Genomic DNA, 56559 nt, shown 5'->3' with positions numbered 1-56559 from the left:
AGTGGTTCGTCGTAGACGCCACTGACAAGGTGCTCGGCCGCGTTGCTGCTGAAATTGCCAAGCGCCTGCGTGGCAAGCACAAAGCCGAATACACTCCGCACGTGGATTGCGGCGATTACATCGTGGTGGTGAACGCAGACAAGCTGCGCGTGACCGGCGACAAAGCCGAGTCCAAGAAATACTACCGCCACTCCACCTTCCCGGGTGGCATCTACGAACGTACCTTCAAGGAAATGCAAGCCAAGTTCCCGGGCCGTGTGCTCGAGAAGGCCGTCAAGGGCATGCTGCCGAAGGGTCCGCTCGGCTATGCAATGATCAAGAAGATGAAGGTTTATGCCGGCAGCGAGCATCCGCACACCGCGCAGCAGCCGAAAGCTCTGGAACTCTGAGGCGGCGCCTCCTCTAAACTGGAAATGACATCATGGTAGGCAAGTACAATTACGGTACCGGTCGTCGCAAGAGCGCCGTGGCTCGCGTGTTCCTCGCCAAAGGCACTGGCAACATCGTCGTCAACGGCAAGCCGCTCGACCAATACTTCTCCCGCGAAACCGGCCGCATGGTCGTTCGTCAGCCGCTCGTGCTGACCAACAACCTCGAAGCGTTCGACATTCTGGTGAACGTGGTTGGTGGCGGTGAAACTGGCCAAGCTGGCGCAGTGCGTCACGGCATCACCCGCGCTCTGATCGATTTCGACGCAGCCTTCAAGGGTACCCTCAAGGCCGCCGGCCTCGTGACCCGCGATGCTCGTGAAGTTGAGCGTAAGAAGGTCGGTCTGCACAAAGCCCGTCGCCGCAAGCAATTCTCCAAGCGTTAATCGCTCGGGATTGCCCTGCAAAAAAGCCGCTGCAAGCGGCTTTTTTGTTGCCTGGAAAGATCGGAGTTATTAACGGGGATTTATCCGGATTTCCTGGCAAGCCGCACTTGTTCATGGCAATGCAGATCGGCCGCAACGGCCGAACAGAGCAAGTGCCAAACAGCATGCAGCAGAACATCCCATCTTTCGACATCCGGGATAATGTTGATGGATTCAATTGGAATTCCAGAACTGCAAACGGCGTAATGCTGAGCCTGGCTTGGCACGGCCAGCGAAGCGATCACGAACATCAAAACAGGTGGTCGGAAGTGCCAGATTCAGCAACGGTTTTGCTGCAGGTTCTTGAAGCAGGATTCTCAAAATCCCGAATAGCGTCCTGGTTTGTGGTTGATGGTGATGACCATGTTCAGCGCCAGTACGCCCAGCATCGAAAGCCCCACAACATAGAATCCCTTGATCAGTAGCGTAGCCAGCACGATGGCGAAATCGACTGCCATCTGGATGTTCCCGGCGCGCCAGCCCCGTTTTTCCTGCAGGTAGATGGCCAGAACCGTGACTCCGCCGAGGCTGGCTTTGTGGCGGATCAGGATGAGGATGCCGACCCCGGTCAGCAGGCCGGCCATGATCGCCGCAAAAAACGGATTCATGTTGCCGATCTGGATCCAGTGCGGCAGCAATTCACTGTAAAGCGACAGTAGCGAGACGGCAGCGAAGGTCTTGATCGTGAATTGCCAGCCCAAAGCCCGAATGGCAAAAATGTAGAACGGCAGGTTGATCGCGAAAAAGACGAGACCGAATTGCCACCCGCCCAGGTAGTGAAGCAGAAAGGCCAGCCCTGCTGTGCCGCCGGTCAGTAGCCCTGATTGGCGATAGAGGACGACGGAAAGCGCGACAAACAGCGTGCCTACCAGCAGCGCTTGGGCATCTTCGAGCAAGGTGTGGGGTTGGGGAGTCGGGCGGGTCATGTTCTGCAAATAAACGAAAGCTGTCGACCTGATTTTATCCTCAGGTGCAAACACTGCAATCGGGGATTGCCCTTGAAAGGCGGGGTTACAGAATCTTTTTGCCGGCTATTTGCATTGATAAGCGCAGTAGCCCGGCCTCGGCCCTATTTGCGGGTGGTTGCGGCAGGTGTTGGGGCGTTTTTCGTAGACCGTGCAGCGCCGCGTTTCCTTGTCCAGATAGCGACAGTCGCCATTGGCCCGGCGTGCCAGCGTGAAGATGCTGTTGCGGAAATTGAAGTGCTCGATCAGCCCGGCTTTTTGCAGGCGCTTGGCGATCTGCTTGGGTTCCTCTCCCAGCTCGAATTCATCGATGAGTTCAAGGCGGACCAGATCCGGCTGCTTTACTTCGACCGGCATGGTGCAGCAGGTGGCGCGGCAGGTGGCGCACAGGCCGGCGCGGTACTTGAGCCAGGTTTCGGTGCGGTCGAGGTCGGAGCGGTGGATGATTGCTTTCTTCATGAGCTTGCCTTCTGCTGGTGCGCATTGTACCGAATCCGGCGGCATTACGATGGGGTCAACTATGATGGAACCATGTTCATGGTGGAGCCCGCCCGTGGATCTGGAGCCGCAGCAAATCTCGCAGGAAGTCTTTCGTGAACGTTATGCGCTGGAAGGCGAAGAGAACGTGGATGCGCAGCGTCTGCGCGTGGCAGCTGCGTTGGCTGCCGTAGAGCGCGATGTTTCGTACTGGCAGCCCCGCTTTTACCATGCGCTGCGGGGCGGGTTGATTCCCGGCGGCAGAATCAACAGTGCAGCTGGCGTTGCGCTTGATGCCACGCTGCTCAACTGTTTCGTGCAGCCGGTGGGTGATTCGATCGACAGCATCTATCAGTCTCTGCGCGAGGCGGCAGAAACCATGCGCCGCGGTGGAGGGGTCGGCTACAACTTTTCCGCGCTGCGGCCCGCTGGCGCGAAGGTCAAGGGAACGGGAACACTCGCATCGGGGCCGGTCTCGTTTATGCATCTGTTCGATGCTTCCTGCGATGTCATTGAATCGGCGGGCGCACGGCGCGGTGCGCAGATGGGCGTGCTTGATTGCGATCATCCCGATATCGAGGCTTTTGTCCATGCCAAGGACAAGGGCGAGTTTCGCAATTTCAATCTTTCGGTGGGGGCGACGGACCGCTTCATGCAGGCGGTGGCCGACGATGCGCTGTGGGATCTGGTCCATGTCGCAGAGCCCGACCTGCTGGTGTACCCGCAGGCCAGCCGGCGCCCGGACGGACGCTGGTGCTACCGCACGCTGCGTGCCCGCGATTTGTGGACGCAGATCATGGCCTCGGCCTACGATCATGCCGAGCCCGGAATCCTGTTTCTGGACAAGATCAACCGCGACAACAACCTGGGTTATTGCGAACATATTTCTGCGACCAATCCCTGCGGCGAGCAGCCGCTGCCCGACTACGCCTGCTGCGATCTGGCGTCGATCAATCTGACTTGGTTGGTGCGTCGGCCGTTTGCTGCCGATGCCACGTTTGATTTTTCCGCGTTGGGGCAGCTCGCCCGCGTTGCGGTGCGGATGCTCGACAATGTCTACGACGTAACGCGCTGGCCACTGCCGCAACAACGACAAGAAGCTTTGCAAAAGCGCCGGCTTGGGCTGGGGTTTTTGGGGCTGGGCGATGCGCTCATCATGCTTGGCCTGCGCTACGACAGCGAGAAAGGGCGGGGGGTTGCCGCTCGCATTGCCGAAACTTTACGCAACGAGGCTTATCTAAGCAGTGTGGAAGTGGCGCGCGAAAAAGGCGCTTTTCCGCTGTTTTCCGCCGAAGGCATGCTCTCGGGCGATCACAGCGCGAACCGGCTGCCCGCTAGCATCAAGGACCGGATTCGTCGCCATGGTTTGCGCAACAGCCATCTGACCTGCATCGCGCCGACCGGAACGATCAGCCTCGCCTTTGCCGACAATGCCTCCAATGGCATTGAGCCGGCTTATGCCTGGAGTTACAAGCGCAACAAGCGCATGGCGGATGGGCGCGTTCTTGAATTCAAGGTGGAAGACCATGCCTGGCGCGCGTATAGCGCCCAAGGGGGTGATACGCAGAACCTGCCGCCGGCTTTTGTTTCTGCGCTGGAGTTGCAAGCGCTTGATCACATGCGCATGGTTGCTGCGGTTCAGCCCTATGTCGATGCCGGGATTTCCAAGACGGTCAATATCCCGGCGAATTATCCGTTTGCTGAATTCGAAGTGCTTTATTTTGAGGCGTGGCGGGCGGGGCTGAAAGGCATTGCCGCATTCCGCCCGAATGCCTGTATCGGTTCGGTACTGTTCGAGCCCGATCGATGACAGGCATGACAATTTCTTGATTATCCTGCTGAAATATGATTTCTTACGGCCAGAGGTTTTAACTTGATGTTTGCAATAAAATAAATAAAAATCAGAAAGCTGCTGTCGAAGCCAAGAGGGGGGCGTTTCAACATGCGATTGACTCAGGTAATTGCCGGTGCGCTGTTTTTTGTTTTGGCAGGCTTGGTTAGCGCCCAGCCTCTGTTGGTCAGGACGATTGCGCAGGAAGGCTATCGCGGAAAATTCAACGGGGAGAATCCGGTCAAACCGGGTATCTGTCTTGAGATCATCCGCGCCATAGAAAGAATTGACCCGCAACTCAAATTCATCGGCCTGGAGAGAAAGGGGTCGATGGCCAGAATCGAGACCGATCTCGAAGCCGGTGAAATCGATGTGGCTTGGGGGCTGATGAAGAACGAGCGGCGCATGGCGACCTTTATCCTGTCCGATACCATTCTTTATCCGAGCGCGCAGGTGTTGGTGGTACGTGCGGATGACCCGGTTGTGGTGAACAACTGGGATGACGTACGCAAGCTGGGTAGGGATGGCATCGTGATTACGGCGGCCAAGGCTGCGCAGCCCGAGTACCTGAAATCGCTGGGTGGGCTCATCATCGACGATAATTCCAATTCCAGCGTGGCCAACCTGCGCAAGCTGATCGCCGGACGCGGGCGTTTCGTGTATGGCACCGATTTCAATATGGTAGAGGACATCGCCGCCTTGGGAATCCAGGATCAGGTCAAGTTTTTGCCAATCCGCTTCCAGGTCGGGGGCATGCATGCCGCGTTCTCCAGAAAAGCTTCGCCGGCAATCGTCAAGCGCATCAACGCAGCACTGAAGAAGCTTGATACATCCGGCGAACTGAAGCGGATCCGCGCCCATTATCTTCCGGTATGACGATGGTCAACTCAAGGAGCCGCATGGAAAACAGGACCTTCGCAGTCTTCAAGTACAGACACCGCGAAGCGGGTTCGTTCACGGCAATGAGGGCGCTGAAATACCTGGCAATTGCGGTGCTTGTGCTGTTTTGCGTCGTGCGTTTTTTCCCATTTGGCATGCTGGTGCTGGTCCCGCTCATCATCATCGCCATCCGCAGGCTGAATGCGGCCAAGCTTTACATCGGGCCGCGCTATTTGATCTGCGGTGCTTCGATTATTTACTATCACAACCTGGCCCGGATCACGCTCGAATATGAGAAAGGCACACTGTTGCTACAGACCGTTTCCGGTCGCTCGCTCTTGATCGAGCAGAAGAACTTCCCGACCAATGCGCGCAAGGCGCACAAGGTTGCCGCCAACACGGCTGCCAAGTTCTTCAAGGTGGCGGAAAAGATCGTCGCCAAGGTCAGCGCAACGGCGCCGCAGGTTGAAATCGTGACCAGCGGCCAAGGGCGGAGTTGATGGCGTTGCGCCCGATCCATCTGTTGTACGTTCCGACGTTGTGCTGCAATCTCAGTTGCCGCTACTGCTATCTGGGCGAGCAGACCACGCAAGCCGCGCTCAAGGTGGATGCTGCGCGCGCGGCGGCCACGCTGCGCACGGCGCTGGCCCGGCTCGACGAAGCTGGCGTACTGGCGTTCAACGTCTCGTTGCACGGCGGCGAAGTCACGACGCTGCCGGCAGCAGTGCTCGACGAACTCTTTACGATCATCCGCAGGCATTACCTCGCGCACTTCGATGCGATTGCCGCGTTGGGCCACAAGAAGTCTGCGCCGCACATCAAGACCAATCTCTACACGTTTGCGCCGCTGTATGACCTCTTTGACCGGCACAAGGTCTCGATCAGCGCCAGCATCGACCTGCCGCTGGCCATGCACGCACAATACCGCACCACGCGCGGCGGCAAGCCGTGGCTGGACCGGGCCATCGACAACCTCCGGCTGCTGGCGAAATATCCGCACGCCAAGAAAATTTCGGCCACCCTGTGCCGGGAACACCTGGCGGACATTCCTGCGTTCATCGACGACATCTGGTTCATCCACCGCGAGCTGGGTTTCGACATGAACAACTTCAACATCATGTTCGCCTTTGCCTCGGGGCTGAACAGCGCGGCCAAGGGCGGCGACGTGTTGCAGCCCGTGCCGCCGGACCTGCAACTGGCGCTCTACGAGGCGCTGAACCGCGAATTCACCGGCACCGAACTCGAAGACGGGCTGCGACGCAACTGGTTCGACGAATTCAAGCCGAGTTACTGCACCAATGCCTTCAACTGCGGCGAACGCTTCTACCTGCTGCAAAGCGATGGTGCGGTGTATTCCTGCGTGCGCGGGCAGGGGCTCGAGGAATTCCATTACGGCAACCTGCTGACCGATCCGGTCGGGGAGGTGCTCGATGCCGGCGCGCGCAAGATTTGTCTCGCGCATCAGGAACAGGGTTTCGACGAAGCTTGCCGCCACTGCGAATACCTGCACCTGTGCCGGACCGGTTGCCCGGTGGTGAAACGGCAAAGCGGCTGCGGGCGCTCCTATACCTGCGAGTTGCAGAAAGCGATCTACCGCGACAACCCGGCAAGCTTCCCGCCCGCCAGTCCGGACGGGCAGCAGGCGTATGCGCGCGAGTATGCCCAGGGCATGCATCCGCATCTGGTCGTCTCCGGCGAGATTCCGCTGCCGAAACCGGCGCCCGCCGTCGTGCTGCCGCGCGATCTTTACGAGGACAAGAACGCGCTGCAATCCCTGATCGAGTCCGACCCGGTTTTGCAGACGCTCTACAGCGACGATGCCTTCATTCTGGAGTTGCCCAATGAGACGGTGGCGCTGACTTCGCAGTTGCTGAAGCCGCACGCAACTTGGTACACGCTGGCGGCGGGCGAGCGGCTGGTGCTGCACGTGCGCAAGTCGGTGTTCGAAGCCGGATGCGACGAGCCGATCCGCAATACGCTGTATCTGCAGATGCTGCGCGATACGCCGGTGGTATATGGCGACGAGCGCCGCACCAAGCAGGAGCACCTGTTCACCTACCAGCTCTATGCCAATTGCCTCATGCCCAGCGACCGCTTCGGCCCGGAATTCGTGATGGTTGATCTGTCCGGCATTGTCGATCTGCATGCCGGTTTGTACCGCGAAGGTGTACTGAACAACCTGTTCGTGACCACGCTTTACCTGCGCGAGTATCATTACCAGAAGCAGAAAGCGAACGCGTTCTACCATATCCAGGCAGTGAACCTGCCGTTCCAGAACCTTGAATTCCATTACCTGCCGCGGAGGATGCCGGATGAACGCCCAGGAACTTGAAAAAATCGCGTTTACCGTCGAGCGTTTTCTGGATGCGTGCCATTGGGCAGACGGCCAAGCGCGCACGCAGGTGGAAGAAGATATCGTCAGCCGTTTTGCCGAAGGCAAGGCCGGGCGGGATTACGTGGTCTACAACCAGAACAAGCTGTTCTATTACCGCAATGGCCGGGTGTTGACGAGCCATGCTGCCGCGGAGGCAACGCAGGACAAGACCGTCTGGTGCGACGGGCTGAAAATCTCGGCAATCGATCCGCAGATGTACTGCCTGACCGGGCAAACCGTCATGCTGGGGGCTGGCGGGCTGGCGCTGGGTGCAGCGGCAACGGCGTATGCCGACGGTGATGCCAAGGCCAGGCAGAACAAGCGCGACCAGGGCGGGAACAGCAACAATAACAACAATAATAACAACAACAATAACAATAATAACAACAACGGGTGATGGGCCGTTTGCGCTTGCCGTGACGGCGTAATGCCGTTCATTTAAGGATTTTCATGCGCCTGCGGCGCGGGATTTACAGCCGGTTCCGCCCGGCAGGCAGGAAGGGGTATTTGTCTCGCCAAATACCCCTTCACCCCAAAGGCGAGCCCACTCCGGCGCCCCTGCGGGGTTCCCTGCGATGCTCGCAAGACGCGGCGGCTGCGCAACTCGGCCTGCGGCCTCAAACAGTGCTCGCCGAATTCCCGCGTCTTGCTGTGCTTCTCGGCGCCTTCTAGGGCGGAGCGTGCTGCATGCAACGCTGACCAAGAAAATGTCACTCACTTGGTTTGAGTGAACGGCATTGTCGTAACGATCTGCTTTCCCTTTGTGTCTCCGTGCCTCTGTGGTTCGACCAAGGTTTTCAGGTTTTGGTGCCGGTAATCAGCCGCACTCCCCGCTTGAAAGTCAGGAAAGACCACAGCCAGTGCAGCATCACGGCGATCCGGTTGCGAAAGCCGATCAGGAACATGATGTGTACCACGCCCCACAACCACCAGGCCAATGCGCCTTTCATTTTCATCCAGCCGAAGTCGGCGACAGCGGAATGCCGGCCGATGGTCGCCATGTTCCCCCAGTTGAAATAGCGGAAAGGCGCGGGCGCAGGTTTGCCGGCGAGGCGGGCCAGGATTTGCTTGCCTACATGCTCCCCTCCCTGAATGGCGCCTTGGGCGACGCCGGGAACGGCTTTGCCGGTGGCATCGGTTTGAGCGGCCGTGTCGCCGATTACGAAGACGTTTTCCCGCCCCGGAATACTGAAATCGGGCTTGACCTTGACCCGTCCGGCTTGGTCAGCTTCCACGCCGAGCCATGCGGCGGCCGGAGAAGCCTTGACGCCGGCAGCCCAGATCACGGTGCCGGCGGCGACCTGTTTGTTGCCGATGACGATGCCGGCTTCATTGCAATCGGTCACGCGGGCACCTTCCAGCACTTCCACACCCAGTTTGCGCAGCGATTCTGCCGCCGCTTTGGATAAATCTTCCGGGAAAGAAGCCAGTACGCGAGGCGAGCCTTCGACCAGCATGACGCGGGTCTGTTCCGGGTGGATGCGGCGGAACTCCTTGCTCAGGGCAGCATGCGCCAGTTCGGCAATCGTTCCGGCCATTTCCACGCCGGTCGGGCCGCCGCCGACGATGGCGATGGTCAGGAGGCGCTGGATTTCCTCGGGGTCGTTCGACATCTCGGCGCGTTCGAAAGCGAGCAGTATGCGGTTGCGGATCGCGGTGGCATCGTCGATGGTTTTGAGGCCGGGCGCGAGCGCTTCCCAGTGATCGTTGCCGAAGTAGGCATGCCGTGCGCCGGTGGCCAGAACGAGGTAATCGTAATCGACCTGTTCCGTGCGGCTGCCGATGTTGACCTGCACGTGCCGGGCTTCGGTATCGACCTCATTGACTTCGCCGAGCATCACGGAAACGTTGTGCAGCCCGGCCAGCAGGCTGCGAACCGGCGTAGCGATCTCGGCGGGGGAGAGAATCGCTGCTGCGACCTGGTAGAGCAGCGGCTGAAACAGATGGTGGTTGCGGCGGTCGATAACCACGATGTCGACCGCCGCCTTGTGCAGTGCGCGCACCACGGCCAGCCCGCCGAATCCGGCGCCGACGATGACGATTTTGGGCTTTTTCATGTTGTCTCCGCTGTTGCTTTTTCAATTGATCTAATTGTAAATGAGAATAAAAAGCAATGCGCTTCGCGCGGGCGCAACTATGTCACGCAGAGGCCGGCAAAAATACCCATGATATTGATCGGGTTGGCTGAGAACCTGATTCACAATCTTGCTGCGAAGCCGTGATCGGGGCTCATGCCCTGCTCAAAATCCTCATGTACTCCTTGTACACTCCGGTTTTTGCGCTGCTCTTCACCCCGCTGACGGCTTCTCGCGACAGATTGTGAACAGGTTCTGAGACGATTGATTTTTGCTCCGTCTTGGGTATCTTCACGGGATCGGTTTTGATCGGACTTCATTTATGTCAATTGGGCGCTGGGACATTTTCTGTACGGTAGTCGACAATTTCGGCGATATCGGCGTTTGCTGGCGTCTGGCGCGGCAATTGGCGCAGGAGCATGGGCTGCTGGTCCGGCTGTGGGTCGACGATCTGGCAAGTTTTGCGCGTATCCAGCCGGAGATTGATCCGGCGCTCGATGAGCAGCCATGCCAGGGCGTGATCGTTTGCCGCTGGAGCGATCCGTTTCCCCAAGCCGAGCCTGCCGATGTCGTGGTCGAGGCTTTTGCCTGCGAGTTGCCTCCCGGTTACGTAGCGCGTATGCGTGCCGCCAAGCCGGTCTGGATCAACTTGGAATATCTTTCCGCCGAAGACTGGGTGGAGGGCTGTCATGGCCTGGTTTCACCGCAGGCCGGGCTGGCCAAGTATTTCTTTTTTCCGGGTTTTTCCGGCAGGACCGGCGGAGTGCCAGGCGAGGCGGTCATGCGCGCCGCGAGAGCGCAGTGGTCGCCAGCCGATGGTGCGGCTTTCCTTTCGCGCTTTGCCCCGGTTAACGAAGGAGCGCTGGCGATTTCGCTTTTCGCCTATGAGAACCCGGCGCTGGCCGGGTTGCTTCGCGGCTGGAGCGCGGCGGGGCGTCCGGTGCATGCGTTCCTGCCCGAAGGGCGTCTGTTGCCGCAGGTTCGCCAAGCCTTGGCGGCGCCCGGCTTGAATCCCGGAGAGACCGTCCGGAGCGGGGCGCTGACGCTGACTTGCCTGCCGATGTTGCCGCAGGACGACTACGACCGCCTGTTGTGGAGCTGCGACCTCAATTTCGTGCGCGGTGAGGACAGCTTCGTGCGTGCCCAATGGGCTGCCCGTCCGTTTGTCTGGCATATCTATCCGCAGGACGACGAAGCGCACCACCACAAGCTGACGGCATACATGGACCGCTATGTTGCCGGGATGGATACGGAAGCGGCTGTGTCCTTGCGTAATTTCTGGCTGGCCTGGAACGTGGGCGAGAGCGCGGACAAGGCATGGCCGTCGTTTGAGGTGGCGCTGCCTTTGTTGCAGGCGCATGCGCAAGCCTGGGTGGTCCGACTGACGGCGAACGGGGATCTGGCTGCCAATCTGGTCAAATTTGTTTCCGGCAAGGTACAATAACGGGTTGTTTTTCTAACCCAACCCGCTGTAACAGGACTGCTCAAGCATGAAAACCGCTCAAGAACTCCGCGCCGGCAACGTGATCATGGTCGATGGTCAGCCGCTCGTGGTGCAAAAGGCTGAATACAACAAGTCGGGCCGTAACTCCGCTGTTGTGAAGATGAAGATGAAGAACCTGCTCACCGACGCGCCTTCCGAAGCCGTGTACAAGGCCGACGAAAAGTTCGACGTCGTGGTGCTGGACAAGAAGGATTGCACCTATTCCTACTTCGCCGATCCGATGTTCGTGTTCATGGACACCGAGTACAACCAGTACGAAGTGGAAAAGGACAATCTCGGCGATACGCTGAACTTCATCGAAGACGGCATGAACGATGTCTGCGAAGTGACCTTCTACGAAGGCAAGGCGATTTCCGTTGAACTGCCGACCACCATCGTCCGTACCGTGGCTTACACTGAGCCGGCCGCCCGTGGCGACACTTCCGGCAAGGTAATGAAGACCGCCAAGCTGGCTAACGGCTATGAGCTGCAAGTGGCTGCGTTCATCGAATCCGACGAAAAGATCGAAATCGATACCCGTACCGGCGAATTCAAGAAGCGCGCCAACTGAGCGCTGCTTATTGATCCGGTCCGGTGAAGTTTGAATTTTCGTCGTCATACCGGCGCAGGCCGGTATCCAGTTGCAACACTGAATCAAGCCACTGGACCCCGGCCTGCGCCGGGGTGACGAGTTCAAGCATGATTTGACCGAATCTACAGCACTCAACAAAAACGCCACGGCATGCCGTGGCGTTTTTGTTTGAGGCGACAGGATCAATGAATCACGATTCGGGAGCCAGGTTGCAGGTTGGCGTGCTCCAGATTGTTCCACTTCATCAGATCGACGGCGGCGACATTGAAACGCTTGGCCACGGCTGCCACCGTATCGCCGCGCTTGGCGACATATTGCTTTCTGGTTTGCGCCGGTGCCGCGGCGATGCGCAGGGTCTCGCCGACGGCGACGCGGTTGTTTTTCTTGCCGTTCATGGCGCGCAACTGCGCGACGCTGATGTGGTAGCGCTTGGCGATGCTGAACGCGGTCTCGCCGCGGGCTACGCGGTGCTGCGTAAAGTTTTTCGCCGCGCTCGGTTGGTCGTTTTCCCCGCGGTCTACTGGGTCTGCCAAGCGGTTGGAAGCAAGGGCTGCCAGCGTCTGCCTGTCAGAAACGTCGAGGTGTTCGACCTTGGGAACCAGGATGGTCTGGCCGGCCGCAACGCGCGCCTTGGCTGGAATGTCATTGACGTTCTTGAGTTCGGCCAGCGAGATGCCGAATTGGCCTGCCAGCCTGCTCAGGTCTTCGCCCTTGCGCGTGACATAGGGTTGCCAGTTAAGTAGCGGCTTGTCGTATTTCGCCAGGTTGGTCTGGAAGGTTTCCACCTTGTCTGCGGGCAGAACCAATTTTCGTTCGTCTTTCTGGGCGATGACCGGGCGCATGAAGCCGGGATTGAGACGCAGCAGTTCGGCGACGGGAATTTCGGCGAGTTGGGCTGCGACCCTGACATCCATGTGCCGGTTGTTTTCGATGGCTTTGAAATAGGGTTTGTTGGGGACGTCGGCGATTTCGATGCCATAAGCCGAAGGGTTGGCGATGATGTTGCGTACGGCCATCAGCTTCGGAACGTAGTTGGCGGTCTCGACCGGCATGCGCAGATCGGAATAGGTGGTCGAAAGCCCTGCGTTCTGGTTTTTGGCTACGGCGCGGGCTACGGCATTTTCGCCCCAGTTGTAGGAGGCGAGCGCGAGCTGCCAGTCGCCGAACATGCCGTGGATTTCAGTCAGGTAGTCCAGCGCAGCCGAGGTGGCGGCGACTACGTCGCGCCGACCGTCGTACCACCAGGTACGTTCCAGGCCGTAGCGCTTGCCGGTTTCCGGGATGAACTGCCACATTCCGGATGCGCGCGCAGAGGATTCTGCCTTGGGGTTGTAGGCGCTCTCGATCATTGGCAGGAGGGCGATTTCCATCGGCATGCCGCGTTTTTCCACTTCTTCGACCACGTGGTAAAGGTAACGGCTGCCGCGCTCGATGATGCGGTTCAGGTAGTCCGGACGGTTTGCGTAATACTGTTCCCACTTGCGCACGGTCGGCGAATCGAGATCGGGCATCCGGAAGCCGGTGCGGATTCTTGACCACAAGTCGGGATGCTTCGCGGCATCGGCGATGTTCAGCGTCTGCTTTTCCTCCGCCTGATCTTGTGCCTCGGTGAAGAGCGTGCTGGAGAGGCTGGCAACCTCTTCCGGGGTGGGCTTGGAGGGTTCCTTGAAGGTGAGAGCCGTGCTGCTGAGTTGGTAATCAAGTCGCGAAATGCTGATTCCGGCGGCTTGTTCCGAAGCGAAGGCGCTGGCGCAGAGCGTAGCCAGCAATCCGGCAAGCAGTCGATACTTCATGGGGATGCCCTTGGTGCTGAATAGCTTGGGATGTTAACGACGCAAGGGCGCTGCGTCAATGCATAACCCACTATTTAAAATGGTTTTTCCACTCTCGCAAGGCAGCAAAAACTTCGGTTGGAGTATGTGCTTGCGGCATGTGAAGGCGCGCATTGGCGATGACTTCGGGTACGTCGCAGCGCAGGAAAGGATTGGTGGCTTGTTCGTCTGCAAGCGCCGAAGGCTGGGTGGGCTGTCCATGGGCGATTTTTTCCTGGTCCAGCGCGATGCGCCGGGCGATGACCGGATTGCCGGGTTCCACGGCAGCGGCAAAGCGCAGGTTGGGTAGCGTGTATTCGTGCGCGCTATAGACGAGGGTATCCGGCGGGAGCGCGTTGAGCTTCATCAGCGATGCGTACATTTCTTGCGGTGTGCCGTCGAAAATGCGCCCGCAGCCTGCGCCGAACAGGACGTCGCCGCAGAACAGTGCGCCGTCGCCATAATAGGCGACATGCTCGTCGGTATGGCCCGGCGTGGCGAGCACGCGCCAATCCCGGTCGAGGAGGCGGAGCGTGTCGCCGTCGCGGACCGGATGGGTGACGCCGGGAATCGTGGCGGGGCCATGGACCGGAGCGGGAAACGCGTGGTGCAGCGCGGGGAGCCCGTCCGTGTGGTCGGCATGACGATGCGTCACCAGTATGGCCCGCAGTTCCAGCTGGTTTTGCTGCAGATATTCGACGAGCGGCGCGGCATCGCCGGGGTCGACAGCAACGGCGGAACGGCCTTGCTGCAAAACCCAGATATAATTGGTCTCCAGGCTTGGCAGAGGGTGGATGCTCAACATGACGTACAGGCTCCCTGATCGGAAGGGTTCCAAATGACCCGACTCGATCATTTTGCCGATTGGCTGGCTACGCCGCTAGGGCAGTATTTGGCCGACGAAGAAAACGCATGGTTCGGCCGCGAGGCGGCCGACATATTCGGTTATCGCGCGGTGCAGCTCGAATTGCCGCAGATCCAGTGCCTGCAGACGAATCGCATGCCTTGGCGTGCCACGGCAGGGTTGGCTTCCGGCGTGCAATTGCGTTGCGCGCCCGACCAGTTACCGTTTGCCGAGCAAAGTCTTGACCTGGTTGCGTTGCCGCATGTGCTGGATTTCGTGAAAGACCCGCATGCCGTGCTGCGCGAGGCGGCGCGGGTGTTGATGCCGGAAGGGCGTTTACTGATTACCGGCTTCAATCCCTGGAGTCTGTGGGGGCTGCGCCGTTTCAAGCCCGGGGCGGAAGAAGCCGGTTCGCCCTGGCAGGGCAATGCACTTTCCTTGCCACGGCTGAAGGACTGGCTGGCCCTGCTGGGGCTGGAAACCATTCGCGGCGAATACCTTTGTTACAGCTTGCCGCTGCAACGGGACTCCTGGCTGAATCGTACCCGCTTCCTGGAGCTGGCTGGCGACCGCTGGTGGCCGGCAGCGGGCAGCGTGTATTGCCTCAATGTCGTCAAGCGCGTCAGGGGTATGCGCGTCATCGAGCCGCAGTGGCGACGCGTGCCTTCCGCCAAAGCCAAACCTGCCGCCGTAGCGGAAAAAACACCCATCATCAAAGATTCGGAATGACTCAATTGACCCAAGTCGAGATTTACACCGACGGCGCCTGCAAGGGCAACCCCGGCCCCGGTGGCTGGGGCGCGCTGCTGCGCTGCAACGGACACGAAAAGGAACTCTTCGGCGGCGAGCCGGAAACGACCAACAACCGCATGGAATTGCTGGCCGTGATCTCCGCGCTGAATACGCTGAGCCGGCCCTGTGCGATCATCCTGCATACCGATTCGCAGTATGTGAAGAACGGCATCACGACCTGGATTCACGGCTGGAAGAAAAACGGCTGGAAGACGGCCGACAAGAAACCGGTCAAGAACGCCGATCTGTGGCTGAAACTTGACGAAGCACAACAGCGCCACCGCATCGACTGGCGCTGGGTCAAGGGTCACGCCGGGCATGAATTCAATGAACGGGCCGACGAATTGGCCAATCGCGGTGTCCTGAGCCGCGTATGAACCGAAAGAGGAGGACAATATGATTTTTCTATCGGATGTGCTTCCCCGTTATTGCCCCATGTGCGCTGAACACAAGGCGGAAAATCTGGCCTGGGAAGATGCCAATTACGCGCCTTTCATGGCGGGAGAATCGATCTCCTGCGCATGCGGTGCACATTTCCAGTACGTGCCGCGCGCCGCGCTGCTCGAGGCCGGCAAGCCTTGGGGCGATTTGCACCATTATCTGAAGGACTGAGTTTCCGTGCGACAAATCATTCTGGATACCGAAACAACCGGTCTGCGCGTCGAGGACGGCAACCGCATTCTGGAAATTGCTGCGGTAGAGATGCTCAACCGCAAGGTATCGCCACCAGAGCACCATTTGCACCGCTACATCAACCCGGAACGTGAAAGCGAAGAGGGCGCGCTCAATGTGCACGGCCTGACGCAGGAATTCCTGGCCGACAAGCCGAAATTTGCCGACATCGCGCACGAGTTTCTCGATTTTGTGCGCGGCGCAGAGTTGATCATCCACAACGCGCCGTTCGATGTCGGCTATCTCAACATGGAGCTGGAGCGCCTGGGGCTTGGCAAGATCACCGATCACGTCAGCGGCATCGTCGATACGCTGGCGCTGGCCAAAGACCAGTTCCCGGGCAAGCGCAACAACCTGGATGCGTTGTGCGACCGCTTCGAGGTCGACCGCAGCAACCGGGTGCTGCACGGCGCGCTGATCGACTGTGAGTTGCTTGCCGAGGTTTACCTGTGCCTCACGCGCGGACAGGACAGCCTGCTGATCGATTTCGGCGGCGCAGCCAGCTCCGGCGGCGAGGCCGGCCAGGCGACGGCCTTCCGTCCCAATGGGCCACTGAAAGTACTGCCGGCGAGCGAGGAAGAGCTGGCCGAGCATGCGGCTTACCTGGATACGCTGGACAAGAGCGTCAAAGGTACCTGCATGTGGCGAGCGCTCGAAAACCCGCCGCAAGTCGAGGCAGCGGCATGAGCTGTTTTGCGTTGATCCCGGCGGCCGGTTCCGGCTCGCGCATGGGGGCGGCCACGCCCAAGCAATATCTCGATCTGCTGGGCAAACCGCTGATCTGGCACACGGTCCGCGCGCTTGCTGCCGTACCGGAAATCGAGCGTGTTTGTGTGGTGATCAGCCCTGGCGACGAGTGGTGGGATTGCTACGACTGGTCGGAGTTTCCGCGCTTGCAGGTATTGCGTTGCGGCGGCGCGACGCGTGCCGAATCGGTCTTGAACGGCCTGCGTGTGGCAACTGTGGCGGATGACGACTGGGCGCTGGTGCACGATGCGGCTCGTCCGTGCCTGGAGCCGGAACACGTCAGTGCGATGATCGACGAATTGCGGGACGACGCCGTGGGCGGCATCCTGGCCGTGCCGGTGGCCGATACCCTGAAGCGGGCTGCAGTCGGCGACCGTATCGCGCGCACCGAACCGCGTGACGGCCTGTGGCAGGCGCAAACGCCGCAGATGTTCCGCCGTGGCGAGCTGATCGCGGCGCTGGCTTCCTTCATGGGGCCGGACATTACCGACGAGGCGAGCGCCATTGAGAAGCAGGGCCTGGCGCCGCAATTGGTCATGGGCAGCCCGTGGAACCTCAAGGTGACGTATCCGCAGGACCTGCGGCTGGCGGCGTTGATTCTGCAGGGCCGATAATCCTTAAAACCCCGGTTGAACCACAGAGGCACAGAGAACACAGAGAAAACTCAAACCGTTATGTCTTGAGATTGCCTCAGCCAATGAGTGAGGCAGTAAAACACTTAAGGGCTAATTTCTCGCTTTTCTCTGTGCCTCTGCGTCTCTGTGGTGAAGGATTTTGGACAATTTTGGCAGTTACACGATTTTCAAAGGATTCAAAATGCGGATTGGACAGGGCTGGGACGTGCACCGGCTGGTTGAGGGGCGCAGGCTGATTCTGGGCGGCGTGGAAATTCCGTTCGAGAAGGGCTTGCTCGGGCATTCGGATGCCGATGCTTTGCTGCATGCAATTACCGATGCCGTGCTGGGGGCTGCAGGGCTGGGCGACATCGGGCGGCATTTTCCCGATACCGCTGCCGAGTTCGCCGGCGCCGACAGTCGGGTATTGTTGCGCGAGGCGGTGCGTCGGGTGGGCGAGGCCGGCTGGTGCGTGGGCAATGTCGATGCCAGCATCCTGATCCAGCGCCCTAAAATGGCGCCGCACATTCCGGCCATGGTGGCCAACATCGCCGCCGACCTCGGCGTCGAACCGGCGCAGGTCAACGTCAAGGCCAAAACCTACGAAACGCTCGGCCCGGTTGGCGAATCGCTGGCCGTCGAAGCGCAGGCGGTTTGCCTGTTGCTGCCGGTCTAAAAACAATTTCACCACAGAGGCACAGAGATCGGGAGAAAAGCAAAGACTGGAAGGTTTTGAAATATCGGGTGTCGTCCAATGACTCTGGATTGCAGCGCTTTTCCCTCCGGGTTCTCTGCGCCTCTGTGTCTCTGTGGTTAAACAGCTTTTTCAGGATTTTTGAATGCTCACAACAAACAATCGCGACGATTTCTGGCAGGCATTGGATGCGCTGCTGCCGCAATCTCAACTGGTGATCGACCGCCCGCGTGGCTTCCGTCATCCGCGCTTCACGGATTTCATCTATCCGCTGGACTACGGTTACCTGGAAGGAACGCTTTCCGCTGATGGAGAGGGGCTGGATGTCTGGCTGGGTGTGGCGGCTGAAGGCAAGTCGCTGGCGGATTGCCGAGTGTGCGGCGTGATCGCGAGCGTCGACCTCGACAAGCGCGATGCCGAGCTCAAGTTGCTGCTCGACTGCTCTGACGAGGAGATGCTGGCGATTGAAAAAATCTACAACCGGATCGAATGCATTCGCGGATTGCTGATTGTCCGGCACTGAGCGGGGGTTCAATGCCGGATGCTTTTACGTCGGGGATGAAATCCCGTCGGCTGGCCCGGCCCGCAAGCCCAGCAATACCGAGAGAAAGTCCGCAATCAGGGGCGAGGTGTTGCCCCGGCGCACGGCGGCGGCGAGCGTGACGTAGGCACCTTCGTCGCGGATCGGCAGGTAGCGGACGCAATCGATGTGGACGCATTCCAGCGGCTGCGGCAGCAATGCCACGCCGAAACCGGCGGCGACCAGCCCGATCTGGGTTGTGGCCTCGCGCGCTTCCTGCACGACGCGCGGCTCGAATCCTGCTGCCAGGCAAAGCTGGCGTTCCTGCAGGTTGAAGCGCTCGCCCATGTCGTGCGGGTAGGTGATGAATCCTTCGTTTTTCAGTTCGTTGAGCCAGACGGCCTCGTTCTTGGCTAGCGGGTGGTTTTCATGGACGACCACGCGCAAGGCATCCCGGGTGATTTCGTGCAGCTCGATTTCGGGCGGAATGTCTGTCCCGGAGTAACGCAACAGGCCGACGTCCAGCCGCCCCGCGAGCAGAGCATCGTATTGTTCGGCGGAAAACAGTCCACTCAAGACCAGTTCGACGCCGGGATGGGCTTCGCGGTAGTCATGCAGAACCTTGGGCAGCAGGTTGGTGAACGGAATCGAGGCGCTGAACCCGATGCGCAGTTCGCCCACATCCCCACGTGCCGCGCGGCGCGCTTCTTCTACCGCATGTTCGGCTTCGGCAAAGATGCGCTTTGCTCCGGTCAGCAAGCGTTTTCCGGCTTCGGTCAGCTCGACTTTCCGGCGCGTGCGCTCGAAAAGCAGCACCCCGAGCTCATCTTCCAGCGCCTGAATTTGTTGGCTCAGCGGCGGTTGGCCGATGTTCAGTCTTTCGGCGGCGCGCGTGAAGTGAAGCTCCTCGGCGACGACCATGAAATACTTCAGATGGCGCAGTTCCATTTATATGTTTTTCTATATTAATCAATAATTAAATATATATTGGACTGTTGTTTTGGGCAAGCCTAGGATTCGTGCATGTCCAAGCGGCGCGCTGCGTCGAAATAAAGCCCGGTATGCCAAGCCCTGCAACGGTCCCTTCCCAAGGAACAACGGCCACGACGGTAGATTGCGGCCAGCAGAAAGTCAATTCTCGAAAACCAGCAGAATCCTCTCCGTCCCGCATCCTTCCGGGATCGCGCGAATACGCCAGCACGACACGCTCGATGGTGCTAGGCGGCTTTGCGACCTTTGCCCTGCTCTACGGTATGCAACCGCTGATGCCGGCTTTTTCGCAGCAATTCCATGTCAGCCCCGCCGCCGCGAGCGGCGTGATCTCCGCGGCAACGGGTGCAATGGCGCTGTCGCTGATCCCGGCGAGCCTTCTGGCCAATCGTTTTGGCCGCAAGACGGTGATGAGTGTCTCGCTCATGCTTTCCGCCTTGCTGACGCTGCTGTCTGCGGTAGCGGTCGATTTCCAGCAACTGGTGATCCTGCGCGCGCTGCTGGGTGTGGCGCTGGCCGGCCTGCCGGCCGTGGCCATGGCCTATCTGAGCGAGGAAATCGATCCCGACGTGCTGGGGCGCGCCATCGGCCTGTATATCGCGGGCAACGCGCTGGGTGGCATGTGCGGCCGTTTTGCCATGGCCATCCTCGCGGATCATTTTTCCTGGAGAGTAGCTACGCTGGTGTTGGGAGGGGCGGGTTTACTGTCAGCCATCGAGTTCTGGCGCAGCCTGCCTGAATCGCGCAATTTCCAGCCGTCGGGCGTGACGGTCAAGCGCACCATGGCAGCGGCGCGCCGCCATTTTTCCGATGCCGGCTTGCCCTGGCTTTTCCTGACCGGCTTCATCCTGATGGGTTGTTTTGTCAGCCTGTTCAATTACCTGGCCTACCGACTGGCGGCAGCACCCTATGGCTACAGCCAGAGCCAGATCAGCGTGATCTACTCGCTCAATGCTGCAGGCATCGTGGCCTCGCCCTGGGCCGGCAGGCTTGCGGACCGCTTCGGGCGGCGCAACGTGCTGTGGATCATGGCGCTATGCATGCTGGCCGGACTGGTGTTGACCCTGGCCAGCCCGATTGCGCTGATCTATCTCGGTACGGCGGTGTTTTCGTTCGGGTTCTTCGGCGGGCACTCGATTGCCAGCAGTTGGCTGGGTTTTCGCGCCGTACGCAACAAGGCGCTCGCCACCGCGCTGTACCTGAGCATCTATTACCTTGGCTCCAGTTGCCTGGGCTCGGTGACCGGGTTCATGTGGAACTGGGCGCAATGGAACGGCGTCGTGCTGCTGCTGGGCGTGTTCCTGCTGGCAAGTTTCGCGGTGGCGCTCAAGCTGCGCAAGCTGGCGCCGCGGCTGGCGAGCTGAAACCTGTTTGCCGGGAGATTGAGCGTCCCAGTCCTGGCGCTCGCTCGCTGGCATCACCTCGGCGTGTGTCAGCCGTAGGGCACACTCGAAGCGGAGCGCAGTGCGCCAAATGTGCCCGGCCCGTTAGCCTGCCCCTCTGGATGAATGTCTTGCACCTCCAAGCGGTAGCTCGATCACGCAATGCATCAGTCGATTTGCCGCGGCAAACCAAATATCCGGCGCACTACGCTACGCTTTGAGTGCGCCCTACACCCCTTGGGGCTGTGCTATCATCGCGCCCAATTACGACCAGTTTTTCGGGTGAAAAAACATGAACCTCTGCGGCGCGCATTTGCTCTCGATTGCCCAATTTGGCAACCTTTCCGACCTCCGGCAAATTTTCGACGTGGCTCGCGAGCTTGAGGTTTATGCCCGCCGCGAGCGCGTCACGCGCGTGCTGGAAGGCGCGGTGATGGCGAGCCTGTTTTTCGAGCCGAGTACCCGCACCCGCATCAGCTTCGAATCGGCGTTTGCCCTTCTGGGCGGTACGGTGACGAGCACGACCGGCTTTACCTTTTCCTCGATGGCCAAGGGCGAGTCGATCTACGACACCAGCCGCGTGATCAGCGGTTATGCCGACGTGATGGTGGTGCGCCATCCGGAAGTCGGTTCGGTCGCCGCTTTTGCCGATGCCAGCAGCGTGCCGGTGATCAATGCCGGCGACGGCCCCGGCGAGCACCCGACGCAGGCGCTGCTCGACCTCTACACCATCATGAAGGAGCGTCGCTGCGAACTGGAAGACGTGGACGGCATTACGATTGCCATGATCGGCGACCTGAAGCACGGCCGCACCGTGCACTCGCTGACCAAGCTGCTGTCGCTGTTCAAGAAAATCAGCTTCCGTTTCGTTTCCCCGGCCGAATTGGCAATGCCGGAATACATTCTGGAAATGCTGCGCGAACGCGGCCATGAGGTGTTTATCACCGAGAATCTGCCCGAAGGCGTGGCCGGTGCCGACGTGATCTACATGACGCGCATCCAGGAAGAACGTTTCGCTTCGGTGGAAGACTACCAGCGCCATCGCGGCTGCTACACGGTAAGCCGCGACGTGTTCTCCCGTTTCTGCAAACCGGAGGCGATCATCCTGCATCCGCTGCCGCGCGATTCCCGCCCCGGCTCCAACGAAATCGACGTGGACCTGAACGACCATTCGCAACTGGCGATCTTCCGCCAGACCGACAATGGCATCCCGATCCGCATGGCGCTGTTTACGCTGGCGCTGGGCGTATCCGACCAGATCCACCGCGACAGCCGGCCGGTAAACTGGTTCTACCGGCCCCGCAACTGATTGCGGTGAGGCAAACAAAACGGCAGGCTTGGCGCCTGCCGTTTTTCATGGCGAACGCGTTGCCGATCAGGCGAAGCGCTTGGCTACCACGTCCCAGTCCACGAGCTTCCAGAACGCTTCCAGATAGTTCGGGCGGCTGTTGCGGTAGTCGATGTAGTAGGCGTGCTCCCAGACGTCGGCGGTCAGTAGTGCAACGTCGGCGGTGGTGAGCGGCGTTGCCGCGGCGGTGGTGTTGACGATGTCGAGGCTGCCGTCGGGTTTCTTCACGAGCCAAGTCCAACCGGAACCGAAGTTGCCGACGGCCGAGGCGTTGAAAACTTTCTTGAACTCATCGAACGAGCCCCACTTGGCGTTGATGGCATCGGCAATCTTGCCGGACGGCGCGCGGGTTTCCGACGCCGGGTTGGGCTTGAGGCCGAACCAGAAGAAGGTGTGGTTCCAGACCTGTGCGGCGTTGTTGAAGAGACCGCCAGCCGGAGCGCTTTTCACGATGTCTTCAAGCGTTTTGGCTTCGTTGTCCGTGCCCTTGATCAGGTTGTTCAGGTTGGTCACATAAGCCTGGTGATGCTTACCATAATGGTATTCAAGCGTTTCTTTGGACATATGCGGTTGCAGGGCATCCAGCGCGTAGGGCAGGTCGGGCAGTTTGTGCTCCATTCTTGTCTCCAGTCAGATTGGTGAAGTGGTAATGAGAAAGATGGTGCGACTTGATCTCATTTTCAAGGTGGAAATTGCCAATCGGTTCATGTGAAGATTTTGGCGCGATATTTAGTAGTCAGTCACGCAGACTCTGCTATGTTCAGCACGCCCTGCATCCCCCATTCGTTTTGTCGCTCATCCTCGCCATAGCCCTGCCATGGCTGCGGTTCGCTTCGCGCGCATGGGGCGCAGATGCGTGCCTCGGCATCCACGCAAACCTGCGTGACTGACTACTAGCCCTGTGTTATCGTGCCTTTCAAACAAGGCCCAACCCCGTTCTGAGACCATGAGCATTCTTTCCCTGATTCTGGCGCTGGCGCTGGAGCAATTCCGCCCCATCAGCAGCCGCAACCGTTTCTATCTGGCCTTTATCCGCTTCGCCAACAAGCTGGAGCGCGGCTTCAACGCGGGCGAATACCGCAACGGCGTGCTGGCCTGGTGCGTGGCCGTGCTGCCGCTGATTCTGGTCGGGACGGGTGGCTACTGGCTGTTCATTTACAAGGGCAGCGTGATCCTGGCGCTGGCCTGGAATGTGCTGTTCCTCTATTTTACCATGGGCTTTCGCCAGTTCAGCCATGCCTTTACCGGCATCACCAAGGCGTTGAAGGTGGAAGACCTCGACGGCGCGCGGACATTTCTGGCCGACTGGACCGGGCAATCCACTTCCGAATTGACCGCCGACGAAGTCGCCAAGCTTACGATCGAGCAGGGCGTGGTCGATTCCTACCGTTACGTGTTCGGTACCATTTTCTGGTTCGTGGCGCTGGCATGGATTGCCGGCCCGGCCGGGGCGCTGGTTTACCGCGCTGCTTGTCTGTTGCAGCAGAAATGGCGCGGCAACGAGCCGTTCGGTGCCTTTGCCACCTCGATTCTTGGCATGATGGACTATATCCCGGTGCGTCTGGCCGCCGCCGGCTTTGCCGTGATGGGCGATTTCGAAGACGCAGTGTACTGCTGGCGCATGCAGGCCAAGGAATGGGCCGATTACGACTACGGCATCCTGCTGGCCTCCGGCGCTGGCGCGCTCGGCGTGCGCCTGGGCGAAGCGGTGCATCAGGACCACACGGTGCGGTTCCGCCCCGAGCTGGGAACGGGCGCCCCTGCCTGCGCGGATGACTTGCCCGGCGCAGTGGGCCTGGTGTGGCGCTCGGTGCTGCTGTGGCTGGTGGTGGTGTTGATGCTCAGCATGGCGCAGTGGCTGGCTTGAGTTATTAAGCGACAGCGTCTTCAGTGGACATATTCCGTTACTTCAGTGTGGCTTTAATATCAGTTAACCTATGTCATCGCACATCGTCGCAGCCTTCTTTCTTGCCTTTGCAGTTTGCAGTGGGGGCAGCGCTCAGGTAGTCAGCGAGACCCCGCCAAAGCCTATGACCGTCCTCGATCATCCTCGGTACAAAAGTAATCCCATCTATTTGTTTTTTGAACACTACATTCTCGATGTTATTGGAGAACTTCCGCAGGAGAAGTCCAAGGCAATTCAGGCCATGAATCTCCAGAAGGTTTTCAATACTCGCGTATCTGAATGGCACCAGTCACTTCGAGAGGCATTAGAATTGTCAGGGACTATTGACATTGCGATTCTTGATCTCTGGTACCGCAATCGAGAAATTGCTGCTGCAACGGGTGTTGAATACCTGCCTCAGCAATTCGCCATGGACTTCACGGATGAATATATGAAAGATGGAAGTCAAGTAGATGTTTGGGCGCCCGGAGCTCTCGAATCAGCAAAAAAGAGAATCTCTGCGTACCGCGCAAAACACTCAATCCGCTAGAGCCAACCCGCTGCCTTATGGACGTAAGGGCCGTAGGTGCGATTAGCATAGCGTAATCGCACGCATGGCGTCGGTTGCATTCACGTCACTGATCGGGCGTGTGCTCTGCGACCCAACCAACAACTTTTCTACTTCACTCCACCGCAGGCAGGCTGGCCAGATCCCATCGTGGCTGGATACTGAAGCTGCCGGCCGCTTGGGCGAACGCCAGCCGTTTGGCGCCGGCATGGGCGATCATGGCACCGTTGTCGGTACAGAGCGAAAGCGGCGGATAGAACACTTCGAAGCGGCGTTTCCGGGCCGCATCGTCCAGTGCGGCACGCAGTTGCCGGTTGGCGCCCACGCCGCCGGCGATGACCAGCCGCTTCAGCCCGGTTTGCTTGAGCGCTGCCAGACTTTTCTTCACCAGTACTTCGACAATCGCTTCCTGGAACGCCGCGCAGATGTCCGCCGTGGTGGTTTCATTCAGCGGCGATTGTTCCTTCACCAGATTCAATACCGCAGTTTTCAGCCCGGAAAAACTCATCTCCAGATCACCGGAATGCAGCATCGGGCGCGGCAGCTTGAAGCGCGTGGCATCGCCCTGGTCGGCGAGTTTTGATAGCGCGGGGCCGCCCGGATAGCCCAGGCCCAAGAGCTTGGCGGATTTGTCGAAAGCCTCTCCGGCTGCATCGTCGACCGTTTCGCCGAGCAATTCGTAGTGGCCCACGCCGTGCACGGCCATGAGTTGGGTGTGGCCGCCGGACACCAGCAGCGCCACGAACGGGAAGGACGGGGCGGGGTCGGCCAGGAGCGGCGAGAGCAGGTGGCCTTCGAGGTGGTGGACGGCAATCGTAGGCTTGCCGAGAGCAAAGGCCAGTGCGTTGGCTACGCTCGCGCCGACCAGCAGCGCTCCGGCCAAACCGGGGCCGGCGGTGTAGGCGATGGCGTCGATGTCTGTCAGTTGGCGCCCGGCCTCATCCAGCGTGGCTTGCGTGAGCGGCAGTACGCGGCGGATGTGGTCGCGCGAAGCCAGCTCCGGCACCACGCCGCCGTATTCGGCATGCATGGCGATCTGCGAATGCAGGTGATGCGCAAGCAGACCGGCTTCGGTGTCGTATAGTGCGACGCCGGTCTCGTCACAGGAGGATTCGATGCCCAGAACCAGCATGAAATTGGATCAGTCAGGAAAAGCGCAATGGTAGAGGGTGTGGCAGCAAAGAGCAAAAATTAGCAATGCATGCGGCCACGGCATGCTCAATCAATGTAGCGCAGGCCGGCTTTTTGCAGTGGCTCGCGCATCTGGTACATGTCGAGCCCAAGTATTCCGCTTGCCAGTTTTTCTCTCTTTGCGCGCTCGTTGTTTTCTCGGAATTCGGCGGCATCGGCGACTTGGTGCGCAATCCCGGATGGCACCACGACAACACCGTCCGTATCGGCCACGATCACGTCTCCCGGGTTGACTAGTGCGCCGGCGCATATGACCGGAATATTGACGGCACCCAAAGAAGCCTTGATCGTGCCTTTGGCATGGATTGCGCGGGAAAATGCCGGAAATTTCATTTGTTCCAAGGCATCAACGTCACGAACGCCGCCATCGATGGCCAATCCTGCCGAGCCCCTTGCCTGAAACGATGTAGCCAGCAAGTCGCCGAAAAAACCATCCTCGCAGTCCGAGGTGCAGGCGGCAACGGCCACGTCGCCTGGCTGCAATAGCTCGGCTGCAACATGCAACATCCAGTTGTCGCCGGGTTGCAGCAGGATGGTGACTGCCGGCCCGCAGAATCGGGCTCCTGAATAGACCGGACGCATGTAGGGTTTCATCAGACCAATCCGGCCCATGGCTTCATGTATGGTTGCGACACCAAAATGGGCCAGACGGTCGATGGCGCTTTTGTCTGCTCGGACAATGGTTTTCTTGACGATGCCTAACTGGTTCGTGTTCATGGGGGTGGTTTGCCGTTGATGGAGCGCTGCTTTGTTGCGCTAGACCCAAGCAAGATAGGTACCGGAGCCGGGCAGGTCAATGCAAACAAGAGCAGAAAAATGCACGAAGCCTGAGGGACTCTGAACAGGGGCTCACCGGAGAGGCGGTACTTTGCGCTAGAATTGCGCATTCGTTTCAGAATGCGGAAAGGTTGAGCATGGCGCGCAAGTATTTCGGCACCGACGGGGTGCGCGGTCTGGTGGGCGAGTATCCGATCACGCCCGATTTCGCCATGAAGCTGGGCTTCGCGGCCGGCAAGGTGCTGGCGGCCAAGGAGGCACGCAAGAACGGCGAGCATGCCGGTGTGCTGATCGGCAAGGATACGCGCGTGTCCGGCTACATGCTGGAAGCCGCGCTGGTGGCGGGTTTCACTGCGGCAGGTGTCGACGTGTTCCTGACCGGCCCGCTGCCTACGCCTGGCGTGGCTTACCTGACCCGTGCGTTGCGCCTGTCGGCCGGCGTGGTGATTTCCGCTTCGCATAATCCGTACCACGACAATGGCATCAAGTTCTTCAGTGCCGGCGGCAAGAAGCTGCCCGATGAAGTCGAACTGGCGATCGAAGCGGCCATTGATGAACAACAGCAATGCGTCGGCTCCCGCGAACTGGGCAAAGCCAAGCGCGTGGATGATGCGGCCGGGCGCTACATCGAATTCTGCAAGTCCACCTTCCCCAATGATCTTGATCTGCGCGGGCTCAAGCTCGTGGTCGATTGCGCCCACGGCGCGGCCTACCATATCGCACCACACGTCTTCCACGAACTGGGCGCGGAGGTCGTGACCATCGGTGCGCAGCCCAACGGTTTCAATATCAACGAGGAAGTCGGCGCCACGCATACCGATGCGCTGCGCCGCGCCGTACTGGCCGAAGGCGCCGATTACGGCATTGCGCTCGACGGCGACGGCGACCGCCTGATGATGATCGACCGCGACGGCTCCTTGATCGATGGTGACATGCTGCTCTACGTGCTGGCGCGTCATCGCCAGGACAAGGGCCGGCTGGGCGGCGGCGTGGCGGGAACGCTGATGACCAACCTCGGTGTGGAAAACGCGCTCAAGGCGCGCGGCATCGGCTTTGGCCGCGCCAAGGTTGGTGACCGTTATGTACTGGAAATGCTGCAGGAAAACGGCTGGCAGGTCGGCGGCGAGGGATCGGGGCATCTGTTGTGCCTGGATGCACACACCACCGGCGACGGCATTGTTTCCGCGCTGCAGGTGCTGACGGCGATCCAGGAATCCGGGCGAACCTTGGGCGATTTCTGCAAGGAGCTCACGCTGTCTACCCAGGTTCTCAAGAACGTGCGCATCGCGCGCGGTTTTGATTGCAACGGCAATGAAGCCATCAAGGTAGCGGTTGCCGAGGCTGAAGCGGCGATGGGCAGTGACGGGCGGGTGTTGCTGCGGCCTTCGGGGACCGAGCCGGTGGTGCGCGTGATGGTCGAACATGCCGACAGCGCTACGGCCAGACAATGGGCGGAGAAGATTGCCGGCATCGTGACGCAGGAGGCGCAGGCCTGACCCGGCTTGTTTTGTTTGTTGTTTGGCGGGAATGCCGTTCACTCAAACCAGGTGAACGGCATTTTTCTTGGTCAGCGTCACATGCAGCGCAGAGATGCCCAGCAAGGTGCAAAGGCCTTCAGGAAGGCTCTGAACAAGCAGCCTCAACCCCATCCCCGCTGCGTCTCAAACCGAAGATCCTGGAACGAAGAACCGGCTCATGAATTTTGGTGTAGCGGTACAGCAGGCGGTGGGGACGCTTGTTATCGATATCGGTCGGTTTGACTCGCAGTTTGATCAGCTCGCCGATTTTTCGTGTGACGCAGGCGGTAAAGACAACGCCCTGCTCGATGTGGTTTCTCAGAAGCTGCAATTGCGCACAAGTCAACTCCCCGACCACGAGCCCGTTGTGGAGCGCGACGACAGCCAGGTCCTGTTGCAGTCGGTAAAGCGCCAGGAAGAGCTTGTCGCCTTCCTGGACCTCGCTTGCAACCTGGGGTTTGGTGGCTAGAAGTTGTGCATCGACCTCGGATTGGGCCAGGGGTCCCTGAGGCATGTCCCGCAGGGGCGAAGATTTTTTTCTTGAAACGGGCATGGTTCCTTAGTCCTGAATGGAATGGCGTCCCGATGCCATATCGGTAAAGTCGTATGTTTTTTCCGAAAGCGCGTCCAGTGCCTTGATGGTGATTTCGTCGATCTCGATCCAGCAGGCGTAAATGTGGTGCCCGTCAATGGTCATGGGCGGCCCGGCCCGGTGAGCATGCACGCCCATGCGGCGCAGCAGTCTTTCAATTCCCAGTGGGGAAACCGTGATCAGGCGCTTGGCGCCATGCTGGTAAGCGCAGTGAATGGACGCATGTAGCAATTCGACGCAGATTTCCGATGAAAACTGCGACATGGCGTTTGTGGTCTGGGCAGAAAAATCGACCGTGGCGAAGCGGGAAAGCTCCCATACTTCGGGTGAGCAGGGCGGCGTGACGCCGTTCAGAAGTTGCGGGAACACTTCCGAGAGCAGGTAGGGACTGGTGGTTGGCAGCAATCTGGCGCAGCCGCAGACCGCACCGGAGTCGTTGCGGGCCATGACGTAGACCGTGTCTTCATGATCGAATTGGTCTCGCTCGAATCCATCCTGGACCGGCATGTCCCAACCCAGCAATTCGATAAATACCTTGTGGCGATAGGCGGCGATGGAGCGTTCCGCTTCGGGGGAAATCGTCATTGTCTTGCCATAAATGAGTTCCATGTTGCGCTCCCTGCTGAAGTTGTTTCGGCAGGGAGCATTTCACCTTTGTTTGCGATTCCTCATAACTGTTAAGGTTGACAGGTAATGACCCCTGTTGGGCCAATAATCGGCCATGTGGGCTAATAAATGAGAAATTAAGTAAACGGACGGAAATGTTTCTTTTTTATTTGTGCTTTTTTGCTTTCTTTTTTTGTGTGTCAAATTGGGAGCTACAGCGTGTCCAGCACACGGGCGCTCCAATCGAACGACGATAGCCAGCGCTCCAAAAGAAGGCTGGTCTGTTCCAATCCCAGGTCCTTTTCATGGTTGTCCACGAACATGACATTGCTGCGGACGTCGCCGCTATGCACGCAGTAGGCTTTTCTGTTTTGTCCGTGCAGGTTCCAGTCCCAGCCCAGCGAGACGACCGGGGAGGTTGTACTGATCCATTCGGTGTAACCAAATATCGTGGTACTGGCGCCACATTCGTTTTGCAAAGAGTTGGATGGTTCGTATTCGATACCGGAAAACAGGTGCTCAAACCGAAGTGCTTCGAATTGCGCAAGCGTCAGGCGGATATAGCCATCTGTACATATTGATACCTGATGGGAATTTTGTTGGTATGCTTCGAGCAAGGTAATACTCCTTGGAAATAGGTTGTTGCACCGGTATTGCTCGACGGCCACTGAATGTGGTTTATGGGGAACTCGCATGGAGGCTGAACCGGATTTGTTCTTGTTCGGCATACTAACCGCCCAAGCGGAGGGGCGTAAGTTGTTACTCTTGACAGGTATTGAGCAAAACCGGCGTTTTGGAAGGGGTTGTTTGTGAAAGTTTGGCAGGATAGTCATATCCAGATGCTGCTTGAAGGGGAGTCCGAACAAGCCCTTTTCGAGCACTTGCAAACCATGACGCGAGCCTTGGGATTCGAATACTGCGCCTATGGGTTTCGTGTCCCGTTCCCCCTGACCAATCCCAATATCGTTACTTTCAACAATTACCCTGAGGCGTGGCAGCTCTGCTACCAGGAGCGCGGATACCTTGCGGTCGACCCGACCGTGAAGCATGCCTTGCGCTCATCCTTGCCGCTACTGTGGTCTGACGATGTGTTTGGCTCCAGCCGGGATTTTTGGGAGGAGGCGCGTTCATTCGGTCTGGAAATAGGCTGGGCACAGCCATACCATGGGCCGCAAGGCACCATTGGTTTGCTGACATTGGCCCGTTCGAGCGAAACATTGGGCGAGAAGGAATTGCGCGACAAGATGCAGAAGATGGCGTGGCTGTCGCAGGTCGCGCATATCGGGATGTCGCGCTGTTTGCTGCCCAAACTGATGCCGGAAACCGGGGTGATGCTCACCAGCCGCGAGATCGAAGTATTGCGCTGGACGGCTGAAGGAAAAACCTCCATCGAGATTGCCGATATCCTGCGCGTCAGCAAGCGCACCGTCGATTTCCATGTGAACAACGCCATTGAGAAACTGGGCGTCAACAACAAGACGTCGGCGGCTATTCGGGCCGCCATGCTGGGATTCCTTTCCTGAAAAACCAGGTTGAAGCACAGAGGCACAGGGAATACCGAGAAAAAATAAGCCTCACGCCTTGAGGGCCTGGCAGTAGATAAAACAGGTTCTGTGCACGAGAGGAAAAGGACGTGGCGCGTCAAATGCCTTGTCCTGAGGGTAAATACCCGCTCGCGTAAGAATTGATCAAAAAACGGCAGAGGATGCCAGTTGTCCTGTGGTATCCATCAGTCGTTCGACCATAATGTGCAAAAAACGCCTCTCAAAGCGTGCGCGCAGGTCGAGACCTGCATTCTCGATACTTTCCCGACTGAATTTGACCACCGTGACTTTGTTGGTGGCCTTGATGGTGGCTGAGCGCAACGGCTGATCAGGCATCAGGAAAGCCATTTCTCCCAAGCATGCACCAGGTTGCAGGATGAACAACAGCTTTCCCTGCTTACGGACTTCAACCTCACCATCCAGCAAGATGGAAAATGAATTGCCGGGGCTGTTTTCGTGCATCAGTACCGTACCGGCCTTCAGACGGTGCCAGCGAGCCATATGCAGGGCTTGCCAGATTTCCGGTTCTTCAAATTGCGCAAAAAACGGGTTGTGACGCAAGGCCAGAAATTTTTCGCGGTCGGAGAGCGTATTGCTGGGAGGGTAGAGGGTATGGTCAATGGCGGAAAGATGGTCGGCGAACGCCTGCCATGAAGAAAATCGTGCCTCCGGATTTTTTTGCAGGGCAATGTCAATCAGGCTTTCCAGTGCGGAGGGCAGGTCTTGGCGGTACGCCCGCAGCGGAGGATGAGTTTCGTTCTGTATTCGGTACAGTAGGGCCATCATGGTATCGGCCTGGAACGGTCGCGTTCCGGTCAGTAATTCATACAGGACGATGCCAAGAGCGAAGATATCCGATCGGGCATCCAGAGGTTGTTCGCAGATTTGCTCGGGTGACATGTAAGCCGGCGTCCCCATCATGCTGGAGAGCATGGTCATGGCCTGGTCGTATTGACGTGCCGTGCCAAAGTCACTGATTTTGACGTCGCCGCGGGGTGTCAGCAGCAGGTTGTCCGGCTTGAGGTCTCGATGTATCAGTCCGCGCGAGGCTGCATACTGCATGGCCGTGCAGCATTTGAAAGCAATTTGCAAAATTTGCGGTACGGGCAGCAGGTTATCCGCCCGAGCATGGGTGGAAAGCGGGCGCCCCTCTACATACTCCATGACAATATAGGCGTGGCTTTCATCCTGCACTGCATCCAGTATTTCCACGATGCCAGGATGCCTGAGACTGCGAACCAGCCGGGCTTCGTTCTGAAACATGCGTTGAATTTTGCCGGCATAGGCAGGATCTCGCAGCGATTCGTGTTTGAAGATCTTCAGGGCAACCCGCTGTTGCAGAAAGGTATCCTGGGCGAGATAAACATCGGCGGTTGCCCCTCCTCCCAGAAGGTTCAAGAGCTGGTATTTTCCGAGCTTCTTCATCTGCGCGGATTCCGTTCGGGGTCAAGAAAACGCAGGCAGGAGGTGAAGGGCTCGCGAGCGACGAGGGATATATGAAACCCTTGCTGTTGTTGATAGTGCCAGCAAATGCGCTGCATGGCCTGCAGCCGGACAGGATCGAAGGCCTGAGGGCCGGCTACCACTTCGTCGCGCAGCCCGGCCTTGAAGGCAGCTTCGCGCAAGGTCCAGATGGTGTGGAAGCGTTCGACGATGGCGTCCGGCGCCGCGGCAACCCATGCCCGCTCGTCGGGGTGGAAGGCCCGCTCTGCCAGCGCCAGCCAGTCTCTTTCCCTTGCCGGGTATTCGATGTCCAGCCCGCAGCGGAAGCCGGTGCTCACCACGACACCGACGTATGGCCCGCTGTGCGACAGGCTGGCGTGGATGTCGGGCCGGTGGGTGATGACGGGGAATCCGGCCGCGCTTTCCTCGATTTCCTGCGGGGAGCAACCGCTTGCGCGGGCCAACAACCAGCGCCCGAGCAGGAACTGCTGGCGGCGTTCCGGAGCGACCATGCCTTCCAGTTTTTGGGCGCTGGAAGCCGACAGTGGCTGTGCCGCCAGACAGGCCGTCGAAAAAAGACGCTGGTCGGCAAGCAGGATTTCAAGTTCTATCATCCTAAAAACCTCAGTTGGACGCGTTCGAAAGTGGCGCTGGTGGGGCGGATGGCTAGGCGCGACGAGGACGCATGGTCATTCCCTGCTACGAGGAGCAACAACGTCATACGTCCCACCAGTGCCGCTTGCGGATGCGTAGCGTGCTCACCCGGAAGGTGAAGGGTAAAAATCCGGTCAAACCACGCATTCATCTGCTGGTTCCGAAGAAAAACAAGCGGTCAACTGAGGTTTTTAGGATCATGAGACAATTGTCGCACAAGCCCGGAACGGGGCGCTTTCATCGAACTGGATATTCTCATGCAAAACGAACACTTCATTCCCGGCAAGGATGCCTCGCTGGAATCCACCATCCGCATCATGCAGCAGAAATTGCAGGAACTGGGTTTCGAGGTCGAGGAGTATGCCTGGCTCAATCCGGTCGAGGCTATCTGGTCGGTGCATTTGCGTGACCGCGATTGCCCGCTGATCTACACCAACGGCAAGGGAGCGACCGAACTCGCGGCGCGGGCCAGTGCGCTGGGCGAATTTTTCGAACGCGCCAGCAGCAACTATTTCTGGACTCACCACTATCTGGGCGAGGCGCGCGCCGGAGGCGAGTTCGTGCATTTCCCGCAGGAGAAGTGGTTTCCGCTGGGGGATGACAGCACCTGGCCGGAAGAATTGCTCACGCCGCAACTGCAGGCGTTCTACAACCCGGAAGGCGGCGTGGATGCCGATTCGCTGGTCGATCTGAATTCCGGCAACGACGAGCGCGGCATTTGCGCCTTGCCCTATACGCGCCTGCGCGATGGCGAGAAGGTCTGGTTCCCGGTCAATATCACCGCCAACCTGTACGTGAGCAACGGCATGGCTGCGGGCAACACGCCGGCGGAGACGCGCGCGCAAGCGCTCTCGGAAATCTTCGAGCGCCATGTCAAATTCCGCGTCATCGCCGAGGGGATTTGCCTGCCGCTCGTTCCGGATGAGGTGATTGCCCGTTATCCGCATATTGCCGCCGACATCGCCGCGCTGCGCGCCGCGGGGTTCGGCATCCAGGTGCGCGATGCTTCGCTGGGCGGGCGCTATCCGGTGATGAACGTCATGCTGCTCAATCCGCGCGACCAGGGGTGTTTCGCCAGTTTCGGCGCGCATCCGCGTTTCGAGATCGCACTGGAGCGGGCGCTGACCGAGTTGCTGCAGGGGCGGGCGCTCAACCAGCTCGACGGCTTTCCTTCGCCGGTGTTCGATCTGGAAGACGTGGACAACGCGCCCAACCTGGAAAGCCATTTCGTCGATTCCACGGGAACGCTGGCTTGGCGCAGTTTCGGCAACGCGCCGGATTTCGACTTCTGCGACTGGAATTTCACCCATACCACGCAGGAGGATTGCGACTGGCTGGTCGAGCATATCCATGCCGAAGGTTTCGATGTCTATCTGGCTGAATACACGCATCTGGGCGTGTATGCCTGCCGCATCCTGGTGCCGGGCATGTCCGAGATCTACCCTGTCGACGATCTGGAATGGGAAAACAACAGCGTCGGCAACATCCTGCGCCCGGCGCTGGTCGATTTGCATGAACTGGAAGCAGAAGAATGCGCCGAGGTCTACGACATGCTCGAAGAGCTGAACCTCGACGACCAGCGCTCGATTGCCACCTTGATCGGTCTGGCGGCCGATCCGGGTTCGGCATGGGAGGGTTTGCGGGTCGGCGAATTGAAAGCCCTGCTGGCACTGGCCGTCGGCGACGAGGATTCCATCCTCGAAGGTTGCGAGTGGGTGCGCAACTTCGGCCAGCTCGACGCCGCCCGCCAAAGCGTTTACCACTGCATCGAATCCCTGCTCGGACTGGAAAAACCGGAAGCCTATGGTGCGACCCTGTCCCAGCTCTATGGCGCGGAAACGCTGAAGCTGGCCCAGGCATTGCTGGCCGGCGAGGTGCGTTTCTTCGGCCTTGACCCGCTGGGCGGGAACTATGAAGGCTCTGCGATGCACCAACGCCTGCTGGCGGCCTATGACAAGGTCCAGGCCCGCAAAGCCGGCTGATTTATGGCGCTTGTGGGCTTGCCGGGCTTTGTTTATGCTTGGTTTCACCCATTCGTTTGTCGATTGAATTTCAGGAGATTTGCATGTCCGGAGGACACTTCCACGTACACGGCCCGCACGATCATGCCGTTGAGCATGGCGCCTCGCATGGCGGTCATGGAGATGGCGACAATTTTGCTTCGCGCATTGCAGTGATGACCGCAATTCTGTCTACGGTAGGTGCCTTGTTCAGCTTTCAGGGCGGGGCGACACAAAACGACGCCATGATGTTCAAGAACTCGGCAGCCATCAAGAAAACCGAGGCATCGAACCAGTGGAACTACTATCAGGCCAAGAGCAACAAGCAGAACCTGGCCGAGCTTTCCGTGGCGCTGACCGAAGGCCCCAAGAAGGCCGAATACCTGAAGGAAGTCGAGCGCTACAAGGCGGAGAAGAAGGAAATCAAGGATGCCGCGGAAAAACTCGAAGCCCAGGTCAAGGAATTCGAGAAGAAAAGTGACATTGCCATGCACCAGCATCACCGCTGGGCGCAGGCCATGACCGGCATCCAGATCGCGATTGCCATGGCGGCCATCACCCTGCTGACGCGCAAGCGCTGGCTCAACGTGGTGACGGGCATTTCGGCTGCAGGTGGCTTGATCCTTGGCGGGTTGGCGCTCGCGCATATCTGATTCCGGGATTTCGCTTGTACTGGAGCCGGGGCGTTTCTGTTGAAACGCCCCGGTTTTGTTTGGCGCCTGCTTTTCGCGAGCGGATCGGAAAAGCGAAGCGTTTTGCGACGTTTGTGTTTCATGCGTTGGGTGATGCCTGCGTCGCTTCCCCGTAGCGACGTGTTGTTTCTCTGTGCTCCCCATGCCTCTGTAGTTCTATAAATAACTACAAGACGGTGTGTTTGTTCAGGATTCGTTTGGCTCTTAACCACTCGGATTCTGGATGCCGTGGTTTTCAGGGAGATGGCCGTGGAGGTGGTGCCACGCAATCGCAGTGCTTGGGCGCAAATTTCGGCCCTGGCTTTGGCCTATGCCGTGCTGGGCGCGTTGGGCTTGATGCTCGCTGTGCCCTCGGGGCATGCCAGCCCCGTATTTCCGGCGGCGGGCTTGGCGCTGGCGGCCGTGCTGGTTTGGGGCAATATCGCCTTGCCGGGTATCTGGCTCGGCGCCCTGACGATTCAGGTTGTGGGTGCCTGGCTGGACAGCAGTCTGGGCTGGGGAATGTTTCTCTCCACACTGGGTATGGCTAGTGGCGCGACCTTGCAGGCGTGGGGAGGCCGGGTACTGATCGGCCGTTTTCAGGGCGATCAATGGCGAACACTGGAAAACGAGCAGAGCATTTTCGGTTTTCTCGCGCTGGGCGGGCCACTTGCTTGCCTGATCTCTCCTTCGGTGGGGACTTTCTGCCTGTCTGCACTGGGCGGGCTGGATAGTTCGGCCTACTTTTTTACCTGGTGGACATGGTATGTCGGCGATGCACTGGGCGTGCTGATCGGTACGCCGATTGCGCTCTGCCTGTTGATCGCCGGGGGCGACCTTTGGGCCGAAAGGCGTCGCCGACTGATCGTTCCCATGCTGCTGGTCCTGGGGCTGGTTGGGGGCGCCCTGCTCGGCGCCGCGCGTTGGGAGCAGGAAGCGCAGAATCAGCAACTGCAGGCGGATGGCGAGGCGCTGGCCAAGGACATCAGCCAGCGCCTGGTCGCACATCGTGAGGTATTGCTCTCGCTGCGGCGTTTCATCGAAGTGACGCCGGAAATCCGGTTCAGCCAGTTCTCCTATCTGATCGAAACCACCCTGCGCGACGAGCCGGACATCTTTGCCTTGAGCTACAACCCCTATGTGCGCCGCCAGCAACGGGAGGCGTTTGAAAGGGATATGGCTGGCAAAACAGCCATGCCAGGCTACCGGATCATTGAGCGCGATAACCAGAACCGGCTGGCTCCCGCCATTGCAAAGGATGAGTACGTTCCCGTGGGGTTTATCGGCCCCATGCCTGCCAATTTGCCGGCGCTGGGCTTCGACATCAATTCGGAGCCGATCCGTCATGACGCCATCCAGCGGGCTATCGCCTCCGGGGAGATGGCCGTGACGGCGCCGATCCGGCTGGTTCAGGAGCAGAAGCAGGGGGCGGGCGTATTGATGCTGTCGCCGGTTCATGCCAGAGGGGGCAATGGCTCGGCGCGAGGCAGCAAGGAAACGCTGGCCGGTTTCGCGGTCGTCGTCATCCGGGTCGACGAGATGGTCCGTATTGCTACGCACGGTCAGCTGCCGGCCGGACTTCGGCTTCAACTCTGTGACCCCGCGGCCGAGCCTGGCAAAAATCTGCTTCATCAGTCGAACGGCAATGAAGGTAAAGCGCTCGATGCCCGAACATGGAGGACGCCAATCACCATCGGCGACCGGACATGGGAAATATCCCTGGTGCCGACGGAGACCTATTTCCAGCAGCAGCGCCACTGGACATCCTGGTTGGTGGGGGTGGTCGGGCTGTTTTTTGCCACGCTGCTTCAGGTGCTGATGCTGGGTATGACGGGCCGGACTGCCGCCATCCAGCGCAAGGTCGAGGCCCAGACCGCCGAGATCCGGCGCAAGAGTGCCGAGCTTGAACAAAGCGAAGCGCGCTATCACAGCATTTTCGACAACAGTTATTCGGTCATGCTGATCATCAATCCGGAAGATGGCGCCATCGTGGATGCCAATCCGGCGGCTGCGCGCTATTACGGCTGGACACGCGCCGAGCTTCTCGGCATGCACATTTCACAGATCAATACCCTGACGAACGACGAACTCAGGCAGGAGATGGAAAGGGCGCGGCAGTCCCGGAGCAACCACTTTTTCTTCCGGCATCGGCGGGCCGATGGCTCGATTCGTGATGTCGAGGCTTTCAGCGGGCCGATTGCGATTGGCGGGAGGACGTTCCTTTTCTCGATCGTGCATGACATCACCGAGCGAAAAAATGCCGAGGAGCAGTTGCGCAAGCTCTCGAAGGCCGTCGAGCAAAGCCCGGAAAGCGTCATCATCACCAACCTGAAGGGCGAAATCGAATACGTCAATGAAGCCTTCGAACGAACGACCGGCTACAGTGGCGCTGAAGTGGTCGGCCAGACGCCGTGCATCCTGCATTCCGGGAAGACCCCCGCCGCCAGTTACCAGCGGCTGTGGCAGGCCTTGTCGCAGGGCTTGGTCTGGAAAGGGGAATTCCAGAACCGGCGCAAGGATGGCAGCGACTATGTCGAGTTTGCGATCGTTGCACCGATCCGTCAGCCGGATGGACAGATCAGCCACTACGTTTCGGTCCAGGAAGACATCACCGAGAAAAAACGCCTGGCGTCCGAGCTTGATCGCCATCGCCAGCACCTCGAAGACCTGGTCAAGTCACGGACCGAAGAGCTTAGCCTGGCCAAGCAGCAGGCCGAGGCAGCCAATCTGGCAAAGAGCGCTTTCCTGGCGAATATGAGCCACGAAATCCGTACGCCGATGAATGCCATCCTCGGCCTCACCCATCTGCTGCAGCGCGACACAACAGACCCCACGCAGCGCGAGCGTCTAAGCAAGATCGGCGCCGCCTCGAAACACCTGTTGTCGGTGATCAACGACATCCTTGATCTGTCGAAGATCGAAGCCGGACGGCTGCTGCTTGAGGATACCGACTTCACGCTGGCCGATGTTCTCGATCATGTGGCTTCGCTGATCGGTGATTCGGTGCGCAACAAGGGACTATCGCTTGAAGTGGACGGTGACGGTGTGCCGGCCTGGCTGCATGGCGACCCCACCCGGCTGCGCCAGGCCCTGCTGAATTTTGCCGGCAATGCGGTGAAGTTTACCGAGCAAGGCGTGATTGTCTTGCGCGCCAGGCTGATCGATGAAAAAGACGACGAGCTCACCCTCCGCTTCGAGGTTCAGGACACGGGAATCGGGATTGCCGCAGAGAAATTGCCGCGTTTGTTCGATGCCTTTGAACAGGCAGATGTGTCGACCACACGCAAATATGGCGGTACCGGTCTTGGCTTGACGATTACCCGGCGCCTGGTTGAGTTGATGGGCGGGGCGGTGGGGGTCGAAAGCGAGTTGGGCAAGGGCAGCATCTTCTGGTTCTCTGTTCGGGTATTGCGGGGCAGGGGGCGCATGATGGCGGTACCTCGAGAGTATCAAGGTGGCGATAACGCCGAGCTCGAATTGCGGCGCTGGTATGCCGATGCCCGGCTGTTGCTGGTTGAAGACAATCCGATCAACCAGGAAGTCGCGACCGACCTGCTGCAGGCGGCCGGGCTATCGGTCGATGTCGCCGGTAACGGACGGCAGGCCGTCGAGATGGCAAGCAGCAAGGATTACGACCTGATCCTGATGGATATCCAGATGCCGGAAATGGATGGCCTGGAGGCGACACGCATCATTCGCAATCTGCCCGACTGGCAGAAAAAGCCAATCCTGGCGATGACCGCCAATGCGTTCGACGAGGATCGCCGCCTCTGTTTTGAAGCAGGCATGAACGACTTTGTGCCCAAGCCCGTCAATCCCGATGTGCTCTATCGCAGTTTGCTCAAATGGCTACCCAAGACGGCCCGGAGTACCACGCCGTCCAGCTCGCCGCTTGAGCCGGTAGCCGACAATGCCAGCAACGACGCGCTCATGGCGCGGCTGGCTGACATTCCCGGCCTGGATACCAAGCTGGGCCTGAATGTAGCCGGTGGCAAGGCAGAAAATTATGTGCGCCTGCTGCGGAAGTTTGTTTCCCTGCATCCGGGCGATATGGCGCAACTGCGCCAGAAACTGGCCGCCGGAGACCGGGAATCGGCGCTGATCATTGCCCATTCGCTAAAAGGTGTCGCGGCCAACTTGGGCGGCACGGAAGTCAAGGATGGGGCGAGTGCGCTTGAGGCCGCCATCAAGGCCGGGGGCGCACAGGAAACCTTGGCGCCTTTGATTGAAAAACTGGACGCGCAACTCAATACGCTGATCGCAAAAATCACTGAAACGCTGCCCGCTGTTCCTGAGGTGACGGCAAGCACCGATCAACCGCCAAACTGGCTGGAACTCAATGCCATGCTGACAAGGCTGGATGGGCTGCTGCGCATCGGGGATACCCAATGCTTCGATCTTTGTCAGAGCCATGCCGCCGAGATTCGCAGCGCGTTTGGCCGCTTGGGGGATGATCTGCTCCAGAGTGTCGAGGACTTCAACTTTGACAAGGCCAGGGGTGAGATCACTCAGGCCCGCAGCGAGCATCGCGAACTGAACGGGTAGCTCACCAAGCCCATTAACCGAGGTGTTCGGGTTTCTTTATCGCGTATCATTCTTGATTGAGCGCAACAATTACCGGTGCTTCTCCCCAAAAACACCTGCACATGATGGTCTTTATTTCCTAAAATGGCGCAATGATTGCAACGATAAGCGTTCTCATGATTATTTGGAGAGAAATGCTTGCCGTGGAGGCTTGGCTGGTTGCGGTTTGACCCTGTGTCTCCTTCAATGACTTGTGAGGGTGGTTGAGAACATGCGTTGGCTATGTTCGATCCGACCGCCAGCAATGAATTTTGTATTTACCTGAAAATCGGAGGTCCCATGATCAGTGAAACGCTGGTGGACTTGTCGCGATGGCAGTTTGCCGTCACGGCCATGTACCATTTTCTGTTTGTGCCGCTTACGCTCGGCCTGTGCTGGATCCTGTTCATCATGGAGATGGTCTATGTGATGACGGGCAAGGAAATTTACCGCGACATGGTGAAGTTCTGGGGCAAGCTGTTCGGCATCAATTTCGCGCTGGGGGTGACCACCGGCCTGACCATGGAATTCCAGTTCGGTACCAACTGGTCGTACTACTCGCATTACGTGGGTGACATCTTCGGCGCGCCGCTGGCGATCGAGGGCCTTTTGGCGTTCTTCCTGGAATCGACCTTCGTTGGCCTGTTCTTCTTCGGCTGGCAGCGTCTGTCGAAATGGGGACACCTGCTGGCAACCTTCCTCATGGCGCTGGGTTCGAACTTGTCTGCACTCTTGATCCTGATCGCCAACGGCTGGATGCAGGACCCGGTCGGGGCGGCCTTCAACTACCAGACCATGCGCATGGAAATGACCAATTTCTGGGCGATCCTGTTCAACCCGACCGCACAGGCCAAATTCGTGCACACCCTGTCGGCCGGCTACGTGACCGGTGCGGTATTCGTACTGGCGATTTCGGCCTGGTACCTGCTCAAGGGGCGCGACAAGGCATTCGCGCTGCGTTCCTTCCGCATCGCTGCCGCGTTTGGCTTTGCTTCGGCGCTGTCCGTGATCGTGCTGGGCGATGAATCCGGCTATACCGTGACCGAATCGCAGCATTCCAAGCTCGCTGCAATGGAAGCGATGTGGGAAACCGAACCGGCACCGGCGGGGCTCACGCTCTTTGCCATTCCGGACCAGACCGCGCGCACCAATCATTACGAGCTGAAAATTCCGTACGTCATGGGCCTGATCGGCACCCGTTCCGTGACCAAGGAGATTCCGGGCATCGAAGAGATTATCTCGATCAATCGGGCACGCATCGAACGTGGGCAGAAGGCGGTGATTGCGCTGGAGGCCTTGCGCGCCAATCCGAAGGATGATGTTGTCAAATCCGTGTTCGACCGCTTCAAGGCGGACCTCGGCTTTGGCCTGCTGCTCAAGAAATATGTGGCCGATGTACGCCAGGCCACGCCGGAGATCATGGACAAGGCAGCGGAAGATACCATCCCCCACGTGCCTTCGATGTTCTGGGCTTTCCGCATGATGGTGGGACTGGGTATGGGCATGTTGCTGCTGTTCGTAGTGGCGCTGTATGCCACGGCGCGCAACCGCGTCGAACAGAACCCGTGGCTGCTCAAGGCCGCCATTCTGTTCCTGCCCGCGCCTTGGCTCGCGTGTGAGCTGGGGTGGTTCGTAGCGGAATACGGCCGTCAGCCGTGGACCATTTACGGGGTTCTGCCCACGTACCTTTCCACGTCGTCCCTGACCGTGGGCAGCATCGTGTTCTCGCTGGCGGGGTTCGTCCTGCTCTATACCGGGCTCTTGGTCGCCGAGATGTACCTGATGATCAAGTACACGCGCCTCGGGCCGAGCTCGCTCGGCACCGGCAAGTACCATCTTGAACAGAAAGGAGCCTGAGCATGGATTACGCAACGCTGAAATTCATCTGGTGGCTGCTGGTCGGCGCGCTCCTGATCGGTTTCGCCATCATGGACGGCCATGACATGGGGGTCGGCGCGCTCCTGCCTTTCGTGGGCAAGAACGATACCGAACGCCGGGTCATGATCAACACCATCGCCCCGCACTGGGACGGCAACCAGGTGTGGTTTATCACCGCGGGCGGGGCGATCTTCGCCGCATGGCCGTTCGTTTATGCCACGGCGTTTTCCGGGTTCTACATCGCCATGATGGCCGTGCTGTGGGCGCTGTTCTTTCGTCCGGTCGGCTTCGATTACCGCAGCAAGGTCGAAGACCCGCGCTGGCGCAATTTCTGGGACTGGGGCCTGTTCGTGGGCGGAGCTGTTCCTCCGATCATTTTCGGTGTGGCCTTCGGCAACCTGTTCCTCGGCGTGCCGTTCCAGTTCGACGACACGCTGCGCGTGGCCTACAGCGGCAGCTTCTTCGGCCTGCTGACCCCGTTCCCGTTGCTGTGCGGCATCGTGAGCCTCGCATTGATTGTTACGCAGGGCGCGCATTACCTGATGCTGCGCACGGACGGCGAAGTGGCCGTGCGGGCGCGCAGTGCTGCTTTGCTGTTCAACCTGGTGCTGGGCGCAGGTTTTGCGTTGGCCGGGCTCTGGCTGGCGTTCGGCATTCCGGGTTATGCGATTACCGGCGGTGCGCTGCCCAACGGGCCTGCTGATCCGCTGGCCAAGACCGTGGCGCGCGAAGCCGGTGCCTGGCTCGCCAACTACAGCCGTTATCCGGCTACCGTGCTGTTGCCCGTGGTCGCCTTTGCCGCGATCGGCATCGGTTGGCTGGCCGCGCTCAAGAAGAAGGGCGGTGTGGCGTTCATTGCCAGCAGTGTCGCCTGTGCCGGCGTGATCGGCACGGCGGGCGTATCGCTGTTCCCGTTCATCCTGCCCTCGTCGAGCCATCTGCAAAGCAGCCTGACCGTGTGGGATGCCACGTCCAGCAAGATGACGCTGGCGATCATGCTGGCGGTCGTGGTGCTCTTCCTGCCGCTCGTGGTGTTCTATACGAGCTGGGCCTACCGCGTGATGCGCGGCAAGGTGACGGGCGATTTCATCGAACAAAACAGCAAGTCTGTGTACTGAAGGGGACGATCATGTGGTACTTTGCCTGGGTATTGGGCCTGACCGCCGCCCTGTTGCTCGCCGCCATGAATGCGATGTGGTACGAGGCGCAGGAAGACCGCAAGAAAGAAGCGGAATGATGCATAAAAGGCCGGGGTTCCCGGCCTTTTATGTTTTCAAGCACCACCCGGCTTGGACCTCCAAGGCGGCAGCCCCTTGAAATGATTGTCCAGAAATTCCACGAACGAGGTCACTTTGGCCGAGATGTTCATGCGCTCCGGATAGACCGCGTAAATGTCTCCCGGTGGGAGATGCCATTCGGGAAGAATCTGCACCAGCCGGCCTGAATCAAGATAAGGCCCGGCATCCCATTCGGAACGCATCAGGATTCCCTGCCCGTCCAACCCCCATTGCAGCGTGGCCTCGCCGTCATTGCTGCTCATTGCGCCATGCACTTTCACCGTTTCCTGTTTTGAACCCTTGCTCAGATGCCAGTTGCCATAGGCCGTATCGTTCTCGCGCAGGATGATGCAGCGATGCTTGAGCAGATCGCGCGGGGCCTGCGGTGCTTCGACGGTTTTGAGGTAGAGCGGCGAAGCGCAGAGCAGGCGCCGGTTGGAGGCGATTTTGCGCGCAATCAGGCGCGAATCGGGAGGCGTTCCAAAGCGGATGCCGACATCGAATGCTGAGTCGGCTAGATTCAAGGGTTTGTCCGTGAGTTCCAGTTGAATCTCGACCTCGGGATGCTTTTGACGAAATTTTGAAAGAATCGGGGTGAATGTGGCGTCGTCCAAAACCGAAACTGGCGTTGACGCGCAGCAACCCCTTGGGAGTGGCTCGGCTGCTGGACACCTCCCGATCAAGTTCATCCAGCTCCGCCAGCAGGCGACTGCCGGTTCGCAGGTAGAGTTCGCCTTCGTGAGTCAGGCTGATGCGGCGCGTGGTTCGATTCAACAGGCGCACTCCCAGACGGCGTTCCATTTGAGCCAGCCGGGTGCTGACCGCGGGCGGGGTAATGCCCAGCTCGCGGGCTAGCGAGGTCAGGCTGCCATGCTTGACCAGCTCAACAAAGAATTTCAGATCGGAGATCGTGTCCATTGTTAAATTATATTTAAATATGGATTAGTTTTATCGTTATTTTATATTTTTGTCCGCGGATTAACATGCTCAACGAAGGGCAGAACAAGTGCTGTTGATTTCGTTTTGGTGAGATCGTCGATCCATGCGAGGAATTACCTTGTTCACCTGAAGCTCTCGAAAACAACTTCGGGAGAGATGCTTTGTTATCCAAGGAGAAGACAGTGTCCAGAACCCTGTACCAGAAACTGGTGGATTCCCACACAGTGGCGCGTATCGACGCCCAGCACGTGATGCTGTACGCCGATTTTCACATCATGAACGAATACACCAGCCCGCAGGCTTTTGGCGGGCTGGACGAGAAAGGCATCCTGACGCACCGCCCGGAGCAGAACATGGGCGTAGTCGACCATGTGAACCCCACCCACCCCGATCCGATCGGCAAGCGCACGATCCGCATCGAAGCGCCGGCCAAGCAGGCCGCCAACTTCGTTCGCAACTGCAGCAAGCACGGCATTCGACTGTTCGACATCAACGACCCGATTCAGGGCATTGAACACGTGGTAGTTCCGGAGATAGGCTGTGTTCGTCCCGGCATGGTGATCCTGTGCGGCGATAGCCATACCGTCTCGTATGGTGCACTGGGGGCGCTGGGCTTCGGGATCGGAACCTCCGAAGTCGAGCATGTGCTGGCGACCCAAACCCTGATCTACCGCGTTTGCAAGGACATGCGCATCACCGTCAATGGCGACCTGAAGCCGGGTGTTTCGTCCAAGGACGTCATCATGCACATCGTGGCCAGGATCGGCGCCCAAGGCGCGCGTGGCTACGCGATTGAGTTTGCCGGCACTACGTTTGCCACGCTTTCGACGGAAGCGCGTTTGACCATCAGCAATATGGCGGTCGAGTCGGGCGCGCGCGCTGCGCTGCTGGCGCCGGATGAAGAAACGTTCAAGTATGTCCGCGAGCATGTACGCGACATGTCGCCTGCCGATCTGGACAAGGCCGTCGAAGTCTGGAAAACCCTGCGTTCCGACGACGATGCACAGTTCGATCTGGAATACACCTTCGATGCCGAAGACATCGAGCCATATGTGACCTGGGGCACCAGCCCGGATCAGGCCATCGCGATCAGCGAAACCATCCCGACCGATGACAAGCTCAACGACGACGATTGCAAGGCACTGGACTACATCGGCCTTAAGGCTGGTATGCCGGTGGAAGGAACCCCAATCAACCGCGCTTTCATCGGCTCCTGCACCAATGCCCGTATCGAAGATTTGCGTCTGGCTGCCAGCGTGATCAAGGGCCGCAAGGTGGCCGCGGGTGTGCGCGCCATGATCATTCCGGGTTCCGGTCTGGTCCGCGCACAGGCCGAGCGTGAAGGCCTGGCGCAGCAGTTTATCGATGCCGGTTTCGAGTGGCGCCAGCCGGGATGCTCGATGTGTCTGGCCATGAACGACGATTATCTGGAACCGGGCGAGCGTTGTGCCTCATCGACCAACCGCAACTTTGAAGGCCGCCAGGGCCGCGGGGGGCTGACCCACCTGATGAGCCCGATCATGGTCGCTGCCGCAGCGATTGCCGGCCGTATTGTTGATGTGCGCAAGGAGTTTTGAACATGACCGACTTTTCCAAGATCCAGGGCGTTGCCGCGCCGCTGCCGCTCAATAATCTGGATACCGACCAGATCATGCCCAAGCGCTTCCTGTTCGGTATCGACAAATCGGGGCTGGCCGACGGCACCCTGCATGACATGCGTTTTGACGCCGATGACAAACCGATTGCCGATTTCGTGCTGAACCAGCCGGCGTATGCCCAGGCCAATATTCTGGTGACCGGCTCCAACTTCGGCTGCGGTTCCAGCCGCGAGCATGCCGTGTGGGGGCTTCAGCAACTCGGGTTTGATGCCATCATTTCTTCGAGCTATGGCGAAATCTTCTATTTCAACGCCGGCAATAACCGCCTGCTGCTCGTGATCCTGAAACCGGAAGAGATCGAAGAGTTGACTGCGGAAATCTCCGACCCCGCCAATAATCAACTCACCATCGACGTCGAGCGCCAAGTCGTGATCACGGCATCCGGTCGCGAATTCGCTTTCGATCTGACCGCGCGCCAGAAGGGCATGATTCTGGAAGGTCTCGACATGGTGCAGGCTTCCCTGCGCCAACTGCCGGAAATCGAAGCGTTCGAGCAGCGCCACTGGGCGCAAAATCCGTGGGCAAAAATCGATTTGCCGAGAATGAATATCAAGTATCCTTGATACCCAAGAGGAAGGGCGCTCATCTGGCAGCCAATGCCGTGGACGCGCCCTGTCTGGTTCAGGCGCGTAATGGAGCAACAAGATGAAGCTGGCAAGTTATTTCCTTCCAGAGAGCCAACACAAGAGCTTTGGCGTGGTCTGTGGCGACGCGGTGATCGATCTCGGTTTGCGTGTCGGATGGCGTTTCCCCGATTTGAAATCCGCGCTGGAGGCGCATGCCCTGCCGGCCTTGGCCCCCGTGGCCAACCATCCCGCCGACTACATGGTCGACGACCTGACCTTCCTGCCGGTGATCGAACACCCGCACAAGATTTTCTGTGTGGGCATGAACTATGCCGAGAAGCGCAAGGAATTCGATGAAACGGTCGATGCGCCGACCCTGTTCATTCGTTTTGCCGATTCCCTGACCGGACATCGAAGCCCGGTGGTGAAGCCGGCGCAATGCAACGAGTTCGATTACGAAGGCGAGCTGGCCGTGGTGATCGGCAAGCCGGCGAAGGCGGTTCGCAAGGAAGATGCGCTTTCCTATGTGGCCGGCTATAGCTGTTTCATGGATGGCACCGCGCGCAACATGCAGTTTGCGTGGTTCACCGCGGGCAAAAACTGGTCGCACACCGGCGCTTTTGGCCCTTGGCTGGTAACGACAGATGAAGTGCCCGATCCCAATGCCCTGGCGATTCATACCTATCTGAACGGACAGGCGGTGCAGGACGACAATACGGCGAACATGGTCCGTTCCGTCCCGGAATTGATCGCCTACATCAGTGCCTTCAGCCCGCTCTCCCCGGGGGATGTCATCATCACGGGCTCGCCGGGCGGCGTGGGCATGAAGCGCAATCCGCCCCTGTTCCTCAAGGATGGGGACCGGATCGAGGTCGAAATCGAAGGGGTGGGGCGGTTGAGTAACCTTGTGGTGTCAGAAAATCGCTGAAATGTTATGAAATTGGGTGCCGACAAGGTGCCCGTTTCATTTTTGCGGCAGCGCTAGCCAGTTGGGTGTAGTTGCCATTCTCTTAGCGCCTTTCTTTTTCATCTGGATTTTCGCGTAGTGTTGCAGATGCTGCCTGGCAACGTCACAGTCGCTGAACGGTTTTTTTGCAAGACGGCACAGAAGTGCTCGATTTTTGTGTGGGCAGAATCTGAGCCAGTGGTATAGAAGGTTCCAGCTTGATGCTCGGGGACTTTCTCCCCGCTGACGCATTTCGCCTCGGATCATGCCCCTTAAAAAGAATCCAATGGGGACTCCCGGCTTAGATGTAATAGCAGTTTTTTTGTTTCCGGCTGAAGCATAGTGCCTTCCTTGACGCCCAACCATAAGGTTCTACGTCCCCATGTATCGACCAAAGGGACCGCATTCAATTTTTTGTCCATAATTTCTGATTGAATGGCCCCTTCCGGTAGAATGCCTATTCCAAATCCAGCCCTAATCATTCGGCAAGCCGCGTCAAAGCTTCTTACCTGAATTCTTATTCTTATAGAGCGTCCCAGTGCGGTGGAGACATCCATTAATCGCCTGAGCAAAGAGCTGCCTTGATTTAGACCAACAAAATCGTAATCCAGTGTTTCCAGAAATTCAATGCTCGAACGGAAGGCCAGCGGGTGATCTTTGGGGACAAGAACGACTAACTGATCGTGCCGATAAAAAAATTTATCGATCCCTGGTGTCGAGGTGTTGTCGGTCAAGATTCCAATATCCGCTTTGCCTTCATTGATTGCAGCGACAATTTCTTCATCCATCTTTTCCTCAAGACTAATTCCGATATTCGGGTTTTTGTTGGAGAAATTTGCAAGGTCATGAGGTAGGTACTGAATGACCGCCGAAGTATTTGCCCAAATTCTGATACGCCCCCGTACCCCAGAAGCAAAATCACTCATTTCATCTGCCATGCTGTTTATGGCATCCATGATGGAGCGCGCATGCTTTAAAAGTTCTTTTCCTGCCGGGGTTAATTCTAATCCGCGAGGCAAACGTAGAAATAAGGCGCAGCCGATGGTTTGTTCCATGTCGGCAATTCTTTTGCTTAGCGCGGAGAGTGTCATGTTGTATTTTTCTGCTGCCTTGGTCAGACTGCCTGATTCGGCGACCAATAAAAATGCTCTAATGGAATGGAGGTTGAAATGCAATGGGTTGATCATGTCAAAATGTGCGCCAATAAAATTTGGTAAAATTCAAGAGCGGATATATTCGGTGCGACGTAAAAATGCAACGAGCTCGCACTATTTTAAACGCGCTGGTTTTCCGTTAAGGAAAGGGTGGTTGAGAGGAATGCGATTGTCAAGCCATTTTCTGTGGATAAAATGGCCTGGATCGAAGCGTGCGGCATGTGCCGCAACATCTGGATGTTTGCTTTATCCCGACTGGTTAAGTTGTGTCGGCAGGTGGGGCGGTTCATTTTTGAAGGACATGTTTATGCTGGGGCAGATGCTTGTTGATTTTGCGTGTGGGTTGCTTCTAGGTGTGACGGGAGGCATGTTGGGGATTGCTGGCGGAATTATTGCAATCCCCATGCTTGGTTTTATGTATGGAATGAACCAACATCTTGCACAGGGAACGACATTAATCATGATCGTTCCTAGTGTGTTGATTGGCTTTATTAGGTATCGCCAAAGAAATGAAATAAGATTCAAGCCAATATTTGCGATGTGTATATCCGCAACAATTACATCTTATTTTGCGGCACGCATTGCCACATGGATTAGCCATGATAACCTGCAAAAGGCATTTGCAATATTTTTACTTGGATTGGCGGTGTATTACGCAGTGCAGTCTAGATCAAAATCAGGCTCGGAACCCCCTGCCAAAACCTTGTCTGCTAAATACTATGCATTGTTGGGGATGTTGAGCGGAATAATGTCGGGTATTTTTGCCGTGGGCGGTGGACTGGTCGTTGTCCCGCTCTTGATTTCTCTGTTTGGCTTTAAACAAACGCAGGCGCAAGGAACCGCTCTCGCTCTTGTTATTCCTGGATCAATAACCGCTTTGTTTGCCTATACGCAAGCTGGTTATGTCAATTGGGGTACTGGTATTCCGCTTGCGCTTGGAGGGGTTATTAGTGTTTCTTGGGGAGTTGCTTTAGCGCACAAACTCAAAACATCCTATTTAAGGATGGCCTTCAGCAGTGTCATGGTTGGGGTCGCTGCTTTGATGCTGGTGGGCTTTGTTGTGTGAGGCTATAGTGCACTGATTTATAAAATAAAAATTTTTTTGATAAGGATTGTTGAAGCTTTGGCAATCAATAGATTGTGGTTTATTTTTGCAACAAAGCCCAGTCGGACGGGAAAGACCATGCGGGCTTTCCCGTCTTCCCGATTCTTTGATCAGCCAATTGCGGAAGCGATTGCCTTCCCTACCTCTTCAGTATTTGCCGTGCCCTTCAGATCGGGCGTCTTGGGGCCGGAAACCAATACAGACTCGATAGCAGCAACAATGGCATCATGTGCCGCGCGATAGCGGGCATCGCCACGACCAAGGAAATCCAGCATCATCGCGCCGGACCAAATCATGGCGATGGGATTGGCAATGCCTTTCCCTGCGATATCGGGGGCAGAGCCGTGTACCGGCTCGAACAGCGACGGGAAATGCCGTTCCGGGTTCATGTTGGCCGAGGGGGCAATGCCGATGGTTCCCGCGCAGGCCGGCCCCAGATCGGAGAGGATGTCTCCAAACAGGTTGGATGCCACCACCACATCGAAACGATCCGGATTCAGCACGAAACGCGCGGTCAGAATATCGATGTGTTCCTTGTTCCAGCGCACCTCCGGATAATTCTTGGCAACCTCCGTCGTGCGCTCGTCCCAGTAGGGCATGCTCACGGCCAGGCCGTTGGATTTGGTCGCGGAAGTCAGGAGCTTTCGCGGACGGGTCATCGCCAGGTCAAAAGCATACTTGAGTACGCGATCTACGCCGGTGCGGGTGAACACGGCTTCCTGGATGACCACTTCCCGATCGGTGCCATCGAAAATCCGCCCGCCCATGGTGGTGTATTCGCCTTCGGTATTCTCGCGCACGATCATCATGTCGATATCGCCAACCTTGCGATTGGCAAGGGGAGTGGGCACTCCCGGCATGAGGCGGACGGGGCGCAGGTTGATGTACTGGTCAAAACCGCGGCGGAATGCCAGCAGGGATTCCCACAGCGAAATGTGGTCCGGCACCACGTCCGGCCAGCCTACCGCGCCAAAGAAAATGGCCTCGTAAGCCATGAGTTGCTCGGCCCAGTCTTCCGGCATCATGCGGCCGTGTTTGACATAGTATTCAGCGCAGCACCAGTCAAAATGTGTGGCCTCGATTTCGATCCCGTATTTGCTTGCCGCCGCCTCTAAAGCCCGCATACCTTCCGGCATGACTTCCTTGCCGATGCCGTCCCCGGCCATGACTGCGATCTTGTGCTTGGTCATCTCTTTTCCCCTCTGTCTGGTTGGAGGCAAATGCCTCATTCCTTCGTCTCATGATCATAATTGATAACGATTTGGTTATAATTGCTGAAAATGTAAACACAGAAATTTCATATCGTGATAAATGAGCTGGGTTTGAAGGATATGCGCCTGTTTTGTCTGGTTGCCCGCAGCAACAGTTTTTCCGCGGTGGCCAAAAGCGAAGGCGTTTCGCAGGCGTTTGTCAGCAAACGTATTGCCGCACTGGAACAGGCACTGCAGGTGCGCTTGTTCCAGCGCACGACGCGTACCGTCAATCTGACACAGGAAGGCGAGGCCATTCTGCTGCGCGTGCAAAAAATTCTGGAAGACGTGGAAGAAATGTCCGATGTCGCCGCCTGCGCCCAGACGGTGCCGCGCGGCTTGTTGCGCATCGCCTCCAGTACCGGTTTTGGCCGCAACCGGTTAGCGCCTGCGCTCTCTGAATTGATGTTGTTGTATCCAACCCTGAGCGTTGACCTTGAGCTGCTGGATCGCCCGGTTGACTTGATCGGGGAGGGGTTTGACCTGGATATCCGGGTAGGGGGGCAACATCAGCCCAGTTTGATTGCCCGTGTACTGGCCCGCAATTACCGGGTTCTGTGCGCCTCGCCAGACTATCTGGCTACCCGTGGCGTACCGGAATGCCTTGAAGATTTGGCGCAACACCGCTGCATTCCCATCCGCGAGCGCGACCAACCGTTTGGCCAATGGCGCATGATCGGGCCAAACGGGGTGGAAACCGTCAAGGTATCGGCTGCCATGTCATCCAACAATGGCGAAATCGTGCACCAATGGGGGCTAAAGGGGCACGGTATCTTCCTGCGCTCGGTCTGGGATGTCGGCGGCGACTTGCAGTCCGGTCTGCTGGTGCGGGTTCTTCCCGAGTACCGGCAAGATGCCGATGTTGCCGCTATTTATCCCCATCGCCTCTCCAACTCGGCCCGGCTGAGAGTGTGTGTCCAGTTTTTGATGGATTGGTTTGCAAAAAACACGAATCAAATATAAAAGCGATACTTTTTTAAAGGCGCCCGCAGTTACTATGCTGGATTTGTGTAACAAAGCCTATCGTTGATGTCATATCGAAAATATTTTCCACGCCTGATTACGATTTTAATTTGAAAGATGCCATCGATTCTTTCAAATAACCAGCTTGTCCTGCCAATTCATCCGACATTGATGCCAATTCTTCGCTGGCCGCCACGTTTTGCTGGATCACACTGGTCAACTGATTGATTGCCGTCGATACCTGCTCGGTGCCACTGGCCTGTTCGCGACTGGATGCCGAGATTTCCTGTACCAAATCCGAAGTCTTCTTGATATCCGGAACGATCTTGCCTAGCAGTTCACCTGCTCGTTCCGCCACGGCAACCGATTGGGAGGAAAGCCCGGAAATCTCCCCTGCTGCATGTTGGCTACGCTCGGCCAGTTTGCGTACTTCGCTGGCCACCACCGCAAAACCTTTGCCGGCTTCACCTGCCCGAGCGGCTTCAATGGCGGCATTGAGTGCCAGCAGATTGGTTTGGCGTGCGATTTCTTCGATAATGCCGATCTTGCCGGCAATATCCTTCATCGCAGTCACAGTCTCAGCGACCGCCTTGCCGCCTTCTTCTGCATCCTTTGCTGCCTTGCAGCTTATGCGTTCGGTCTGAGCGGAATTGTCAGAGTTAAGGGTGATCGTGGAAGCAATTTCTTCGATGGTAGAGCAAACTTCTTCTACGCTGGCAGCCTGCTCCTGCGAACCTTGGGAAATCGTTTGCGAAGATTCCGCAATCTGGGCCGCACCACCAGCCACCTGATTGGCGGCTGTGACAATCTTACTGATGGTTTCGGCCATTTTTTCGATAAAGCCGTTGAAGCTTTTGGCCAGCATGCCCACTTCATCAGCGCTTTTTTCATATTTTCGTTCGATGCGGTGAGTAAAATCACCTTTGGCAGTTTCATTCAACACGCGCGCCACATCACGGATGGGGTTGGCAATTCTATTTGCCATGAGATAACCGATTGCTACCGCTATAACTGTAAAAACCAAGCCAACCAACACTATCATCAAAGTCAAGCTACGCGCACTGGATAGAATTTCGTCACGATCAATCACCGCGACTATGCGCCACCCTGAAACAGGAACTGTCATCACGCGTGCAATTTTATCTATGTTCCCCCACTTGTAATCGACAGTGGTATCGCCATTTTTAACAGCCTTACCCAGAGCTTCATTTTGTGCGTTTATGTTTTTTGAAATAAGTTCATTTTGCGGATGCGCCAATATAGTCCCATCACGCTCGGCAAGAATCAAATAACCTGATTCTCCAATCTTTATCTTTTTAATTTTGGAAGAAAGTTGCTGCAGACCGATTGCAACAGCTACAACGTAATCCACATCATCTTGACCAGATTTAAATGCACGGCTGCCCGTGACGACATAATCGCCAGTAGGCGCCAAATAGGCTTTTCCTATGGCAGGCTTGCCATTGTTGTTAACGGCGTCAATATACCACCCGCGTTTTCTGGCATCCGTTTTCGGCGGAATAATTATTTTTGGACTGCCTGCGTAATAATCTCCAAATTTGTTCCCAAATATCGTCCCATCATACCCATATGATTTCGTTAAGCTGCTGGATAAAGCATCCAAATCACGCTCTACTGGGCTACGTACAATGGCAGAATTTGGAACATCAACACTGCTGTTGATGTAATTATTTATGGCGTTCTTGTTGGAGGCCTGCAACGAAGTTTTAGAATTGCCAATATAATCAATTCCAGAAAAAACGGAATCAAACATGGTATTGATTACCTCGATAACCTGAGTAATCTCCCCAGTGGCTCGCGCCATAAAATCGCGCTCTGATTTTTTTGCCAGCGAGTAACTTAGCAACACGACCACACAGAACAGCGGTATCACCACCTGCATGGTTGAACTTAAAAAAAACTTTTTCTTGATGCTGTCGAGTTTGAACACGATCAATCCCTTTCATCAAAACCCGGGTCGCATTGTTCGAGCCATTTGCGCCACCATGTGAACAATACCGGTCGTCCGATCTGAATGCAGAATCAAGCCTGCCGAGGGCCGTTTCACTTTCGCCGTATTCCATCAGTGTGGCACCGGGTATTGAACAGCGACTGATCAAACTCAGACATCCGCGACCAAAAGCATGGTTGGCCATTTCAATGGCCTGCGGAACCGTCGTCCTGTAACGCCCACCAACCCCCAATCCGAAAGACCTGGCGGCTGATACTGGAGCTTTGGCGGGCGCAGATCAGACGCGGTATTGCGCAAGAATACCCTGCGTTTCCTCAGCCAGAGAGTTCAAGCGGTGTGCCACCGCTGCGCTGTTGGCGGCTGCGGAGCTGCTTTCTTCAGCCATCTGTGCAATTTTCTCGACATTAACTGCGATATTGTTGCTGGCTTCGCTTTGTTCGGTAATTGAGTTGGCGATTTCTTCGACCATGGATGTGCTTTGCAAGCTGCTCTCGCCAATGCGCCGAATGGCGCTGTCGGCCTTATTGGCGCGCTGTACGCCATCTTCCACTTGGGCCACCGCATTTTTCATTTCACCGGCCGCTTCGCTGGAGACGTTGCGGATAGCGGCAATCATATCGGCGATCTCGATCGTGGAATGAGAGGTTCTTTCCGCCAACTTGCGCACCTCATCGGCAACCACTGCAAATCCTCTTCCCTGTTCGCCGGCTCTGGCCGCTTCGATGGCGGCATTCAGCGCCAGGAGGTTGGTCTGCTCTGCCACTTCCTTGATTACGGAAACAATAGACGCGATTTTGTCGCTGTGCTTTTCCAGCTCATTGATTCGACCGGCAATCTGGTTGACAGAGCGTGATATGGCGTTGATGTCGTTGATGGTTTCCCGGATCACTACCGCCCCTTCACTGGCAAGCCTGCCCGATGCTCTTGAGAGTTCGCGTGCTTCGGCCGCCCGAGCGTTGACGTGATTGATGCTGACCGTCAGTTCTTCGATGCCGGCGGCCATGCTTGCCGCAGCATCGCTTTGCTGGGTGGCCGCGCAGGCGACCTGTTCAGCGGAGTGGGTCATATCTACACTTGAGCCGGCGATATCCTTGTTGTGGCCGATGATGGACGAAAAACTTTGCCCCAGCTTGGCCAGCAAACGATTCAAGGTGTGCGACGTTTCTGCGATTTCGTCGCGGCCGTTGATTTTGGCGCGAATGGTAAAGTCGAGATTGTTTTCGATGCCGGTGACTGCATCGCGAATGTCTTGCAGGGAGCGCTGAACGCCGCGAGTGATGGAAAAGCTCAAAACACCAACACCCAGAATCGCCGCCAAGGCAATGGTGATGGAAACCAGGTTGTTGCGTGTCGCGTTGGCTTTGGCTGCGGCGGCTTCCTCGGCCGAGCCCGAAATGATCAGCGCCAGATGCTGATCAAGCAACTTGGCCAACTCAGCACGTTTGGCGCCCATCGGGCCGGACATGTTTTTGGCTTCGCCCGTGCTCCGGATCGCTCTCAGGTAACTTTCAACCATGTCCACATAGCCGTCCAGGACTTTGCGTTCCGCATCGTAGAGTTCTCGCCCTTTCGGGGTTCGAATCGATGCTTCATAGTCCTTGAAGTTTTTTCGTAGCGAAACAAGCAATGCATCAATGTTTTTGGAAATGGCTTCACGCGCCTCGGGATCGGGCGTATTGAGTTGCCGGAAAAGGGCCAGCGCGATTTGCTGTTGGTCTGAACGCAAAGAATGCATCAGGTGCAAGCCAGGCATTGTTTGGGTGTTCAGGATTTGCAAAGTCTCGGCTTGGCTGCTAACGGAATGCCAGCCAGTCAGGACGACAACGATCAGCGCCACAATTGCACTTGCTGCTAGTAAAAACAATTTTTGGGTAATACGCATGGACTTCACCTTTATCGGGTGGACATTTGCAGATGACAAAGAAAGCACCAGCACCCACTGTTGCCTCTGATTGATATTAGCCGGCGCGTGAAAATATTACCCTACAACGTTAGCCTGAATTTTGAGCAAAAAAATGGCGATTTTTGATAACAATTGTCCACGTTTTGAGCATTTCAGCGGCTCCGATGATCATGCCAGTGGATAACGCCCCGGAGTTTTCACTACCCTGTTAACGCATGCTTTTGTCCACCACTCCGCGCCGCTGCGCCCCCACATACAACTGCCGTGGCCGGCCGATCTTCTGTTCAGGATCGTGGATCATCTCGTTCCACTGCGCGATCCAGCCGATGGTGCGCGCCATGGCGAAGATGCCGGTGAAGAGCTGCACCGGAATGCCGATCGCCTTCTGCACGATGCCGGAATAGAAATCCACGTTCGGATACAGCTTGCGGCTCACGAAGTAGTCGTCTTCCAGCGCAATGCGTTCCAGCTCCAGCGCCAGCTTGAACAAGGGGTCGTTCTGCAAACCCAGCTCGTTCAGCACCTCATGGCAGGTTTCGCGCATCAAGGTGGCGCGCGGATCGAAGTTCTTGTAGACCCGGTGCCCGAAGCCCATCAGCTTGGTATTGGAATTCTTGTCCTTCACCTGTTTGATGAATTCCCCGATCTTCTCGACCCCGCCCTGGCGTTGGATGTCGAACAGCATGTTCAGACACCCCTCGTTGGCCCCGCCATGCGCCGGGCCCCACAAGCAGGCGATGCCCGAAGCGATGCAGGCATACGGATTCGCCCCCGAAGATCCTGACAGGCGCACCGTCGAAGTCGACGCGTTTTGTTCATGATCGGCATGCAGGATCAGGATGCGATCCAGCGCCCGCGCCAGCACCGGATTGGGCGTATACGGCCCGCAAGGCGTAGCGAACATCATGTGCAGGAAGTTCTCCGCGTAATTCAGTTCATTGCGCGGATACATGAACGGCTGGCCCACCGTGTACTTGTAGGCCATCGCCACGAT

The 56559-nt window shown here is 57.9% G+C and carries 54 protein-coding genes and 1 pseudogene (1 of these 55 only partly in view); 34 read left to right on the top strand and 21 right to left on the bottom strand.

Annotation, left to right across the window (positions count from 1 at the left end):
- Together rplM and rpsI are read left to right on the top strand one after the other, a co-directional pair.
- Nucleotides 1–389, top strand: partial view of a 50S ribosomal protein L13 gene (gene rplM, locus BMZ36_RS06800; protein ID WP_091193261.1) — the 3' portion only. 40 nt of this gene lie to the left of the window's left edge; the window shows 389 of its 429 coding nt (coding positions 41–429); its start codon lies beyond the left edge, outside the window; its stop codon occupies nt 387–389.
- A gap of 32 nt (nt 390–421) precedes the next feature.
- A complete protein-coding gene (gene rpsI, locus BMZ36_RS06795; protein ID WP_091193256.1) occupies nt 422–814 on the top strand; it encodes a 30S ribosomal protein S9 in 393 nt (130 codons plus the stop codon).
- 356 nt (nt 815–1170) lie between these two features.
- On the opposite strand, the gene BMZ36_RS06785 is transcribed toward rpsI, so the two are convergent.
- Entirely contained in the window at nt 1171–1779 is a 609-nt protein-coding gene (locus tag BMZ36_RS06785; protein WP_091193248.1) for a YitT family protein, read from the bottom strand.
- Between the two features lie 105 nt (nt 1780–1884).
- Nucleotides 1885–2277, bottom strand: coding sequence for a YkgJ family cysteine cluster protein (locus BMZ36_RS06780; RefSeq protein WP_091193496.1), 393 nt, complete (start codon nt 2275–2277; stop codon nt 1885–1887).
- A gap of 94 nt (nt 2278–2371) precedes the next feature.
- Here BMZ36_RS06780 and BMZ36_RS06775 point away from each other — a divergent pair, with 94 nt between their 5' ends.
- The 5 genes from BMZ36_RS06775 to BMZ36_RS06755 all read left to right on the top strand — a co-directional run bounded on the left by BMZ36_RS06775 (nt 2372) and on the right by BMZ36_RS06755 (nt 7776).
- Nucleotides 2372–4105 (top strand): adenosylcobalamin-dependent ribonucleoside-diphosphate reductase, encoded by a 1734-nt coding sequence (locus BMZ36_RS06775; RefSeq protein ID WP_245747808.1) that lies wholly within the window; start codon nt 2372–2374, stop codon nt 4103–4105.
- 132 nt (nt 4106–4237) lie between these two features.
- Nucleotides 4238–5002 carry a substrate-binding periplasmic protein gene (locus BMZ36_RS06770; RefSeq protein WP_091193244.1) on the top strand — a complete coding sequence of 255 codons (765 nt, stop codon included), beginning with the start codon at nt 4238–4240 and terminating at the stop codon, nt 5000–5002.
- A 23-nt stretch (nt 5003–5025) separates the two neighbouring features.
- On the top strand, nt 5026–5505 hold the full coding sequence (locus BMZ36_RS06765; RefSeq protein WP_091193240.1) for a hypothetical protein: 480 nt from the start codon (nt 5026–5028) through the stop codon (nt 5503–5505).
- The gene (locus BMZ36_RS06760; RefSeq protein WP_218142651.1) at nt 5505–7337 is read left to right on the top strand and encodes a radical SAM protein; all 1833 of its coding nucleotides are present in this window, start codon (nt 5505–5507) and stop codon (nt 7335–7337) included. The genes BMZ36_RS06765 and BMZ36_RS06760 overlap by 1 nt, the downstream gene beginning before the upstream one ends.
- Nucleotides 7318–7776, top strand: a complete 459-nt coding sequence (locus BMZ36_RS06755; RefSeq protein ID WP_091193237.1) for a hypothetical protein — start codon at nt 7318–7320, stop codon at nt 7774–7776. Before BMZ36_RS06760 ends, BMZ36_RS06755 begins: the two co-directional genes overlap by 20 nt.
- 400 nt (nt 7777–8176) lie before the next feature.
- Here the strand turns inward: BMZ36_RS06755 and BMZ36_RS06750 are convergent, their stop codons facing one another.
- On the bottom strand, nt 8177–9436 hold the full coding sequence (locus BMZ36_RS06750; protein ID WP_091193234.1) for an NAD(P)/FAD-dependent oxidoreductase: 1260 nt from the start codon (nt 9434–9436) through the stop codon (nt 8177–8179).
- A 340-nt stretch (nt 9437–9776) separates the two neighbouring features.
- On the opposite strand from BMZ36_RS06750, the gene earP reads away from it, so the two are divergent.
- Entirely contained in the window at nt 9777–10898 is a 1122-nt protein-coding gene (gene earP, locus BMZ36_RS06745; RefSeq protein WP_091193230.1) for an elongation factor P maturation arginine rhamnosyltransferase EarP, read from the top strand.
- Between the two features lie 46 nt (nt 10899–10944).
- Entirely contained in the window at nt 10945–11508 is a 564-nt protein-coding gene (efp, locus tag BMZ36_RS06740) for an elongation factor P (protein ID WP_091193226.1), read from the top strand.
- 7 nt (nt 11509–11515) lie between these two features.
- On the opposite strand, the gene BMZ36_RS14800 is transcribed toward efp, so the two are convergent.
- The 3 genes from BMZ36_RS14800 to gloB all read right to left on the bottom strand — a co-directional run bounded on the left by BMZ36_RS14800 (nt 11516) and on the right by gloB (nt 14145).
- A complete protein-coding gene (locus BMZ36_RS14800; protein ID WP_281242209.1) occupies nt 11516–11638 on the bottom strand; it encodes a hypothetical protein in 123 nt (40 codons plus the stop codon).
- 73 nt (nt 11639–11711) lie between these two features.
- Entirely contained in the window at nt 11712–13322 is a 1611-nt protein-coding gene (locus tag BMZ36_RS06735) for a lytic transglycosylase (RefSeq protein WP_091193222.1), read from the bottom strand.
- A 70-nt stretch (nt 13323–13392) separates the two neighbouring features.
- On the bottom strand, nt 13393–14145 hold the full coding sequence (gloB, locus tag BMZ36_RS06730) for a hydroxyacylglutathione hydrolase (RefSeq protein ID WP_091193218.1): 753 nt from the start codon (nt 14143–14145) through the stop codon (nt 13393–13395).
- A 33-nt stretch (nt 14146–14178) separates the two neighbouring features.
- Here gloB and BMZ36_RS06725 point away from each other — a divergent pair, with 33 nt between their 5' ends.
- The 7 genes from BMZ36_RS06725 (at nt 14179) to BMZ36_RS06700 (ending at nt 18226) form a co-directional block, all read left to right on the top strand.
- Nucleotides 14179–14913: a class I SAM-dependent methyltransferase gene (locus BMZ36_RS06725; RefSeq protein WP_091193214.1), complete on the top strand. Its 735-nt coding sequence runs from the start codon at nt 14179–14181 to the stop codon at nt 14911–14913.
- A complete protein-coding gene (gene rnhA, locus BMZ36_RS06720; protein WP_091193211.1) occupies nt 14910–15353 on the top strand; it encodes a ribonuclease HI in 444 nt (147 codons plus the stop codon). The genes BMZ36_RS06725 and rnhA overlap by 4 nt, the downstream gene beginning before the upstream one ends.
- 19 nt (nt 15354–15372) lie before the next feature.
- Nucleotides 15373–15588: a hypothetical protein gene (locus BMZ36_RS14295; RefSeq protein WP_143085994.1), complete on the top strand. Its 216-nt coding sequence runs from the start codon at nt 15373–15375 to the stop codon at nt 15586–15588.
- Nucleotides 15589–15594: 6 nt separating this feature from the next.
- A complete protein-coding gene (gene dnaQ, locus BMZ36_RS06715) occupies nt 15595–16335 on the top strand; it encodes a DNA polymerase III subunit epsilon (RefSeq protein ID WP_091193204.1) in 741 nt (246 codons plus the stop codon).
- Nucleotides 16332–17009, top strand: coding sequence for a 2-C-methyl-D-erythritol 4-phosphate cytidylyltransferase (gene ispD, locus BMZ36_RS06710; protein WP_091193200.1), 678 nt, complete (start codon nt 16332–16334; stop codon nt 17007–17009). The genes dnaQ and ispD overlap by 4 nt, the downstream gene beginning before the upstream one ends.
- A gap of 202 nt (nt 17010–17211) precedes the next feature.
- Nucleotides 17212–17685 (top strand): 2-C-methyl-D-erythritol 2,4-cyclodiphosphate synthase, encoded by a 474-nt coding sequence (gene ispF / locus BMZ36_RS06705; protein WP_091193483.1) that lies wholly within the window; start codon nt 17212–17214, stop codon nt 17683–17685.
- A gap of 163 nt (nt 17686–17848) precedes the next feature.
- On the top strand, nt 17849–18226 hold the full coding sequence (locus BMZ36_RS06700; protein ID WP_091193194.1) for an inorganic diphosphatase: 378 nt from the start codon (nt 17849–17851) through the stop codon (nt 18224–18226).
- A 24-nt stretch (nt 18227–18250) separates the two neighbouring features.
- Here BMZ36_RS06700 and BMZ36_RS06695 read toward each other — a convergent pair whose 3' ends face one another.
- A complete protein-coding gene (locus BMZ36_RS06695; protein ID WP_091193189.1) occupies nt 18251–19171 on the bottom strand; it encodes a LysR substrate-binding domain-containing protein in 921 nt (306 codons plus the stop codon).
- A gap of 113 nt (nt 19172–19284) precedes the next feature.
- Here BMZ36_RS06695 and BMZ36_RS06690 point away from each other — a divergent pair, with 113 nt between their 5' ends.
- Both BMZ36_RS06690 and pyrB read left to right on the top strand, forming a co-directional pair.
- Nucleotides 19285–20577: an MFS transporter gene (locus BMZ36_RS06690; protein WP_177187811.1), complete on the top strand. Its 1293-nt coding sequence runs from the start codon at nt 19285–19287 to the stop codon at nt 20575–20577.
- A gap of 310 nt (nt 20578–20887) precedes the next feature.
- Nucleotides 20888–21904, top strand: a complete 1017-nt coding sequence (gene pyrB / locus BMZ36_RS06685) for an aspartate carbamoyltransferase (RefSeq protein WP_091193178.1) — start codon at nt 20888–20890, stop codon at nt 21902–21904.
- Nucleotides 21905–21970: 66 nt separating this feature from the next.
- On the opposite strand, the gene BMZ36_RS06680 is transcribed toward pyrB, so the two are convergent.
- Entirely contained in the window at nt 21971–22561 is a 591-nt protein-coding gene (locus BMZ36_RS06680) for a superoxide dismutase (protein WP_091193174.1), read from the bottom strand.
- 328 nt (nt 22562–22889) lie between these two features.
- Between BMZ36_RS06680 and BMZ36_RS06675 the strand changes: the two genes are divergently transcribed.
- A complete protein-coding gene (locus BMZ36_RS06675) occupies nt 22890–23810 on the top strand; it encodes a CobD/CbiB family protein (RefSeq protein ID WP_091193169.1) in 921 nt (306 codons plus the stop codon).
- Nucleotides 23811–23880: 70 nt separating this feature from the next.
- Complete coding sequence (locus BMZ36_RS06670; RefSeq protein WP_091193166.1) at nt 23881–24378, top strand: hypothetical protein; 498 nt, start codon at nt 23881–23883, stop codon at nt 24376–24378.
- Between the two features lie 133 nt (nt 24379–24511).
- On the opposite strand, the gene tsaD is transcribed toward BMZ36_RS06670, so the two are convergent.
- Nucleotides 24512–25528, bottom strand: a complete 1017-nt coding sequence (gene tsaD / locus BMZ36_RS06665) for a tRNA (adenosine(37)-N6)-threonylcarbamoyltransferase complex transferase subunit TsaD (RefSeq protein ID WP_091193161.1) — start codon at nt 25526–25528, stop codon at nt 24512–24514.
- An 86-nt stretch (nt 25529–25614) separates the two neighbouring features.
- Nucleotides 25615–26304 carry a 4-carboxy-4-hydroxy-2-oxoadipate aldolase/oxaloacetate decarboxylase gene (gene ligK, locus BMZ36_RS06660; protein ID WP_091193158.1) on the bottom strand — a complete coding sequence of 230 codons (690 nt, stop codon included), beginning with the start codon at nt 26302–26304 and terminating at the stop codon, nt 25615–25617.
- Between the two features lie 197 nt (nt 26305–26501).
- Here ligK and glmM point away from each other — a divergent pair, with 197 nt between their 5' ends.
- On the top strand, nt 26502–27860 hold the full coding sequence (gene glmM / locus BMZ36_RS06655) for a phosphoglucosamine mutase (protein ID WP_091193155.1): 1359 nt from the start codon (nt 26502–26504) through the stop codon (nt 27858–27860).
- Nucleotides 27861–28059: 199 nt separating this feature from the next.
- The gene (locus BMZ36_RS06650) at nt 28060–28350 is read left to right on the top strand and encodes a hypothetical protein (protein WP_091193151.1); all 291 of its coding nucleotides are present in this window, start codon (nt 28060–28062) and stop codon (nt 28348–28350) included.
- Nucleotides 28351–28440: 90 nt separating this feature from the next.
- Here the strand turns inward: BMZ36_RS06650 and BMZ36_RS06645 are convergent, their stop codons facing one another.
- The gene (locus BMZ36_RS06645) at nt 28441–29082 is read right to left on the bottom strand and encodes an acyl-homoserine-lactone synthase (RefSeq protein ID WP_091193147.1); all 642 of its coding nucleotides are present in this window, start codon (nt 29080–29082) and stop codon (nt 28441–28443) included.
- 209 nt (nt 29083–29291) lie between these two features.
- Nucleotides 29292–29696, bottom strand: coding sequence for a DUF4902 domain-containing protein (locus tag BMZ36_RS06640; protein WP_177187810.1), 405 nt, complete (start codon nt 29694–29696; stop codon nt 29292–29294).
- Between the two features lie 192 nt (nt 29697–29888).
- On the opposite strand from BMZ36_RS06640, the gene BMZ36_RS06635 reads away from it, so the two are divergent.
- Entirely contained in the window at nt 29889–30602 is a 714-nt protein-coding gene (locus BMZ36_RS06635) for a LuxR family transcriptional regulator (protein WP_245747805.1), read from the top strand.
- A 165-nt stretch (nt 30603–30767) separates the two neighbouring features.
- On the opposite strand, the gene BMZ36_RS06630 is transcribed toward BMZ36_RS06635, so the two are convergent.
- On the bottom strand, nt 30768–32048 hold the full coding sequence (locus BMZ36_RS06630; RefSeq protein WP_091193138.1) for a serine/threonine-protein kinase: 1281 nt from the start codon (nt 32046–32048) through the stop codon (nt 30768–30770).
- Nucleotides 32045–32680 (bottom strand): 4'-phosphopantetheinyl transferase family protein, encoded by a 636-nt coding sequence (locus BMZ36_RS06625; protein WP_091193135.1) that lies wholly within the window; start codon nt 32678–32680, stop codon nt 32045–32047. Before BMZ36_RS06625 ends, BMZ36_RS06630 begins: the two co-directional genes overlap by 4 nt.
- Nucleotides 32681–32977: 297 nt before the next feature.
- Between BMZ36_RS06625 and ycaO the strand changes: the two genes are divergently transcribed.
- The 6 genes from ycaO (at nt 32978) to cydX (ending at nt 43069) form a co-directional block, all read left to right on the top strand.
- A complete protein-coding gene (ycaO, locus tag BMZ36_RS06615; RefSeq protein ID WP_091193130.1) occupies nt 32978–34702 on the top strand; it encodes a 30S ribosomal protein S12 methylthiotransferase accessory factor YcaO in 1725 nt (574 codons plus the stop codon).
- A gap of 83 nt (nt 34703–34785) precedes the next feature.
- The gene (locus BMZ36_RS06610) at nt 34786–35373 is read left to right on the top strand and encodes a DUF4337 domain-containing protein (protein ID WP_091193127.1); all 588 of its coding nucleotides are present in this window, start codon (nt 34786–34788) and stop codon (nt 35371–35373) included.
- A gap of 288 nt (nt 35374–35661) precedes the next feature.
- A complete protein-coding gene (locus tag BMZ36_RS06605; RefSeq protein WP_177187809.1) occupies nt 35662–39936 on the top strand; it encodes a PAS domain S-box protein in 4275 nt (1424 codons plus the stop codon).
- Nucleotides 39937–40254: 318 nt separating this feature from the next.
- Nucleotides 40255–41811: a cytochrome ubiquinol oxidase subunit I gene (locus BMZ36_RS06600; protein WP_091193480.1), complete on the top strand. Its 1557-nt coding sequence runs from the start codon at nt 40255–40257 to the stop codon at nt 41809–41811.
- A 2-nt stretch (nt 41812–41813) separates the two neighbouring features.
- Nucleotides 41814–42950: a cytochrome d ubiquinol oxidase subunit II gene (gene cydB, locus BMZ36_RS06595; protein ID WP_091193122.1), complete on the top strand. Its 1137-nt coding sequence runs from the start codon at nt 41814–41816 to the stop codon at nt 42948–42950.
- An 11-nt stretch (nt 42951–42961) separates the two neighbouring features.
- Entirely contained in the window at nt 42962–43069 is a 108-nt protein-coding gene (gene cydX, locus BMZ36_RS06590; protein ID WP_091193120.1) for a cytochrome bd-I oxidase subunit CydX, read from the top strand.
- Nucleotides 43070–43105: 36 nt separating this feature from the next.
- On the opposite strand, the gene BMZ36_RS06585 is transcribed toward cydX, so the two are convergent.
- Nucleotides 43106–43798 carry a LysR substrate-binding domain-containing protein gene (locus BMZ36_RS06585; protein ID WP_245747804.1) on the bottom strand — a complete coding sequence of 231 codons (693 nt, stop codon included), beginning with the start codon at nt 43796–43798 and terminating at the stop codon, nt 43106–43108.
- Between the two features lie 100 nt (nt 43799–43898).
- A pseudogene (locus BMZ36_RS14715) lies at nt 43899–44027 on the bottom strand (helix-turn-helix domain-containing protein); the annotation flags it as partial.
- A 203-nt stretch (nt 44028–44230) separates the two neighbouring features.
- On the opposite strand from BMZ36_RS14715, the gene leuC reads away from it, so the two are divergent.
- The 3 genes from leuC (at nt 44231) to BMZ36_RS06570 (ending at nt 47200) form a co-directional block, all read left to right on the top strand.
- A complete protein-coding gene (gene leuC / locus BMZ36_RS06580) occupies nt 44231–45625 on the top strand; it encodes a 3-isopropylmalate dehydratase large subunit (protein ID WP_091193118.1) in 1395 nt (464 codons plus the stop codon).
- 2 nt (nt 45626–45627) lie between these two features.
- Nucleotides 45628–46269, top strand: coding sequence for a 3-isopropylmalate dehydratase small subunit (leuD, locus tag BMZ36_RS06575; RefSeq protein ID WP_091193115.1), 642 nt, complete (start codon nt 45628–45630; stop codon nt 46267–46269).
- Between the two features lie 82 nt (nt 46270–46351).
- The gene (locus BMZ36_RS06570; RefSeq protein WP_091193111.1) at nt 46352–47200 is read left to right on the top strand and encodes a fumarylacetoacetate hydrolase family protein; all 849 of its coding nucleotides are present in this window, start codon (nt 46352–46354) and stop codon (nt 47198–47200) included.
- Nucleotides 47201–47490: 290 nt separating this feature from the next.
- Here the strand turns inward: BMZ36_RS06570 and BMZ36_RS06565 are convergent, their stop codons facing one another.
- Nucleotides 47491–48405 (bottom strand): LysR family transcriptional regulator, encoded by a 915-nt coding sequence (locus tag BMZ36_RS06565; RefSeq protein ID WP_091193108.1) that lies wholly within the window; start codon nt 48403–48405, stop codon nt 47491–47493.
- Here BMZ36_RS06565 and BMZ36_RS06560 point away from each other — a divergent pair.
- On the top strand, nt 48308–49438 hold the full coding sequence (locus tag BMZ36_RS06560; RefSeq protein WP_245747802.1) for a sulfite exporter TauE/SafE family protein: 1131 nt from the start codon (nt 48308–48310) through the stop codon (nt 49436–49438). The two genes, BMZ36_RS06565 and BMZ36_RS06560, sit on opposite strands and share 98 nt — an antisense overlap.
- Before the next feature lie 149 nt (nt 49439–49587).
- Here the strand turns inward: BMZ36_RS06560 and BMZ36_RS06555 are convergent, their stop codons facing one another.
- Complete coding sequence (locus tag BMZ36_RS06555; protein ID WP_091193103.1) at nt 49588–50667, bottom strand: tartrate dehydrogenase; 1080 nt, start codon at nt 50665–50667, stop codon at nt 49588–49590.
- 141 nt (nt 50668–50808) lie between these two features.
- Here BMZ36_RS06555 and BMZ36_RS06550 point away from each other — a divergent pair, with 141 nt between their 5' ends.
- Nucleotides 50809–51690 (top strand): LysR family transcriptional regulator, encoded by an 882-nt coding sequence (locus BMZ36_RS06550; RefSeq protein WP_091193101.1) that lies wholly within the window; start codon nt 50809–50811, stop codon nt 51688–51690.
- A gap of 97 nt (nt 51691–51787) precedes the next feature.
- On the opposite strand, the gene BMZ36_RS06545 is transcribed toward BMZ36_RS06550, so the two are convergent.
- From BMZ36_RS06545 to BMZ36_RS06535, 3 genes are all read right to left on the bottom strand, one after another.
- On the bottom strand, nt 51788–53641 hold the full coding sequence (locus tag BMZ36_RS06545) for a methyl-accepting chemotaxis protein (RefSeq protein WP_143085991.1): 1854 nt from the start codon (nt 53639–53641) through the stop codon (nt 51788–51790).
- A 298-nt stretch (nt 53642–53939) separates the two neighbouring features.
- A complete protein-coding gene (locus BMZ36_RS06540) occupies nt 53940–55598 on the bottom strand; it encodes a methyl-accepting chemotaxis protein (protein ID WP_143085990.1) in 1659 nt (552 codons plus the stop codon).
- Nucleotides 55599–55773: 175 nt separating this feature from the next.
- Nucleotides 55774–56559, bottom strand: a 786-nt coding sequence (locus BMZ36_RS06535) for a citrate/2-methylcitrate synthase (protein ID WP_281242204.1), incomplete at its 5' end; no start/stop codon positions are given.

The sequence above is a fragment of the Formivibrio citricus genome (genome assembly GCF_900115065.1).
In the GTDB taxonomy this organism is placed as follows: domain Bacteria; phylum Pseudomonadota; class Gammaproteobacteria; order Burkholderiales; family Chitinibacteraceae; genus Formivibrio; species Formivibrio citricus.
The sequence above is the reverse complement of the archived record's forward strand: the minus strand, read 5'-3'. Positions and strand labels throughout refer to the sequence as shown.

Coding starts and splice junctions, on each gene's coding strand:
- rpsI (WP_091193256.1), top strand. CDS start 422: ATGGTAGGCAAGTACAATTACGGTACCGGTCGTCGCAAGAGCGCCGTG.
- BMZ36_RS06785 (WP_091193248.1), bottom strand. CDS start 1,779: ATGACCCGCCCGACTCCCCAACCCCACACCTTGCTCGAAGATGCCCAA.
- BMZ36_RS06780 (WP_091193496.1), bottom strand. CDS start 2,277: ATGAAGAAAGCAATCATCCACCGCTCCGACCTCGACCGCACCGAAACC.
- BMZ36_RS06770 (WP_091193244.1), top strand. CDS start 4,238: ATGCGATTGACTCAGGTAATTGCCGGTGCGCTGTTTTTTGTTTTGGCA.
- BMZ36_RS06765 (WP_091193240.1), top strand. CDS start 5,026: ATGGAAAACAGGACCTTCGCAGTCTTCAAGTACAGACACCGCGAAGCG.
- BMZ36_RS06760 (WP_218142651.1), top strand. CDS start 5,505: ATGGCGTTGCGCCCGATCCATCTGTTGTACGTTCCGACGTTGTGCTGC.
- BMZ36_RS06755 (WP_091193237.1), top strand. CDS start 7,318: ATGAACGCCCAGGAACTTGAAAAAATCGCGTTTACCGTCGAGCGTTTT.
- BMZ36_RS06750 (WP_091193234.1), bottom strand. CDS start 9,436: ATGAAAAAGCCCAAAATCGTCATCGTCGGCGCCGGATTCGGCGGGCTG.
- earP (WP_091193230.1), top strand. CDS start 9,777: ATGTCAATTGGGCGCTGGGACATTTTCTGTACGGTAGTCGACAATTTC.
- efp (WP_091193226.1), top strand. CDS start 10,945: ATGAAAACCGCTCAAGAACTCCGCGCCGGCAACGTGATCATGGTCGAT.
- BMZ36_RS14800 (WP_281242209.1), bottom strand. CDS start 11,638: ATGCTTGAACTCGTCACCCCGGCGCAGGCCGGGGTCCAGTGGCTTGAT.
- BMZ36_RS06735 (WP_091193222.1), bottom strand. CDS start 13,322: ATGAAGTATCGACTGCTTGCCGGATTGCTGGCTACGCTCTGCGCCAGC.
- gloB (WP_091193218.1), bottom strand. CDS start 14,145: ATGTTGAGCATCCACCCTCTGCCAAGCCTGGAGACCAATTATATCTGG.
- BMZ36_RS06725 (WP_091193214.1), top strand. CDS start 14,179: ATGACCCGACTCGATCATTTTGCCGATTGGCTGGCTACGCCGCTAGGG.
- rnhA (WP_091193211.1), top strand. CDS start 14,910: ATGACTCAATTGACCCAAGTCGAGATTTACACCGACGGCGCCTGCAAG.
- BMZ36_RS14295 (WP_143085994.1), top strand. CDS start 15,373: ATGATTTTTCTATCGGATGTGCTTCCCCGTTATTGCCCCATGTGCGCT.
- ispD (WP_091193200.1), top strand. CDS start 16,332: ATGAGCTGTTTTGCGTTGATCCCGGCGGCCGGTTCCGGCTCGCGCATG.
- ispF (WP_091193483.1), top strand. CDS start 17,212: ATGCGGATTGGACAGGGCTGGGACGTGCACCGGCTGGTTGAGGGGCGC.
- BMZ36_RS06700 (WP_091193194.1), top strand. CDS start 17,849: ATGCTCACAACAAACAATCGCGACGATTTCTGGCAGGCATTGGATGCG.
- BMZ36_RS06695 (WP_091193189.1), bottom strand. CDS start 19,171: ATGGAACTGCGCCATCTGAAGTATTTCATGGTCGTCGCCGAGGAGCTT.
- BMZ36_RS06690 (WP_177187811.1), top strand. CDS start 19,285: ATGCCAAGCCCTGCAACGGTCCCTTCCCAAGGAACAACGGCCACGACG.
- pyrB (WP_091193178.1), top strand. CDS start 20,888: ATGAACCTCTGCGGCGCGCATTTGCTCTCGATTGCCCAATTTGGCAAC.
- BMZ36_RS06680 (WP_091193174.1), bottom strand. CDS start 22,561: ATGGAGCACAAACTGCCCGACCTGCCCTACGCGCTGGATGCCCTGCAA.
- BMZ36_RS06675 (WP_091193169.1), top strand. CDS start 22,890: ATGAGCATTCTTTCCCTGATTCTGGCGCTGGCGCTGGAGCAATTCCGC.
- BMZ36_RS06670 (WP_091193166.1), top strand. CDS start 23,881: ATGTCATCGCACATCGTCGCAGCCTTCTTTCTTGCCTTTGCAGTTTGC.
- tsaD (WP_091193161.1), bottom strand. CDS start 25,528: ATGCTGGTTCTGGGCATCGAATCCTCCTGTGACGAGACCGGCGTCGCA.
- ligK (WP_091193158.1), bottom strand. CDS start 26,304: ATGAACACGAACCAGTTAGGCATCGTCAAGAAAACCATTGTCCGAGCA.
- glmM (WP_091193155.1), top strand. CDS start 26,502: ATGGCGCGCAAGTATTTCGGCACCGACGGGGTGCGCGGTCTGGTGGGC.
- BMZ36_RS06650 (WP_091193151.1), top strand. CDS start 28,060: ATGAATTTTGGTGTAGCGGTACAGCAGGCGGTGGGGACGCTTGTTATC.
- BMZ36_RS06645 (WP_091193147.1), bottom strand. CDS start 29,082: ATGGAACTCATTTATGGCAAGACAATGACGATTTCCCCCGAAGCGGAA.
- BMZ36_RS06630 (WP_091193138.1), bottom strand. CDS start 32,048: ATGAAGAAGCTCGGAAAATACCAGCTCTTGAACCTTCTGGGAGGAGGG.
- BMZ36_RS06625 (WP_091193135.1), bottom strand. CDS start 32,680: ATGATAGAACTTGAAATCCTGCTTGCCGACCAGCGTCTTTTTTCGACG.
- ycaO (WP_091193130.1), top strand. CDS start 32,978: ATGCAAAACGAACACTTCATTCCCGGCAAGGATGCCTCGCTGGAATCC.
- BMZ36_RS06610 (WP_091193127.1), top strand. CDS start 34,786: ATGTCCGGAGGACACTTCCACGTACACGGCCCGCACGATCATGCCGTT.
- BMZ36_RS06600 (WP_091193480.1), top strand. CDS start 40,255: ATGATCAGTGAAACGCTGGTGGACTTGTCGCGATGGCAGTTTGCCGTC.
- cydB (WP_091193122.1), top strand. CDS start 41,814: ATGGATTACGCAACGCTGAAATTCATCTGGTGGCTGCTGGTCGGCGCG.
- cydX (WP_091193120.1), top strand. CDS start 42,962: ATGTGGTACTTTGCCTGGGTATTGGGCCTGACCGCCGCCCTGTTGCTC.
- BMZ36_RS06585 (WP_245747804.1), bottom strand. CDS start 43,798: ATGAACTTGATCGGGAGGTGTCCAGCAGCCGAGCCACTCCCAAGGGGT.
- leuD (WP_091193115.1), top strand. CDS start 45,628: ATGACCGACTTTTCCAAGATCCAGGGCGTTGCCGCGCCGCTGCCGCTC.
- BMZ36_RS06570 (WP_091193111.1), top strand. CDS start 46,352: ATGAAGCTGGCAAGTTATTTCCTTCCAGAGAGCCAACACAAGAGCTTT.
- BMZ36_RS06560 (WP_245747802.1), top strand. CDS start 48,308: ATGTTGTATTTTTCTGCTGCCTTGGTCAGACTGCCTGATTCGGCGACC.
- BMZ36_RS06565 (WP_091193108.1), bottom strand. CDS start 48,405: ATGATCAACCCATTGCATTTCAACCTCCATTCCATTAGAGCATTTTTA.
- BMZ36_RS06555 (WP_091193103.1), bottom strand. CDS start 50,667: ATGACCAAGCACAAGATCGCAGTCATGGCCGGGGACGGCATCGGCAAG.
- BMZ36_RS06550 (WP_091193101.1), top strand. CDS start 50,809: ATGCGCCTGTTTTGTCTGGTTGCCCGCAGCAACAGTTTTTCCGCGGTG.